Here is a 57,461-nt window from a genome sequence, read left to right on the forward strand (position 1 = left end):
ACAACATCGGCCAGCGCGATCGATCGTGTCGAGAGAACTCCCTTGTCCTTGATCACGAGGGCAACCGAGTCACCGTCGAGAAGTCCGACGCGGCCCTCGACCTTGCCGTCGGCGAGTTCGATCCGCACCTTGCGACCACGCGCGCGACGCCAATGCCGTGGTTGTGTCAACGGGCGATCGATTCCGGGAGTGGTGACCTCGAGGGTGTACGGCGCTTCGCCGAAATCGGTCACGCCGTCGAACACATCGGAGATCACCCGGCTCAACTCCGGCAGCGCGTCGAGGTCGACGCCGTCTTCACGGTCGACCATGATGCGCACGGCACTGTGCTTACCGGCAGCGACCACGTTCACGTCCTCGAGGTCGTAGCCCCGATCTCGAACCAGGTCGCCGAGCAGTTCGACAACCCTTTCCTGGGACGGAACAGGCATGTCGCGAACTCCTCGTGTGTAGTTGTCGGCAATGCGGCACAGGTGCGCCGGACCGCGTTTGGTGAACCAACAGACTACCGCCCCGCAGGTGGTGCTCGCGACCACGCACGGCCGAGGCGACACACGGGCACGGCGCGTGTCGCCTCGAGGGTCCGACACGGTCGAGGGTCTGGCACGATATCGGGGTGCCCACGCCGACCGCCCTTCTCTCGTTGAACAGACGTGGGTTGTTCCGGCTCGCCGGTGCCGCCGTACTCACAGCGGCCACGGCGTCGACCGTCACGGCTTGCGGCGCGGAGGAAATCTCCGGTCCCGCACTCGATTCTCTGACGGCACAGTTGCGCTCCGCTCGCTCCGACGCCGCGGCTGCGTCTTCGGCGGCAACGGTCGCTCCCGATTACGCAGGAGCTCTCGGCGTGGTCGCGGCCCAGCGGACCGAACATGCGGATGCACTCGAGACCGAGATCGCCCGGGCTACCGGAGCGACCACCGACACCTCGTCGGCGACTGCCACGACGACCACGAGCGCGGCCCAGTCCGCGCCGCCACCCGATCTCGGCGCGGTGCGCGATGCGCTGACCGCCTCGGCACGCAGTGCGGCGACCGCCGCCCGCGACGAAAGCGGTTATCGCGCCGGCCTTCTCGGGTCGATCAGTGCCTCGTGCACGGTGTTCGCTCAGGTGGTACTCGCATGAGCGATCTCGGACCCGAACAACAGGGGCTCTCCGATGCACTCGTCGCCGAGTACGCAGCCGTCTTCGCGTACGGGATCGTCGCGGCGTTCTCCAACCCGACCCGAGCAGACATGGTGGCCGCGTGCACCGCGGCACACCGAGCGCGTCGAGACTCGACCATCGACGCACTCCGCGCGGCCAGCGTCACAGCGCCCCTGCCCGATCCGGCATACGCGTCTCCGTTTCCGGTGACCGATGCGATCTCGGCTGTGCAGCTCGCTGTTCAGGCAGAGATCGACACGAGTGTGGCGTGGCGCTCGGCCGTCGAGCGCAGTCGATCCGGCGGCACTCGCGAGATGGGCGTCCAGGCACTGACCGAGGCCGCGATCAGACTGGCCACATGGCAGCAGATCCTCGGCGTCACACCGTCGTCGACGGCTTTTCCCGGTCAGCCGTGACCACGTCGTCCGCCGGACCGGCGGAACGACCCGGCATGAACAGTGCCGCAACCAATCCGATCGCCACCGCCCCTGCGCCTACGAGTAGAGCGGGTGCCAACGCGTCGGTGTATCCAGCGGGGGTGAGTGATCCTCCGTTTCCGATGAACACCGCCGTCAGGACGGCGATTCCGAGCGCAATTCCCACCTCCCGCACAGTGGAGTTCGCACTGCTCGCCGTGGCGTGATCGTCGTCGTCCATGTCTCGCAACACTGCGGTCGCCGAGGGCGCGAAGGTCAACCCCATGCCGACTCCGGCCATCAACAGCGCGGGCACCATCGACAGGTAGGCGGTGTCGGGTCCGAGGATCAGTGCCATCCACACCAGTGACAGCGACTGCAACGCCAGTCCGGACACCAACAAGCCGCGCAGGCCGACTCGATCGGCCACGAGACCCGCAATGGGTGCGACCACCATAGGCGCGGCGGTCCAGGGCAATGTGCGAAGGCCCGCCTCGAACGGGCTGTAGTGCATCACTATCTGCAGGTACTGAGCAAGCAGGAACACGGCCCCGAACATGCCGAGCGAGAACGTGATTCCGATGATGTTCGCCAGCGTGAAACTGCGTGATCGGAAGAGCGTCAACGGCAGTACCGAGAACGGGGTTCGCCATGCTCGGGAGACGAACGCGAGGAGAAGCACCGCAGAGCCGACGAAGCTCGCGAGCACGGTGGTCGATGCCCATCCGTCGTCGTTGCCGTGGACCACCGCCCACACGAGCAAGAACACCCCGCCGCCCGCGAGCACCACACCCAGTAGATCGAGAGGTTGCCTGCGTCCGGTCGACTCGGTCAGGGCGATGTACGCCAGCGGTACCGCGACGAGCGCCACCGGGACGTTGATCCAGAAGATCGCCTGCCAGGAAATACCGTCGACGACCGCACCACCGACGACAGGCCCGAGTGCGACACCGAGGCCCGAGACACCGCCCCAGATTCCGATTGCCATGGCGCGCTTGGCAATCGGGACGACAGCTGCGAGCAGAGTCAGTGACAGCGGCATGATCGCCGCGGCACCGAGGCCCTGTATCGCCCGCGCGGCGATGAGCATTGCCGGACTCGTGGCGAGCGCGCTGGCCACGGAGGCCGCGGTGAACAGCGCTATCCCGCCGAGGAACACCGCGCGCCTGCCCCAGCGATCGCCCAAGGTTGCTGCAGTGAGCATGAATGTCGCGAAGCTCAGTGTGTAGGCGTTGAGGAACCACTGCAGCTGTCCGACCGACGCATTCAGATCCTGCTGAACCACCGGCAGCGCGCTGGTCATCACCAGATTGTCGAGGGTCGCCATGAACATGGGCAGGGATGCGGCGACGATTCCCAGCCACACCGGAATAGACCGAGCGGCGGGGTGCACTGCAGGCGGAGAGGCTGTAGCGGTCATGGCGAACGTCCCGTCTCGAGTTTGTAAGCATCGAATGATTACTTATGATGCGACCGTAAGTTATCGACTGATAACCTGTCAACATGTCCGACACTCCCACGCCCAAGCCCCGAGCAACCCGAATGGACGCGGCCGACCGTCGAGAACTCGTCCTCGACGCCGCGACACGAGCGTTCGCACGCGGGGGCTTTGCCGGGACGAGCACCGATGCGGTGGCCAAGGAAGCGGGCGTGTCGCAGCCGTATGTGGTTCGGATGTTCGGAACCAAAGTCGAATTGTTTCGGCTGGTCTTCCAACGCTCCATCGACGGCATCATGACGGCATTCGACGCAGTGCTCGCTTCGGGGCCTCTGGACCCAGCGGACGACGAGACCTGGGCCGACCTGGGCGGTGCCTACGCCGATCTGGTGGCCGATCGCGACCTCTTGATGGTCATGATGCACGGGTTCGGTGCAGGGTCGGTACCCGAGATCGGCCGCCAGGCACGAGAAGGAATGGGCGCGATCTACAACCAGATCCGCAGCGGTACCGGGTGTTCGGAAGATCAGGCTCGGCAGTTCATCGCACACGGAATGCTGCTCAACGTCTTGTTGTCGATGCAGGCACCGGAGCATCCGGAGGACAGCGAGGGACTGCACGAGATGACGATGTGCGCGTTCGGAACCAAGCTCGTCCCAGCCGATTCCGGACAGCTGTGACGCCTAGGGACGCATCTCGTACCGACCGTCGTACGTGACGACGTCGTTCCAGACCGTCTCGAATCTTGCTGCGTCCACCACCGGCTTGCGTACGGCGTCCAGCGCCCATTTCTGCTGCGCATCGGTCGACGACGGCTTTCCGTACAGCGCGACGGCGTAGCCGGAGAAGTCCCTGATCTGGAAGTCGAAGATCTGGTCCAGCATGTCGGTGGAGATCTCGTCGGCCTGTTCGAGGATCAGGTGGCCGTAGACGACGAGTGAGAACAGATGCCCCACCACGAGCAGGAAGTCGAGGTCCTGTTGCTGCGACTCGTCGGGGGCGCACTCGGCGAGGAACGACGCGAACGCCTGGGCCTGCTCGTAGAAACGACCCACGTTGGGAACACCGGAATGCTTGCGATACACCGGGTTCCAATCGTGGAACCGAACCGAACTCGCGCCGCGAGCGGGGCCTTGGGCGAAGAAGAATCCGTCGTCGACGGCGTCGGTGAACCTGGTGACCTCCGCCTGATCGGTGGGCGAGAACATGTATGCCGGCATGAACTTGAGCATCAGGGCGACGTTGACATGCACCGTTCCCTCGAGTTTCGGCAGTGTTCCGATCAGTTGCGCGGCTTCACGGAAGTAGGTGTTCTTCTCGTACCCCTTGGCGGCGATGACGTCGTGCAGCAAGCGGACCACCGTCTCGCCCTCGGACGTCACCTTGGCCTTGGTCATGGGGTTGAACAACAGGTAGCGCCGGTCGCCGGGACCCGCAGCGCGGAAGTAGTCCAGCGCACGCGCACTGAACAGCTTCATGGCGGTCAGCCGCGAGTAGGCATCGACGAATGCACTGCGCACATGGGGGAATTCGGTGACACGGTTGCCGTACAGAATCCGATTGTTGGCGTGTGTGATCGCCTCGTAGAACGCGTGCTCGCAGATGCCGATCGAGCCGGTGCAGAGGTTGAACTTGCCGACGTTGACGGTGTTCAGTGCAGCCGAGAACGCGTCGGGTCCGGTATGCAGAATGTCCTCGCCGCGAACGGGATAATTCTCGAGCGAGAAGGTGCTGACGTACATCTGGCCGTGAACGACGCTCTCGCGCAACCGATACGCGGGATGCGAGCTGTCGGCGACGAAGAAGACGTACGACTCCGGCCCGTCGATGTCGGTGCGTCTACCGAACACCGACACCATGCCCGCCACGTTGCCGTTACCGATGTAGTACTTCTCCCCTGACACGGTGAACTCGAGGTCGTCGTCGGCGGAGGGGGTCAACAGCATGTCGGTGGAGTAGACGTCGGCACCGTGTGCGCGCTCGGACAATCCGAATGCCATGACGCCGCCGCGGTCGAGCTCACGCGCTGCGCGGCGCTTGGCGTCGTCGTTGTCGCTCATCCAGATCGGGCCGAGGCCGAGCACCGTGACCTGCCAGGTGTACCAGTAGGCCAAGCCGTAGAACCCGAGAATTTCGCTCAGAGCAGCGTTGCGGGCAGCGTCCCAACGAGCGTTGGGCAACCCGTTCGCGTATTCGGCCGGCGTCGAGAACGTGGCGAACAGTTTCTGGGCTGCGACGAACTCGAGGAAGTCGGCGGGCCAGACTCCTTCGAGATCGTCGGCGAGCAGCCTGGCCTTACCGCGATCCTCGAACCAATCGATCAGTGCGCGGAGCTGACGACGAGACTCCTCGTCGAGCTCGGCGGGATCGAAAGTTGTCGGATCGAACAGCGCAAACTGAGCCACGGTGTGACCTCTCCTAGTCGTGTGACCCGAAGCTACCAGCGAGTAGACCGGCGCGTGGGGAGATCGAGCGTGGAGAGATCGGGACGGGCTGTTACGTGGTGGCGCGCACCGCGGCGACGATCTCGTCGACCGCGGAATCGATGTCGAGTTCACGGCTCTCACCCGAGAAGCGGTCCCGGATTTCGACCTTGCCATCGGCCCAACCGCGGCCGAGGACGACGACGAGCGGAACACCGATCAGTTCGGAGTCCTTGAACTTCACGCCGGGCGAGGCCTTGCGGTCGTCGAAGAGAACCTCGATGCCCTGCGAATCGAGTTGCGTTGCAATGGATTCTGCGCCGGCGCGCGCGGCCTCGTCCTTGTTCGCGATCACCAGATGTACGTCGGCGGGTGCTACCTCCGACGGCCACCGAAGGCCCTTGTCGTCGTGCATCTGCTCGGCGATGACGGCCACCAGACGGGAGACACCGACGCCGTAGGAACCCTGTACGAGTCGCACGGGCTTGCCGGTCTCGCCGAGTACGTCGACCGAGAATGCATCGGTGTACTTGTAGCCCAACTGGAAGATGTGCCCGATCTCGATTCCGCGAGCGCTGACCAGCGGCCCCTGTCCGTCGGGTGACATGTCCCCGTCACGCACCTCGGCGGCCTCGATGGTGCCGTCGGGAACGAAGTCGCGGCCGGCCACGAGGTTCACCACGTGCTTGCCCTGCACATCGGCACCGGTGATCCACGATGTTCCGTTCACCACCCGGGGGTCGACGAGGTAGCGAACTCCGTTGGCCTGCAGCGCACGTGGCCCGATGTATCCCTTGATCAGGAACGGGTGAGCAGCAAAGTCCGCGTCGGTCAGCAATGCGAATTCGGCAGGCTCTAGCGATGCTTCGAGACGCTTCTCGTCCACCTCACGGTCACCGGGCAGGCCGATGGCCAGCAGCTCCCACTCGCCACCGGCGGACCGCACCTTGAGCAGGATGTTCTTGAGCGTGTCGGCACCGGTGACGGCACGACCCAGATCTGCGCCGTTCGCCCACTCGACCAGCGTCGCGATGGTGGGAGTGTTGCCCGTCTCGTAGTCGACCGCGGCAGGCTGCCCCTCGATGGCGATGGGGTCCGGTGCCGGGGTAGTGACGGCCTCGACGTTGGCCGCGTATCCCGATTCGATGCACCGAACGTAGGTGTCCTCGCCGATGTCGCTCTCGGCCAGGAATTCCTCGGACGCACTTCCGCCCATCGCGCCGGACGTCGCGGCGACGATGACGTAGCTGACCCCGAGCCTGGCGAAGATGCGCTGGTAGGCGTCGCGGTGTGCGGCGTAGGACCGCTTCAGTCCGTCCTCGTCCATGTCGAAGGAGTAGGAATCCTTCATGACGAACTCGCGTCCGCGCAGAATGCCGGCGCGAGGACGCTCTTCGTCGCGATACTTTGTCTGAATTTGGTACAGCGTGACCGGCAGGTCCTTGTAGGAGTTGTATTCGGCCTTGACCGTCAACGCGAACAACTCTTCGTGGGTCGGACCGAGCAGCATGTCGTTGCCCTTGCGGTCCTGCAACCGGAACAATGCGTCCCCGTATTCGGTCCACCGGTTCGTCGTCTCGTACGGCTCACGCGGCAGCAGGGCGGGCAGCGAAATTTCCTGCGCCCCGATGGCGTTCATTTCCTCGCGCACGACGCGTTCGACCTGTCGCAGCACTCGGAGACCCAGCGGCAGCCACGAATAGACGCCCGGCGCGATACGACGAACGTAGCCGGCGCGAACCAACAGCTTGTGGCTGTCGACCTCGGCGTCGGCCGGGTCGTCGCGAAGGGTACGAAGGAACAGCTGCGAAAGACGGGTGATCACGGGTTGTCAGACTAGTCGGTGGTGCAGCGCCTGCGGGTAGGCGGCCGCGAAGTGAGTAGCCTTGACCCCCGTGCTGATTCTGCTGCCTCCCTCCGAGACGAAGTCCGACGGCGGTTCCGGAGCACCTCTCGATCTGGACCGGTTGTCGTTGCCGTCCCTGCTTCCGCTCCGCCGAACGCTTGCCGACGCCCTGGTCCGGCTCTCCGACGACGTCGACGCGTCCATCACCGCTCTCGGTCTCGGTCCGACCCAGGTGGACGAGATCGAACGGAACGCTCGCCTGTTCGCCTCGCCCACCACTCCCGCCCTGCGCCGGTACACAGGAGTGTTGTACGACGCTCTCGGGGCGTCGACCTTCACCCGTGCCGGACGCGCGCGTGCGGATGCCAGGCTGTGGATCGGGTCGGCACTGTTCGGGGCCGTTCGCGCGTCCGACCCGATTCCGTCCTATCGACTCTCCGGCGGGTCGTCCATTCCGAACTTCGGGACGTTGCGAGCGCACTGGAAGCCTCGACTGTCCAAGGCCCTTCTCACCGAGGCCGAGGGAATCGTCGTCGACCTCCGGTCCGGCACCTATCAACAGCTCGGGCCCATCCCCGGGGCGATCACGGCAACGGTGCTCACCGAGAAGCCCGACGGCAGTCGGTCGGTGGTGAGCCACTTCAACAAGCATCACAAGGGATTGCTCGCCCGCGCGCTGACCCTGACCACGGCCGAGCCCAAAGATGTGAAAGCTGTTGCGCGCGTGGCGTCGAAGGCGGGTCTTCGAGTCGAAGTGGCGTCGGACACCGAACTGATCGTGCTCACCGAATGAGCGCCGTTCCGGAACTGCTCAGACAGGGAGCCGAGGCGTCGGTCGGCAAGAACAAGAGTCAACGCATCGCCGACGACATCGCCGACCGTCTGGTCTCGATGCAAGCGAACGAACTCGGCACGCTGGCACTGACCAACATGATCGGCACACTGTACGAAAACGGCTGGCAACCACTGGATCTGATGCATGTGGTCCGGCGTCAGCACACGGTGGCCGTGACGAATCTCGCTGCCGCGGCACTGCTGCACCATGCCGATCTCATCGAAGCGGACTCCCGCGCCCCGCACGATTGGGTCGATCAGATGTCGGCGATCTGCGAACAGTTCCCGACGGTCGCAGCCCGAGTCGACGCCACTCCCGACTTCCTCACGGCGTACCTCGTGGCGTCCGGCAAGTCCGACTACATCGCCGCCAGCGATCAGTGGCTCGACGTGCTCACTCTGCTCGGCCAGTGGCAAACCCTCCCCCGTTGGCCGCAACTGGGTGCCAAGCCCTCGCAGTGGCCCCGCACACGCTCGTCGGTGCCGACGACCACCGGCGCGGATTCACCGAACAGCAAGATGCTGGCCAAGATTCGCGGTCTGCTGGCCAAGGCCGATGCCACCGATTTCGCGGAGGAAGCCGAGACGCTGACCGCCAAGGCGCAGGAGTTGATGACGCGATACTCGATCGACACGCTGCTGTTGGCCGAGGGTCATCTCGACGTTCGCGGTCGACGGGTGCACATCGACGGTCCGCACGCACCCGCCAAAGCCCAGCTCTTGCACGTCGCCGGTACTGCCAACCGGGTCAAGACGATCTGGGACGCGGAGTACGCCGTTGCGACGCTCGTGGGCGCGCCGGTGGACGTGGAACAGGCCGAGCTCGTCTTCACCTCGTTGCTGGTGCAGGCAACCCGAGCTCTCGGCCACTCCCCGGAAGCCAAGAAGCGAAAGAAGGCCGGCTCGGCCGCATTCGGCAAGGCGTTCCTCTACGCCTACGCCATCCGCATCGGAGATCGTCTCACCGATGCCGACGCGCATGCCCTCGACGAGGCGAGACAGGAATCGGGCGACCTGCTGCCGATTCTCGCGGCACAGACCGTTGCCGTGGAAGCGGAGTTCGACCGCCTCTTTCCCACCGCCAAGCCGATGCGCGGCCCGCGCCTCGATGCCGAGGGATGGGACTCGGGACGAGCCGCGGCCGACCGAGCCGATCTGTCCCGCTGAAACAGTCCACGAGGTTCGTCGACCGATTCGGGAACTGTTGTAGCTTCAAGTCAGTTGAGCAGACATGAACCGAACACGCGCAGCTGCTCGACTCACCGTGCCCGTTCTGGTCGCACTGTCCGCCATCACGGCGTGCGGTACGTCGCCCTCCACCCCGGAGCCGAACGACGTCTCCGTCGCCGCGCAGTCGCCCGACGACCGCTCCGACAGCGTCACCGAATCACGCAACGAAGAAGCAGCGCTGACGCTCTTCGAATCTGCGTTCACGGCCGAAGAACCCGCCTCCGCCGCGTCGGTCGTGGCGGAGAACGCCGTCGATCGACCTGGACCAGCGGTGGGGCCCGACGCGATCGTCGCCCGATTCGAGGCCACCCGGACACGGATTCCCGGTGCACGAGCCGTCGTCAAGCATGTCGCAGCCGATGGCAGATGGGTGGCAGTGCACTGGCAGGCCACCGCTGATCCGGCATCCGAGACCACCGGTGAAGCGAACATCGACCTCTTCGCCTTCGACGGCGGCAAGGTCACCGAGCACTGGGCCATGACGCAATCCGTGCCGGCCACGTCGATGAGCGGCAACACCATGTTCAGTGACCTCTACCGCTACCCGACCGCGCCCTCCGAGCCGACCGAGGACGAGGAAGAGCGCCGACGCATGTCGGTGACGGCTACCTACGACGCGCTCTTCCGCGAACACGACGCGTCCGTGCTCGGGACCGACTTCGCCCCGTCCTACCTGCAACACAATCCGATTGCGGGCAACGGCACCGCGGCACTGCAACAGTTCTTCGCCGGCGGCGCGCAGTTCCCTGCCTCGGAATCGGTCGTCTCGCTGGCCGACGGCGATCTGGTGTGGACGTTCGCGAAAGCGCCGGGCGCAGCAGAATCCGACCCCTTCGTCGCGGGAGACATCTTCCGGTTCGACGGCACCATCGTCGAGCACTGGGACGTGGTTCCGGAGTAGCGACCGCTGTCGGTCGATGACCGCCGGCAAGGCAAAATGGACCGGTGCCCGAGACTCTCGACGACATCGTGACCAGGACATCGGAATTACTGGCCGAGCGCGACGTGGCCGCGTTGTCGACCCTGATGGCAGGTCTGTCCACGACGAACGCGGTCAGAATGCTCGAACGGGTCGACTCGGCGCAGCGGGCGGTTCTGTTTCGACTGTTGCCCAAGGACGAGGCCGTGGTCGTGTTCGAGCGTTTCGACGCGACCATTCGCAGCGAGCTGTTCGAAAGTTTGCGTAGCGACGACGTCATCGCCCTGTTCGAGAACCTCGACCCCGACGACCGAGTGGAACTGCTCGACGAGCTGCCCTCCAACATCGCGCATCGCATGATGCTCGGCCTATCGCCCGCACAACGGGCGCTCACTGCACCGATGCTGGGCTACGACCGCGGGTCGGTCGGCCGTCGAATGAGTCCGGAGTACGTGCGCCTACGCAACGACACGACGGCAGCCGAGGCTCTCGACGCGGTACGAAGGACCGGTCCCGACGCAGAATCGGTGTACCTGCTGCCCATCACCGACGACCGTCGTACGTTGCTCGGTGTGGTGACGCTCGCCGATCTCGCGACGGCGGATTCGACCACGCCGGTGGGAGAGCTCCATTCGTCGCACCCGGTGGTGCGGGCGGACTCGTCGGCGGAGGTCGCGGCACGTCTGTGTTTCGAGCATCGCAGTCCGGCGGTGGTGGTGGTCGACTCCGAACAGCGCCTGATCGGCATCCTCACCCTCGAGCAGTCCTCTCGCATTCTCGAGGAGGCCGAGGACGAGGACGCAGCCAGGGCGGGCGGTGCGGAACCGCTGCGTCGGCCGTACCTGTCGACGCCGGTCCTGTCCATCGTTCGTTCGCGCGTGGTCTGGCTGCTCGTGTTGGCGTTGTCGGCCATCCTCACCGTGCAGGTGCTCGAGATCTTCGAGCACGCACTGGCCGCGGTGGTGACCCTCGCGCTGTTCATTCCCCTGCTCACCGGCACTGGCGGAAACACCGGTTCGCAGGCCGCGACCACGGTGACCCGCGCGCTCGCCCTGGGTGACGTCCGCCCGCGCGACATCGCCGCTGTGCTGTTTCGCGAGGTCCGCGTCGGCGCGACGATGGGAGCGATGCTCGGGACGTTGGGGTTCGTCATCGCCGGACTCGTCTACGACTGGCACCTGGGCCTGGTCATCGGCACGACGCTGCTGTCGATATGCACGCTCGCCGCGACGGTCGGCGGTGCGATGCCGCTGATCGCCAAGAAGATCGGCGTCGACCCCGCGGTGTTCTCGACGCCCTTCATCTCGACCTTCTGCGATGCGACCGGCCTGATCGTCTACTTCCTCATCGCGAAGGCCGTACTGGGAGTCTGATCGGCCCCGCTCGTCAGCCCTTCTGGGCGTCCTCCTGCGCGGCCTGCGCCTGGGCCACCTGCTGCGGGGTGAATCGGATGAACAGTGCGGCGATCCCGGCGATCACGGCGCAGACCGCGCAACAGAACAGCGCGAACATGTACCCGGAGCTCAGTGCGTCGAGCTGACTGTCGTTCATCAGAGTCGCCGGCCCGGATATGCCGCCGAGGGACAGTGTTCGCGACGTGACCAGTGCCCCGATGACGGCCAGCGCCAGAGGACCGCCGAGGGTCTGGGCGACCAGCGAGATTGCCGTCAGCGGACCGATTTCGGTGGGGCTCACGCCCGCGATGGCGCACAGAGGCAGCGGAACGACCGTCAGACCGACGCCGAAGCCGATCCCGATCACCGGGAAGAACAACCCTGGGAAGTACGCCGAATCCGCGTCCATCGTCGTCACGGACACCAGCAGCCAGCCGACCATGATGACCGCACCACAGAGAATGAGCCAGCGCGGAGCGATCCGAGTCACCAGTTGCGACGCGAGGAACGCCGCGGCACCGAGACCGAAGGCGAACGGCACGAAAGCCAGGCCGGCATGCAGCGGGCTGTAGCCCAGAATGTCCTGCACGAACAACGCCACATATGCAGCGAGACAGAACATGACCCCGCCGGCGAAGAAGATTGCGACGAAAGTCGCCACTCGATCGCGACTGACGAACAACGAGAACGGCAGCAGCGGGTTCTCGGCCCGTCGCTCGACCAACAGGAACAATCCGAGGAACAGCAGTCCGGCGATCAACGACACGATGACGATCGGGCTAGACCAGCCCAGCTCGGTACCCTCGCTCAGCGCGAGGACCACACCCGTGCAGCCCAGGGTCGCCAGGATCGCACCCGGCACGTCCAGGGCGAGCTTCGCCCCGACGGTCTCCTGCAGCGACACGACGGCGAGCACGACGATGACGATGCCGATCGGTACGTTGATCAGGAAGATCCAACGCCACGACACCTCGGTCAGAGCGCCGCCGATGATGAGCCCGGCAATGGACCCGACACCGGTCATGGCGGCGTAGATGGCGATGGCCTGATTACGCACCGGGCCCGGAGCGAACGTCGTGGCCACCAGCGCGAATGCCGTGGGCGACGCCACCGCGGCACCGACCCCCTGCAGTGCCCTCGCCGCAACGAGCGTGGCTTCGTTGACTGCCAGTCCGCACAGCAACGAGGCGATCGTGAACAGGACGACGCCGGCGAGGAACATCTTCTTTCGCCCGAAGGCGTCGCCGAGCCTGCCGCCGAGCAACATCAGCCCACCGAAGGCCAACGCATAGGAGGTCAACACCCAGTTGCGCCCGGCGTCGGACAGACCCAGATCGGCCTGCAGCGGAGCCAAGGCCAGGTTGGCGACGGTGCCGTCGAGAACCACCATCAATTGCAGCCCGCTCAGGACGATGATCGCCATCCCGAACGCTCGAGTCGTCACCGGGTACTTGATCTCGGTGGCGGAGGTGTTGGACATCGATGACTCAGGCACGAGCGTTCACGTTACCGGCGTGTACAGAGAACCCGGCCACAGTGCCGATGACGACGATCGCCGGCGGCCTGATTTCGGCCTCGCGGACCGCGTCGGCGACGGTGCTCAGCGTGGCCCGAACTTCACGTTGGGTGCGCATGGTGCCCTCCTGAACGACGATGACGGGGGTGTCCGACGGGCGGCCGCCCGCCACGAGTACATCGGCGAACAGCCCGATGCGCTCGACGGCCATCAGCAACACGATTGTGCCCTTGAGCTTGGCCAACGCGTCCCAGTCGACCAGAGAATCGGGGTGATCGGGGGCCACGTGACCGCTCACGACGACGAATTCGTGGGTGACGGCGCGATGCGTCACCGGGATTCCGGCCGAGGACGGAACCGAGATCGCGCTGGTGATGCCCGGTACCACCGTGACCGGAATGCCCTCGGCGGCCAGCGCTTCGAGCTCCTCGTAACCGCGACCGAAGACGTACGGGTCACCGCCCTTGAGCCGAACCACGAACTTGCCGGCCTTGGCACCGTCGATCAGCGCCTGGTTGATGGCTTCCTGCGCCATAGCCCGGCCGTACGGGATCTTCGAGGCGTCGATGACCTCGACGTGTGGTCCGAGTTCGGCGAGCAACTCGGGTGGAGCCAGCCGATCGGCCACCACGACGTCCGCGTATGCCAGCAGTCTGCGGCCCCGGACGGTGATCAGGTCCGGGTCGCCCGGACCGCCGCCCACGAGCGCGACACCGGTCAGCGGCGCGTGCGCCGAGTCGGCCACGACGCCGGACTGCAGCGCTTCGACGACGGCATTGCGCACGGCGGCCGATCGGCGATGTTCGCCGCCTGCCAACACTCCCAGCGTGAGGCCGTCCCATTCGGCCGACGCCGGAGTGACGGCTGTGCCGTCCTTGGCGATGTCGGCACGGACACAGAAAATCTTGGACGCGGTCGCTTCCGCGACAATGGCGATATTGGTCTCGGCCTCGTCGGTGCAGGCGATGGCGTACCAGGCGTCGGCCAGATCGCCGTGGCGGTAATCGCGCAGTTCGAGCGTCACCTGCCCTGCTGTCGCCATTGCCTCCACGGCCGGAGTGGCCTCGCGGGTGACCACGTGGACCACTGCTCCGGACGAGATCAACAGCGGTAGTCGACGCTGTGCGACGGTGCCGCCACCGACCACGACGACGCGCCGCCCTTCGAGATTCAGGCCGACCAGATAGGGAGAGTCAGTCGCGTTCACGAGAGGAAACGCTACCGCGCGCGCTGGACTCGCTTCTCGTCCCATACGGGCTCGGCCGCTTCGTAAACCTGCCCGGTGGCACCGAACACCAGGAATCGATCGAAACTGCGGGCGAACCACCGGTCGTGTGTCACCGCGATCACGGTGCCCTCGAATGCCGCGATGGCGTCTTCGAGCGCATCGGCCGACATCAGGTCGAGGTTGTCGGTCGGCTCGTCGAGCAGCAGCAGCGTGGCACCGGAGAGCTCGAGCAGAAGAATTTGCACACGTGCCTGCTGCCCGCCCGACAGATTGTCGTAGGACTGTTCGGCCGCGCGGGCCAGACCGTATCGGTCCAACGCTCGGCCGGCGGCCTCACGGCCCATGCCGTCCCGGTGCTCGTTGCCCATGTGAAGAATCTCGAGCAGCGTGTTGCCGGCAAGATCCGGACGCGTGTGCGTCTGCGCGAACAGACCGGGCCGTACCCGGGCCCCGAGTACCGCTGTCCCGGTGTGCGGAACGGGCGCGAGTGCGAGTTCCTGGACTGGCTCGTGCTCCTTCTCGGGATCGGTGCCGCCGTTGGCGAGCAGACGCAGGAAGTGCGATTTGCCCGAGCCGTTGGAACCCAATACCGCCACGCGATCGCCGTACCAGATCTCGGTGTCGAACGGTTTCATCAGGCCGGTCAGTTCCAGGGCCGTGCACACGAGCGCACGCTTGGCCGTTCGACCACCGCGCAACCGGACGGTGACGTGCTGCTTGAGCGGTACGGCCTCGGGCGGTCCGGCCTCCTCGAATTTGGCCAGTCGCGTCTGCGATGCGTGGTAGCGGGCGGCGACGCCGTCGTTGAACTTCGCCTTCTCGCGCAGACGCAACACCAGCGCGCGCAGTTTGACCAATTCCTCGTCCCACCGCCTGCGCAGTTCGTCGAGTCGCGCGTTCCGGTCTTCCCGCGCTGCGTGATACGTCGCGAACCCACCGCCGTGCACCCACGCGGTGGCCCCGCTCACCCCCGGCTCCAGGGTCACGATCCGGTTGGCAGCGTTGGCGATGAGCTCCCGGTCGTGGCTGATGAACAGGACGGATTTGTCGGAGTCGCGAATGGTCGCTTCGAGCCAACGTTTGCCGGGCACGTCGAGGTAGTTGTCCGGCTCGTCGAGCAGCAGCAGATCGTCGGTGCCGGCGAACAACGACTCGAGCACGAGCCGCTTCTGCTCACCGCCACTGAGCGTCGAAGCCGCGCGCCACTTCGCCCGATCGAACGGCATACCGAGTGCAGCCGTGGTCACCTTGTCCCAGAACGGTTCCAGGTCGTAGCCGCCCACATCGCCCCAATCGGACAGGGCCTGCGCGTACTTCATCTGGGTCTTCTCGTCGTCGACCTCGATCATCGTGTTCTCGGCGGCGTCGAGCGCAGCAGCTGCGGACCGCACGGCTGGGGACGCGACCGACAGCAACAGATCACGCACGGTCGAGTCGTCTCGCAGTTGCCCGACGAACTGCCGCATCACCCCGAGCGAACCGGAGCTCGACACCGCGCCCTCGTCGGGAGCCTCGTCGCCCGCAACGATGCGCGTCAACGTCGTCTTACCGGTTCCGTTGGGCCCGATCAGTGCGGTCTTGGCACCGTCGCCCACCCGGAAGCCGACGCCGTTGAGCAGCTGCCGTCCGTCGGGCAGGAAGTACACGATGTCGTTGAGTTCGAGATGGGCCACAACGAACCAGCCAACCCCATAAGCCCCTCGATGGCCAATCGTTTTCACCCGAGCATGGCGGGGTGCCTGCTCTAGGCGAGCGCCAGGCTGGACGTTCGTGTCAGGACCTGCTTCCCGGCGTCGTCGACGTGGGCATGGTGGACCTGCAGTCGCGCCGAGTCGCCGTGCAGGGTCAGCAGCATGACCCCGTTGTCGAACCACGGGCCCGCCTCGGCTTGCCACTCGACACCCGACGGGCCCACGTGGGCGGCCCGCGCGAGCTTCGACAGGATCCTCGCCGCCGGGCGTTTGACGGCAAGTTTGTTGACCGCACGGATCGGGAGATTCAGCGGATTGCGGAACGGAGACATCGTCAGCTGATACGTCGCAGGCACGTCGCGCCCGCCGACACCGAAGTCGGCGTTCGCGACGTACGAGCAGTGCACGTCTCCCGAGAGCCACATGATCGACGCGGGCTTGTCGTCACCGCGCGAGAGCTCACGCGTCAGGGCTGCCATGTCGTTGAACGAGTTGGTGAATGCGGCCCAGTGCTCGAGGTCGAGTCCGATCCGCATCTTTTCGGCCACCTTGGCCGACCTCGTCCCCCAACTCCCCTGTGCCACAGCCTCGTTCCACTGTTCGAGATGGTGCAGTGCCGGCAGCATCAGGTACGGCAGTGACGATCCGAACAGCAGGTGTCGGGGCGTCGTCTCGAGTGCGCGCTCGCGGACCCACGCCCATTCCTTCTCGTCGACCATTTCGCGGTTGTCGGGGTCGAGATGTCGTGAGCAGCGTGAGTCGATCATGATCAGACGGGTGTCGCCGAAATCTCGATAGAAGCTCCACCGGCCGGTCTCGGGGGCTCGATCGACACGTAACGCGAAGTCGGCCAACAGTTTCTCGCGATCCGCGTCGGTCTCGGCGGAGCGAACGGCGGCGTACATCTCGTCCCCCGCCAGTTCTTTCGGCGAGAGATTGCCCAGATGTTGATACACCCAGTACGACGAGTACGCCCCGATCACGCGGTCGTTCCACCACGGCCGGGTCTCGATGTCACGACGCCAGGAGGCCGACGAATTCCAGTCGTCGCGCAGATCGTGATCGTCGAGAATCATGCACGACGGGATGCTCGCCAACAGCGTCCGCACCGGCTCGAGTCCCCACGATTCCCGATAGAGCCACGAGTACTCCTCGAAGTCGCAGATCTCGTTCTCCGCGTCGGTGCCGATGGCACTGGTCGGTCCCTCTCCCGACTCCCGCCGCGCCTGCAGTCGTTCGACTATCTCGGGCGACGGGTCGTCGGCGTACACCTGGTCACCCAGAAGCAAGAGGGCCTGGGGCCACTGGCCCGGATCCTGCTCGATGAGGGCAGATCCGAGACCGGCGAGTGCATCGGCACCGATCGTCTTCAGAGACTTCGCGCTGTAATCGTCACCGCGCCGACACGACCCGAACGCGAGCGTGACCGGCCCCGCTGCGTCCACGGTGTGGATGCTGGCTCGCTTGCCGTCCTCCGGCCACACCCTGTGCTCGTCGACGAACACCTCGTAGCTCACCGGCGCGTTGGCGGGCAGGCCCTCGAGTGGAACGAGCGCGAAGTGGTGGCCGTGCACTCCCCACGTTCGTTCCGATGCTCGGACGCCGACTTCGGTGACGACGGTGACGGTGCACGGGTGCGCCATCTCGAACCACAAGGTCGCGGTCTCGGTGCCGACATAACGAACGATCGGGCCGAGTAGAACCAGACTGTCGGAACTCATTCGACCCACAGTGCCCTCGTCGGCTCGCTTTCGCCAGTCAGTGCGGCAGATCCGCCGGTTCTTCGTCCGTCGCGGCCACCGCGACGACCACGGTGGCACCGACTGCCTTCGGAACCAGCAGCCGCCGCGACGAGCCGGCCAACAGAGCCGACGCTTCCGCGACGCTGGCAGTACCGACTGCGTCTCGCACCCGGTCCGACCCGGATTCGGTGACGACTGCGGACAGGTCCGACGCCGAGAACGTCGATCCTCGAACACCCATTCTGGACGCGATCGCTGCCACCAGTTCTGCTTTTCGGTCGATCGATGCGATGCTCACCACCGACCAGTTCTCCTCGATCACCTCGGTGATCGCCTGCAGTACCTCGTCGGGTCCGACCCCTGCTCTGGTGCCGATTCCGATGACGACGCCGCGCCTCACACGCACGCGTAATCGTGTGCGGCAGAGACGAATCGAGTGATCGACTCGGGGTTTCCCGCCGCGTGCGTGTGCAGATACGACGCGTGGACACCACCCTGCACGAAACCCTCGCGGGCGGCGGTTCTGCCGTCGACCCCATGCTTGTGCCAACCCCACGCCGCCGGTGCGCTCTCTCGGACGTCCACCAGTTTCGTTCGGTGGAATTCGTGGCCGGTGACGCGACTACCCGCGTCGAACAGCGTCGACGATTCGAGGGCGACGGCATCGCGGTATCCGAGGGTGAGCGTGTTCCCGAATTCCGCGTCGACGTCGACCACTCCGGCCATGGCGTGGCCGTCCAATCTCCTTGCGAGATAGAGCAACCCGGCGCATTCGGCATGTATCGGCAATCCGCGGGCCGCCGCTGTCCTGATATCGGCGAGGAGCACTTCGTTCGCCGCGAGGGCGGCGGCATGCTCTTCCGGGAAGCCGCCGGGGAGCACCACTCCTGCTGTGCCCGAGGGTAATCCGTCGCGCAGCGGATCGAAGACCGCAACATCTGCGCCGGCGGCCCGAAGCAGTTCGACGTGCTCGGTGTAGCCGAAGGTGAACGCCGGGCCGCCGGCGACAGCGATCACCGGTGCGCCGCCGGACGGTCTGACCTCGAGCGCAGGGTTCCAGGCCGGGACGGGCACCGACGAACGCGCCAGAGCCTCGACCGCCTCGATGTCCACGAACTGTGCGACCAATGCACTCATCGCGTCGACCGCATCGGTAGCGGCACCGCCGTGCTCCACCGCGGTGATCAGCCCCAGATGCCGTGACGGAACGACCAATTCACTCATCCTCGGCAGGGAGCCCAGAACCGGAACACCCACTCGTTCGCAGGCCTGACGGAGCACCCGTTCGTGCCGATCACTGCCGACGCGGTTGAGAATCACACCGCCGATCCGCACACTCGAGTCGTAGGTGGAGAATCCGTGCAGCACGGCGGCGAGGGATTGACTGTGCCCGCGTGCGTCGACCACGAGCACCACCGGCGCGCCGAGCATGGCCGCCACTCGCGCGGTCGAGCCCTCGGCGGACGCCTCCCCCGGACCGGTCATGTCGATCTTGCCGTCGAACAGGCCCATGACGCCTTCGACCACCGCGATGTCGCAGCCGCTGCTGCCGTGCAGAAACAGTGGGCCGATGCGGTCGGCACCGACCATGACCGCGTCGAGATTTCGACCGGGCAGGCCCGCGGCGAGCGAGTGGTAACCGGGATCGATGTAGTCCGGGCCGACCTTGAACGGAGCGACCCGACGGCCGGCACCGCGCAGGGCACCCATCAGTCCGGTGGCGACCGTCGTCTTTCCGCTGCCCGACGCGGGTGCCGCGATCACCACGGCCGGACACGACCGGTTCACCATTCGATGCCCCGCTGCCCTTTGCGACCCGCATCCATCGGGTGCTTGACCTTGGTCATCTCGGTGACGAGGTCGGCGGCCGCGATCAACTCCGGCGGAGCGTCGCGGCCGGTGATGACGACATGTTGGTTGCCCGGCCGATGTGTCAGCACCTCGACCACCTCCGCGACGTCGACCCAGCCCCACTTGAGTGGATAGGTGAATTCGTCCAACACGTAGAAGCGATGGGATTGCTGCTCGATGCGCCGTGCGATCTCACGCCAGCCTTCGGCCGCGGCGTCGGCGTGGTCGACCTCGCTGCCCTTCTTGCGAGTCCACGACCACCCCTCCCCCATCTTGTGCCATTCGACAGCGCCTCCGATTCCGGTGCTCTCGTGCGCGTCGCCCAGAGCACGAAACGCCGCTTCCTCGCCCACCTTCCACTTCGCACTCTTGACGAACTGGAACACGCCGACGTCGAAACCCTGGTTCCAGGCCCGCAACGCCATTCCGAACGCAGCGGTCGATTTCCCTTTACCGGGACCGGTGTGGACGGCGAGCACCGGCAGATTGCGGCGCTGACGAGTCGTGAGGCCGTCCTCCGGAACGGTTCCCGGAGCAGGTACTCCCTGTGGCATCGCGTGTCCCCCTACGCCGCTGCGCGAACGACGGCGGTGACCTGCTCGGCCGACAGGTCCGCGAGCGCCACGTATCCGCCTCCGAGACAGCCGGCGAAGTCCGCGGCCAATCCCAGGCGCACCATGCCCGACTCGCAGTCGACGACGACCGACGCGATCTTGTCCGCCGCGATGCGGCCGGCGGCGATTCGCGCCCGACCGACGGGATCGGTGCCGCCCGTGGCACGCCCATCCGTCAGAGCGACCACCAACGCGCGCCGCAGCGGGTCTCGAACCTTCTCGCGCAGCACCAACTCTCGCGCGGTCAGGAATCCCTGCGCCAACGGAGACTTGCCCCCGGTCTTCATCTTTCGCAGCCGCGTCACAGCGACATCGACCGAGGACGTCGGCGGCAGTACTGTCTCGGCCTCGGTGCCGCGCACGGTGATGACCGCGACCTTGTCGCGCCGTTGATAGGCGTCACGGAGCAGTGAGAGCACCGCACCCGTCACCGCCGACAGTCGGTCTCGCGCAGCCATGGATCCCGACGCGTCGACGACGAAGACGATGAGGTTGCCCTCGCGCCCCTCCTTGACGGCTCCGCGCAGGTCCTCGGGCGCCAGTCGCAGCCGCCCGGACGTGCGCCCACGCACCACCTGCTGCTCGGCTGCCGCGAACAACGTACCGATCAGATGCAGACCCCGGCCCGGTTCGACGGTGGGACGAACCGACCGTCCGTACGAGGACCTCGACCGCGAGCGCCTACCCGGAGCACCTTCACCGACACCCGGGAGTTCGATGAGCCGCGCCTTGAACTGCGCGCCCGGTGTTCCCGCCTGCCGATCGCTGCCGGCACCGGTCGGGGCCTTCTCCTGGCTGTCGGCCGGTTCCTGCGGGGCGTCGGATTCCGTGCTCGACGGCGCTTCGGAGTTCTCCGCCGCGTCGGGCCGGGGCGCTCCGCCGTCACCGTCGGGATCCGGCTCCGGCTCGGGATCGGGTTGCTGCTCGGCCTGTTCGGCGGCGTCGCGCATGGCGTCGTCGAGCTGCTTGTCGTCTATACCGGGCTCGTCGAAGGGGTCGCGTCGACGCCTGTGCGGTAGCGCCAGTTCGGCCGCGACGCGCACGTCCTCCTCGGTCACCTCGCTCGCGCCTCGCCACGCAGCGTGGGCGGAGGCAGTACGCGCGACCACCAGGTCGGCGCGCATACCGTCGACGTCGAACGATGCGCACAGCGCGGCGATTCTCCGAAGTTCCTTGTCGCTCAACACCACATCGTCGAGGATCGTGCGTGCAGCCACGATCTGCGCTGCAACGGCGGCGTCCTCGTCGACGTACGCGGCCGCGAACGCGTGGGGATCACGCTCGTAGTTCATTCGCCTGCGCACGACATTCATGCGCACGTCCACATCACGCGACGCGGTGACCTCGACCGCCAGACCGAATCGGTCCAGCAACTGTGGCCGGAGCTCTCCCTCCTCGGGATTCATTGTGCCTACGAGGACGAATTGTGCTGGGTGAGAATGCGATACGCCGTCTCGCTCGACGTGTACGCGGCCCATCGCCGCCGCGTCGAGCAGAACGTCGACGAGATGGTCATGCAGCAGGTTCACTTCGTCGACGTAGAGAACGCCGCGGTGTGCTGCTGCGAGCAGGCCGGGTTGGAATGCTCGTTCCCCATCGCGCAGTACCTTCTCGAGGTCGATGGACCCCACCACTCGGTCCTCGGTCGCTCCCACCGGAAGCTCGACCAGCTTGGCCGGGCGGGCACCGTCCTCGTCCTCGACGGCAGGCAGCAGCGTTGCGAGCGCGCGAACCACCGTCGATTTCGCAGTCCCCTTCTCTCCGCGCACCAGCACACCGCCGATACCGGGGTGCACCGCGCACAGAATCAACGACAATCGCAGCTGATCCTGACCGACGATCGCACTGAACGGATATCCCGGTTCGGGGACACTGCTCTCTCGTTGCACAACCAATTCCCTTCGTGCTCGGAGTTCCGCGCCGAGCGTTCGGTGGACGACACGAAGCCGGGCGGCGATCTGGCTGACAGGAGAACACTCCTGAACACAGTGGCGGGACCGCGCCTGGTTCTCACAGGACTTCTCCGCACTCGACTTCGAACGGAACACTACCGCCGAACGAACGAATGCCACACACGCCTGGACGTGTGTGGCATTCGTAGCTTCGGATCCGAACGGGCTGTTACGCCTCGCTCCACGCGGTGCCGCCGCCGCGACGCATAGGCGTGTGCGGAATACCGTCCTCGAGTACTTCCTCGCCGTCGGGCAGGAAGCCGTGCTTGGCGTACATGTCGACGAGGTAGCTCTGCGCGTTGATCCGGCACGGTGCCGAACCGACCTCGGCCAGTGCGGCCCGCAGGATTCGCGTGGTGTGTCCCTGTCCCCTGGCCGAGCGCTGGGTGCACAGGCGGCCGATACGGAACGCCTTCTCGCCGTCGTCGTGCTCTTCGAGCAAACGCAGAGTGCACACCACTTCACCGTCTCGTTCGAGCCAGAAGTGCCGCGTCTCGGTCAGCAGGTCACGTCCGTCCAACTCCGGATAGGCGCAGGCCTGCTCGACCACGAACACCTCGACACGCAGCTTCAACAGGTCGTACAACGTGCTGTTGGACAGGTCTAGTGCCCACGATCGTTTGAGAGCTGCTGCTTGCGTATTCATACCTTTTGCTATCACACACCCGTGGGCTCTGCGAGCTCACGCGAACTTTCCAGCTCCAGTGTCCTCGAGGTCCAGGCCCAGACTTCGTCGAACAGCGAGCTGTTCTGAGCCAGTTTGACCCCCAGGGACGGGACCATTTCCTTGAGCTTGGGCTGCCACGCGTCGTACTTGTCTCCGAAGCACCGCTGGAGCACGTCCAGCATGGCCGGTACGGCTGTCGATGCGCCGGGAGAGGCACCGAGCAGGCCTGCGATGCTGCCGTCGGCAGCGTTGACCACAGCGGTACCGAACTCGAGAACGCCGCCGCGTCCCTTCTTGCGGATCACCTGCACACGCTGACCGGCTGTGACCAGCTCCCAGTCCTTGGCAACGACGGTCGGCGCGAACTCCCGCAGAGTCTCGACCCGATCGGACTGCGACTGAGCCAACTCGCTCACCAGGTACTTCACGAGCCCGAGCTCGGTCACGCCGACGCCGAGCATCGACATCAGGTTGCCCGGCTTGACCGAGCCGGGCAGATCGGTGATCTTGCCCTGCTTGAGGAACTTCGGTGACCAGCCCGCGTACGGTCCGAACAACAATCCCTGCTGGCCGTTGATGACACGCGTGTCGAGGTGCGGAACCGACATCGGCGGAGCTCCCACCGAGGCCTTTCCGTACACCTTGGCCGAGTGCTGCTCGATCAGCTCGGGGTTGGTGCACCGCAGCCATTCGCCGCTGACGGGGAATCCGCCGAAGCCCTTGATCTCGGCGATGCCCGACTTCTGCAGCAGGTGCAGCGCGCCGCCGCCCGCCCCGACGAACACGAACTTGGCGTTGACGGTCTTCTTGGCACCGGTGCGCTGGTTCGCCACCTTGACGTCCCACGTGCCGTCGGACTGCTTGGTGATGTTGCGCACATCGTGCCCGAAGTGCACGGTGCCGCCGGCAGCGGACAGGTAGTTCAGCAGCTGCTTGGTGAGCGCACCGAAGTCGACGTCGGTGCCTTCCTGACTCCAGTTGAGCGCAACGGGATCGGAGAAGTCACGGCCGCGAGCCATCAGCGGCAGTCGCGCGGTGAACTCGTCCTTGGAATCGATGTACTCCATGCCGGCGAACAGGGGGTTGCCGACGAGCGCCTCGTAGCGCGCTCGCAGGTACTTCACGTTGTCCTCGCCGTGTACGAAGCTCACGTGCGGAATCGGATTGATGAAGTTCTTGGCGTCGGAGAGGACGCCCGTCTCGATACCGTGGGCCCAGAACTGCCGCGAGACCTGGAACTGCTCGTTGACGTTGAGCGCCTTGGCGATATCGACGCTGCCGTCCTTGTTCTGCGGCGTGTAGTTGAGCTCGCAGAGCGCCGAATGCCCGGTGCCTGCGTTGTTCCACGCGTCGCTGCTCTCGGCTGCTGCAGCGTCGAGACGTTCGTAGACGTCGATCGACCAGTTCGGCTCGAGCTGACGGAGCAGCGCACCGAGGGTGGCGCTCATGATTCCGGCACCGACCAGAACGACGTCGGTCTTGATCCGCTTACCCTGCTCTTCTGTGGACACTGGAGAATCGACTTCCTTGTCTGTAAAGGTCTCGGCCGGTGGCGGTATCGGTCCGAGAACTCTTCTGTAGAGGGTTACTCACCCGATGCGGTCAGGTTACTAGCTGGGCCTACCCCATCGGACACCACGTCAACCTGCTCTCGATTGTGCTCCTCGGACGCTGTCTGCGGCGCCCACTACAGTTGTGATCTGTGACTACCTGGGTTCCCGACGTCCTCGGCGACGGCTACGAACAGACGACCATCCCACTCGGTGACGATCCGGACGGCGAGGGCCAGGTCGAGGCGACTCTGGTGCGGTATCAACCGCCGGGTGTCGCCAACTTCGACCGCGCGGTGATCTATGTCCACGGATTCACCGACTACTTCTTCCAGCGACACATCGCCGAACATTTCGCCGCCAAGGGATACGCGTTCTACGCGCTCGACCTGCGCAAATGTGGACGGTCGCGTCGAGAAGGCCAGACCGCTCACTTCGTGACCGATCTGGCGATGTACGACGCCGAGCTGAACGAGGCGCTGAGCCTGGTGCGCGCCGAGCGCGCGGACGCCCCGGTGCTGCTGATGGCGCACTCCACCGGTGGCCTCGTGTTGCCGCTGTGGCTCAACCGTCTCAACCGTCAGGAAGGCGGCTCGTCCGGGTTGGGCCTGGCCGGCGTCGTCCTCAACAGCCCCTGGTTCGACCTGCAGGGCCCGCCGGCAATACGTAGCGTCGGCACCGCGGCGATCGACGTCATCGGCAGATTTCGGGCCAAGACGCCAGTTCCCGGGGGAGGCTTGGACACCTACGGCCTTTCCCTGGCGGCATCGGAGCAGGGCGAGTGGGATTACGACCTGGACTGGAAACCCCTCGCCGGCTTCCCCATCACCTTCGGCTGGATACGTGCGGTCCGGCACGGGCATGCCGAGCTGCACCGCGGCCTCGATATCGGAATTCCCTCGCTGATCCTTCGCTCGAAAGTGACGCATTTCTCTCGCCGCTACAGCTCGGCCGTCGACGCGGCCGATGCCGTTCTCGACGTCCGGCAGATCGCCCGTTGGGCCGGCTGCCTGGGTGATCGAACCTCGATCGTCCCCATCGAGGGCGCACGCCACGACGTCTTCCTGTCCACAGAGGGCCCACGCGTTCGAGCCTTCGAGGAAATGGACGAATGGCTCGAGTGGTTGCACCGGGGAGAGAAGACCGACCACGCGTCGGGCAAGGACCACACCGAGATCGGACACATTTCATGACTGAACACTTCGACGTCGTCATCATCGGCTCCGGCTCGGGAAATTCGATCGTCGATCAGAGGTTCGACGACAAGAAGGTCGCCCTGATCGAGGAGAACTCGACGTTCGGCGGAACGTGCCTCAATGTCGGCTGCATCCCCACCAAGATGTACGTCTACGCGGCCGAGGTGGCCCGCACCGTACGAGATTCCTCCAAGTACGGCATCGATGCGCACGTCGACACGGTCCGCTGGCCGGACATCGTCGAGCGGGTCTTCGGACGCATCGACCCCATCTCCGAGGGCGGAAAGCGATACCGCGCCGAGGGCAGCCCCAACGTGACGCTGTTCGAGGGGCACGCGAGCTTCGTCGGGCCGCGCACCATCGACACCGGAACCGGCACGACCATCACCGCCGACCAGGTCGTCATCGCGGCCGGCTCACGTCCCACCGTGCCGCAATCGATCGAGGATTCCGGTGTCAGCTACCACACCAACAACGACGTCATGCGCCTACCGGCACTGCCCGAACACCTGGTGATCCTCGGATCCGGTTACATCGCAGCCGAATTCGCGCACGTCTTCTCCGCGCTCGGATCGAAGGTGTCGATCGTCGCCCGTAAGGATTCACTGCTGCGCGCGTTGGATGCCGATATAGCGAAACGATTCACCGAGCTCGCCCGGGCCAAGTGGGACGTTCACCTCGAGTCCGGTGACACGCGAGGGATTTCCGAGGGCGGACTGCACGGCGTCGAACTCTCGGACGGCACCAAGGTCCTCGGAGACGCGTTCCTCGTGGCGGTCGGCCGGCAGCCAAACGGCGACCGACTGAATCTCGGTGCTGCCGGGATCGAGCTGGACGACGAGGGCCGCATCGTGGTCGACGAATTCGGCCGCACCACAGCCGAGGGCGTCTTCGCACTCGGCGATGTGTCCTCGCCGTATCAGCTCAAGCATGTGGCCAATCAGGAAGCTCGCGTCGTCCAGTACAACCTGTTGCAGGACGCCTGGCACGGCGACACGTCAGCGTTGCGTACCTACGATCACCGATTCGTTCCCGCTGCCGTGTTCACCGACCCGCAGATCGCGGAGGTGGGTATGACCGAGGAACAGGCCCGAGACGCAGGGCTCGACATCACGGTGAAGGTCCAGAACTACGGCGACGTCGCCTTCGGCTGGGCGATGGAGGACAGCGAAGGGCTGTGCAAGATCATCGCCGAGAAGGGCACCGGCAAGATACTCGGGGCTCACATCATCGGAGCTCAGGCCCCGACTCTCATCCAGCCGCTCATCCAGGCGATGAGCTTCGGACTGTCCGCCCAAGACATGGCCCGCGGTCAGTACTGGATCCACCCAGGACTGCCCGAGGTGGTCGAGAACGCGCTACTCGGCCTCGAACTGTAGTTCTCGGTCACCAAGGGCTGGTGCGGAGCACTATCTCCGTGGCCAGCGCAGCCGGGGCGTCGGCCGCGACGCGCTCGACACCGTCGAGCGCGACGACCCGAAAGTCCGAGTAGACGAAGCGACCGCTGTTGTCGGCGGACGGACGCATCGCGGAGCTGCCGATGACCAGCGTCGTCGGCAACTCGATTGCGGGGCATTCGGCGTCACGCACGGTTCCCCGATCGTCGGCGATGGCAGGGTGGCAACGATCCACGGCAATGAGGCTGGCAAACCGGCCGAAGGTCTTTGCCGCCAGCCTCCAGGCCGATTCCGCACCGGCACCGCTCCCGACGAGGTGGACCCACGACAGCTTCAGCTCGTCCAGCAAGGCGAGAACAGCGTCGTCCCCCACTCCATCGATGTCCTCCACCGCAACGGTTTTCAGATCCGAGTTGTGCAACCGCTCGCTGACCGAGTCGTAGACATCGACCGAATCGCCGATGTCGGGCAACAGGAGCACGGCGTGCCGACTGTCCGGTCCCGCTACTCGTAAAGACACAGACCCGCCCGCAGCACTCACATGCGTGAACTCCATGGGGACGACGGTACTGCCTCTTGCCAGAACCACGCATCGGTTCTATGGTTAGTTACATGAGTAATGAACCAGTGAGGTGCCCAACCTCGACGCACCGGCGGCGGTTCTGATGGATGAGGGCAGACCGATCTTCTTGCAGATCGCCGAGCTCGTCGAGAACTCGATCATCGACGGCTCCCTGGCCGAGGAGGAACAGGTTCCCTCCACCAACGAGCTCGCCGCGTTCCACCGCATCAATCCAGCCACAGCGGGCAAAGGGCTAGCCAAGCTCGTCGCCGACGGCGTCGTCTACAAGAAGCGAGGGATCGGAATGTTCGTCACTACAGGCGCACGGGACGCACTCCGGTTCCGTCGACGCGATCTGTTCGCCCGTCAGTACATCGACCCGCTGGTCACCGAGGCACGCAAGCTCGGAATGACCGTGGACGAACTCAAGACCATGCTCGACAACTGGGAGGCAGCGCGATGAGCATTCACGATATCGGTACGCCCGACGAACTCCGCCGCGTCGTTGCGTCGGCCACACACCTGACCAAGAAGTTCGGCTCGTTCACCGCCGTCGACGACGTGAGCTTCGAGATCGAACGCAACAAGATCTACGGCTTCCTCGGCCGTAACGGAGCAGGCAAGACCACCGTCATGCAGATGATGACCGCCCAGATGCGCGAAAGTGATGGTGAGATCTCGGTATTCGGCGAACGCCCGTGGGAGAACCCACGCGCTCTGAGTCACGTGTGCTTCGTCAAGGAAAGCCAGAAGTATCCCGACGATCTGAAGGTCAAGAACGCCATTGCGCAGGCCTCCCACATTCTTCCGCACTGGGACAACGACTTCGCCGCCGAATTGCTGCGCGATTTCGACCTCCCGTTGGGTCGCAAGATCAAGAAGCTCTCTCGCGGAATGACGTCGGCACTTGGAATCGTCATCGGTCTCGCGTCCCGAGCGCCACTCACCTTCTTCGACGAGCCCTACCTGGGGCTGGACGCAGTCTCACGACACATGTTTTACGACCGGCTGCTGGCCGACTACGCGGAGAACCCCCGAACGGTCGTTCTGTCGACACACCTCATAGACGAGGTCAGCAATCTGATCGAGCACGTGATTCTCATCGACAAGGGAAGAATTCTGCTCGACGCCGAGTCGGACGATCTGCGCGAGAGAGCATTCGAGATCACCGGTCCGACCGAGGCCGTCGACCGGTTCGCTGCAGAGCATCGAATCTTGCACAGAACTGCCCTCGGCTCGACAGCCCGAGCGACGATCGACGGGCGAGTGAACGATCACCAGCAATCCCTCGGCGTGGCGTCCGGCCTCAGCATCGAACCGATTCCGTTGCAGCAATTGATCATCGATCGAACCACTGCCCATTCCGGCTCTATCCACGAGTCGACCACCGCCGAGGAGGCCTTGTCATGAAGCGCATATTGAACGTAGCTCGGGTCCACAACACCTCGTGGGCAACCACATTCGCGTGGCCCCTGGGAATTCTCGTCGCAGTGTTCGTGATCACCTACGGCATCTTCTCGGTAGTTCCGGAAAGCGATTCGGATTTCAGCTTCAGCGGCGGCGTGTTCTCGGTCTATGGGTTCGCTATTGCCTTCTACGTCACGGCTATCACCCAGTGCTTCCCGTACGCCCTGAGCCTGAGCATCACACGTCGCGAATTCCTCACTGCGACAGCACTGGTGGGGGTAGCACAATCGGTCGCCCTCGGCACGATCGTCTACCTGTTGTCGGTCGTCGAAGCCGCGACCGGCGGCTTCGGGCTGAAGATCCGCATGTTCGGTCTGGCCCGCTACGCCACCGACAACCCGCTCCTGCAGTGGCTGACTCTGGTGATCGGGCTACTGCTGATCGGGTCCATCGGGGCGTTCGTCGGAGTCGTCTACCGGCGCTTCCGCACGAACGGTCTGTTCACGCTCGGACTCGCCGGCCTCGTCGTCTTCGGAGGCGGCGCGATCGTGATCACGTGGCAGAACTGGTGGCCCGACGTCGGGACTTTCTTCACCGACACCCCACGCGTGCTTCTGCTGGTGGTCGTTCCGCTCGTGATCACCGGGATCTTCTCGACCGTCAGTTGGATGGGCTTGCTCAAAGCATCTGCGTAACGATCTTTTTCGTCGAGCCGTCGACGCCGTTCTCTATCAGATCGAGAACGGCGTCGATATCGATGTTGCTTTCCACCAGATCCGCCAGCAGATCCAACTGCTGTTCTCGAAGGGCCGCAACCGACGTGTCGGACGCAACCTCGAATCCTGCGCGACCCGCCTTCTCTGCCACCCAGGCGAGAAAGGATCGACGGAAATCATCGGATTCGAGGAGTCCGTGCCAGTGAGTTCCCACGACAGCGCCACGCACACTGCCCTCGCCGACGCCCCCCGCGGTCGTCAGCAGCGCATCGTCGTCGTTCCGGACCACTCGTCCATGGTGAATTTCGTACCCCCGCACGGGATCCGAGCCGAATACGACGGAACGACCACTCACCTGCACGAGTACCTTCTCGGCCGCGAATTCGATGTCGAGATCGAGCAATCCCAGTCCCTCGACCGTTCCGACGCCCGACTCCACGGAATCAGAGATGGTTCGGCCCAACATCTGGTAACCGCCGCAGATGCCGAGAACCGGCCTCCCCGCAGCGGCGCGCTCGGAAAGGGCACGAGCAAGACCGGTGCGCCGCAACCATTCCAGATCCGACACCGTGGACTTGCTGCCGGGGACGACCACCAAATCCGCATCCTCGAGCCGAGAAGGCTCGGTGACCCAGTGCACCGACACTCCGGGCTCGCACGCCAGCGCCTCGACATCGGTCGTGTTGGAGATCCTCGGCAATCGCACCGCCGCCACTCGCAGCCACTGCGAGCCGAGCGGAGGACGGGGCCTGCCCACGGGCGCATCGGGAACGGTGCCGAGCGAATCCTCCGCGTCCATCCACAACCCGTCGGCGAACGGAACGACTCCGTACGTCGGCCGTCCCGTCAACGCCCGCAACTGGTCGAGCCCCGGTGCCAACAGAGCCGGATCACCACGAAACTTGTTGATCACGAACCCTGCCACGAGAGCCTGATCCTCGGGTGACAACACCGCCACCGTCCCGAACAGGTGTGCCAGCACTCCCCCGCGGTCGATGTCGCCCACCACGATCACCGGCAGCGACGCCGCCCTCGCCAATCCCATGTTGGCCAGATCGGTGGCGCGTAGATTGATCTCGGCCGGTGAACCGGCACCCTCGCAGATCACCACGTCGAATTCGGCACGTAGCGAGAACAACTCGTCGGCGACCACATGCCGGAGCGCCTGCCGATGTTCGATGTAGTTGCTCGCACTCACCTGGGCCACCGCACGCCCGCGCACCACCAACTGCGACGTCCGATCACTGCCGGGCTTGAGCAACACCGGATTGAACCGCACGCTGGGCTCGAGGCCACAGGCAGCCGCCTGCATCGCCTGAGCCCGGCCGATCTCGCCGCCGTCCAACGTGACGACCGAGTTGTTCGACATGTTCTGCGCCTTGAACGGGGCCACCCGAACACCCCGCCGCGCCAACATCCGACACAGGCCGGCGACCAACACACTCTTGCCTGCATCGGAGGTAGTGCCGGCGACCAACAGAGCGCCTTTCACGGCAGGATCAAATTTCTATTCACTCCGCAGGCTCCGCTCACGGCAGTGTCAGGATCTCGCAACCCGTCTCGGTCACCACGAGCGTGTGCTCGAACTGCGCGGTCCACTTCTTGTCGTGCGTGACCACCGTCCAGCCGTCGTCCCACATCTCGGCGTTGATCGTGCCCAGGTTGATCATCGGTTCGATGGTGAACGTCATGCCCGGCTCGATGATGGTCTCCACCGACGGCTGGTCGTAGTGCAGCACGACGAGGCCGTTGTGGAACGTCGTACCGATGCCGTGGCCGGTGAAGTCCTCCACCACGCCGTAGCCGAAACGGTGCGCATAGGACTCGATCACTCGCCCGACCACGTTCAGGGCGCGCCCCGGCTTGACCGCCTTGATGGCCCGCATCGTCGCTTCGTGGGTCCGCTCGACGAGCAGGCGCGCCTCCTCGGACACGTCACCCGCCAGGAACGTCGCGTTGGTGTCGCCGTGCACACCGTCGATGTACGCGGTGACGTCGATGTTGACGATGTCCCCGTCCTCGATCACCGTCGAATCGGGGATGCCGTGGCAGATGACCTCGTTCAGCGAGGTGCAGCACGATTTCGGAAAACCCTTGTAGCCCAACGTGGACGGGTATGCGCCGTGGTCGACCATGTACTCGTGTGCAATACGGTCGAGCTCATCGGTGGTCACTCCCGGTGCCACGGCCCGGCCCGCTTCCTGCAGAGCGCGAGCCGCGATCTTCGACGCCACGCGCATCTTCTCGATGACCTCGGGGGTCTGCACCCACGGCTCGCTGCCTTCGTTCACGGTCGACTTCCACGCGTATTCGGGTCGCTCGATCGACTTCGGCACGGAGAGGACGGGCGAGACGACGCCTGGCACGAGTGGCTGACGGGGCTTGCTCTCGGCAGTGACAGACATGCCGTCCAGAGTAGTCGCCGCAACCGTGTCCAGAAGAACCAGCGCTGCTGGTCGAGGCCACCGAATCCGCAACCGCGCGACGGGATATGATCTGGGTCACGTTCGCCGTCGACGTACCCGAACCGAGGAAGGAAGCGTCGTGGTCCATTCCAGTCTGTTGCGCCCCCGGGACGGCGATGCCCTTCGCGCCGAACTACGCCAGGTCGCCGCGACGTCCGCCGTGCCCGTCGTGTTCGGCGGGGAAGTGTCCTCGGAAACGCTGCACCTGAGCGAATTTCACGGCACCCGCACGCGTGGGCTGGACGGGCTCGCCATCCCGCCCAGGTCCGGTCTCGGTGGCCGGGTCATGGACCAACGTCGGCCCGCGGCCGTCAGTGATTACGGCGCGTCGATGTCGATCACCCACCACTTCGACCGGCCGGTCCTCGGCGAGGGCCTCAAGTCGATCCTGGCGGTGCCGGTTGTCGTCGCCGGAGCAGCCCGCATGGTGATGTACGCAGCGGTGCGAGAACGCGGCCCCCTCGGTGATCGAGTCGGCGACATCATGACCGCCGCAGCCCGGCGCCTCGGTCAGGAGATCGCCATCCGCGACGAGGTCGACCGCAGGGTGCGCCTCATGGAAAGTGCGCGGGCCACGTCGGACGGGCACCTCTCGCGGACGGCCGAGTTGCGCGGTGTGCACGACGAGCTCGCCGAGCTCGCTCGGTCGATCGGAGACGCGGCGGTCAAACACAGACTGGACGCGGTCACCGCGCGACTGGCAGCAACGCTCGGTCGGACGGCGAACCAGGACAGCGACTCCGGCGACTCGCAGGCATTGACGCCACGCGAGATCGACGTCATCTCGCAGGTCGCGCTCGGTTGCACCAACGTCGAAGTCGCGGCACGGCTGTCGATCGGTGCCGAGACGGTCAAGTCCTATCTCCGCAGCGTGATGCGAAAAACCGACTCGCACACTCGATACGAAGCGGTTCTCGCGTGTCGTCGACTCGGGCTGCTGTCGGGCTGAACCCGGCCCACCGGCGCAGCGCTCAGTACCCCGGCGGAAGCTGCTCGAACATCTCCCGGGTGACGGCGACCGCATTGTCCGAGCTGCCGCCGCGTACCACCAAGGTCGCGAAGGCGATGTCGCCTCGGTAACCGACGAACCACGAGTGCGATCCGCCCTCGACCTCTGCTTCTCCGGTCTTGCCGTACACCTCGCCCTGGTCGGCGATCCGCTCTGCGGTGCCGCTGGTGACCACCGAGCGCATCATGCCGCGTAACCCGTCGACCATGGCAGGTTCTATCGGTGGATGATCGCCGGTGATGGCGGTTTCCCGTCCGACCAGAAGATTCGGAACCGGTGTGGAGCCGTGGGCAACCGTCGCGGCGGCCAGTGCCATCCCGAAGGTCGAGACGACCACCTTGCCCTGGCCGAATCCGTCCTCGGTGCGCTGGACGAGTTCGTCCGCGGGCGGGACCGAACCCGAGTCGGTCGGCAACCCCACGACGTCGTAGTCCGGACCGACGCCGAACTGGGACGCGGCCACGGTCAACGCGTCGGGCGACATCTCGCTCGCCAGCTTCGCGAAGGAGGTGTTGCACGATCGGGTGAACGCGGTGCTCATGGTCACGTCACCGAGAGCGAACTCGTTGTAGTTGGGGACGCTTCGTTCGCCGATCTCGATACGACCGGGGCACGGAACGGTGCTCCCCGGGGTCGCGAGTCCGCTGGAGATCGCCGCCCCGGCGGTGATGATCTTGAACGTCGAACCCGGTGGGTAGAGGCCAGCCGACGCGACCGGTCCGTCCCGATCGGCGGCCGGATTCTGCGCCACAGCGAGGATGGCCCCGGTGGACGGCTGAATGACCACCGTCATGGCCTGCTCGGCCCTGGCGTTCACTGCTCGTTGGGCCGCGACCTGAATATTCCGATCGAGGCTGATCGAGAAGGACGGTGCCGGCTCGGGCGGGGTGTCGGTGAGGACGTCGATGTCGACGCCGTTGCGGTTGCTGGTCACCACGCTCCAGCCGGCCTTGCCGTCGACGTCGTCGATGACGGCCTTCTTCACCTGGCCCACCAGGTCCGGCGCGAAGGTGGGGTCGGTGGACACGAGATCCGATTCGTCGGACGCCGTGACACCGGGGATCTCGGTCAGCGCCGCCGAGATGGGTTCGAAGTCGCTGTCTCGCAGCAGCGCCACCGGGTAGTCGCCATCGACCGAAGTCGCCGACTCCACGATCGACTGGGCCGTGATCGACGCATCGAACGGTGTCAGCAGTGTCGACAACGCCGTCGCCGAGGCCACGACGTTGTTCGCGGCCGACGCGTCGAACTTGATTCGATGTACGACCCCGGGCACCAGGACGTCGGTGCCGGAGCGCTCGTTGACCCGAGCGCGTGGTGCAGCCGTCGAGCGCAAGGCCATGGTCTGCGTGTCACCGAGCTTCGGGTGGATATCCGAGGCGGTCCACCGCACCACCCACTCTCCCGCACTCCGACCCATGTTCAGTTGGCCGTCGTACGTCCACACCCGATCCTTGGGCAGCTGCCAACGGTAGGTGTAGCCGACCGTGGCGGTGTCGCCGTCGACTCGAACCGACGTCGTCTCGGCGTCGAGGGCCTCCGCTTGCAGATTGGTCCACGCCTCGCGCAGCGCAGTGGCCGCGGCGTCCGGCTTGTCGGTATCGGCGGCGGCCGTGGGGATGTCGTTGGCCTCGAAGGCCGCGAGGAATGCCTGAGCTGCGGGCTCCGGACCGTCGGGCTTGGGTGTACACCCAGTGAGGCAGGCACCGACGACGGCACCGATCACGGTCACCACGCCCAGCCGTCCGCGCATCCAGGTCGCATCACGTGATCTCATTGCGCCCCATCGTAATACGGCCGGTGCGTCGACCACGGCAACGAATCGCGTTTCGGGACAGGCCGATCGAGCGACCGTTCTCAGTCCAGCAGCACCGTGGTGAACGTCGCCACTTGCGTCAGACCGATTTTCGCGTAGGCCCGGCGCGCGACGTAGTTGAAGCTGTTGACGTACAGGCTCGCAGTACGCCCCTGGCGGACGACCGAGTTCACCACGGTCGCCGTTCCGGATGCACCCAGGCCGTGCCCGCGTCGGTCCGGGTGCACCCATACCCCCTGGATTTGCCCGACCGTCCCGGACTGCGAGCCGATCTCGGCCTTGAACACCACGCGGCCGTCCTCGAATCTGGCCCAGGCACGTTGCGCTGCAATGAGACTGGCGATCCGACGCCGGTATCCCCTACCGCCGTCGTTCAGTCGCGGGTCGACGCCGACCTCTTCGATGAACATGGCAACGGCCGCGGTCAGATACACGTCCAGCTCGTCGGGTCGAACGAGCCGAACGAGAGGATCAGGCGAGATGGACGACGGTACCGACGTGGCCAACAACGGTTGCTCACCGCGCACTTCTCGCGCCGGACCCCAATCCGTCTCGAGCATTTCCCACAACGGAAGCGTCAACTCCGCTCTGCCGACCAACGACGAGCACAGACGCGGCCCACGGCACGCGCGGTCCGCGAAGGAACGAAGATCGTCGCTGGAACCGAGCAACGGAACCAGATTCGCACCGTAGAAGCACAGCGACTCGTCCGGACCGCCTCTGCTCCACATCTCGCCGTGGAACGACCTCGGATCGAGGCCCGATTCCTGCACGCGCGCGGCAACCATGCAGGTTGCAACGGGGTCGGCGTCGAGCACCCGGAGCACGTGCGCGACGTCCCGATTACCGAGAGGCTTCGCACCGAGGAGCTTGAGCACCTACCGACCTCCTGACCCACCTACCGCGTACGCACCGATTCTGAAGCGAATCATTCCAGACAATGTGTTCCCCCGGTGGCAGAGCGGCAAACCGGACGCCGAACAGGTGTACCCGCTCAGCTGACGGTGACCACCGGCGCGCCACCGCTGGCGATCTCGTCCTTCTCGAACTCCTCGGCGATGCGCATCGCTTCCTCGATCAACGTCTCCACGATCTGCGCTTCGGGGACCGTTTTGATGACCTTGCCCTTGACGAAGATCTGGCCCTTGCCGTTGCCCGACGCGACACCGAGGTCGGCGTCGCGGGCCTCGCCCGGCCCGTTCACGACGCAGCCCATGACCGCGACGCGTAGCGGGATCTCCATGCCTTCGAGTCCCGCAGTCACCTCGTCGGCGAGGGTGTAGACGTCGACCTGTGCCCGCCCACACGAGGGGCAGGACACGATCTCTAGTTTGCGCGGGCGCAGATTGAACGATTGCAGGATCTGGTTTCCCACCTTGATCTCCTCCGCCGGCGGTGCCGACAGGGAAACTCGGATGGTGTCGCCGATGCCCTTGGACAGCAAGGCCCCGAAGGCCACAGCGGACTTGATGGTCCCCTGGAAAGCCGGTCCCGCTTCGGTGACACCGAGGTGCAGTGGGTAGTCGCACTGTGCCGCCAACTGCTCGTACGCAGCGACCATGATGACGGGGTCGTTGTGCTTGACGGAGATCTTGATGTTGCCGAAACCGTGCTCCTCGAACAGGCCTGCTTCCCACAGCGCGGATTCGACGAGCGCCTCGGGTGTCGCCTTGCCGTACTTCTTCATCAGCCTCGGGTCGAGAGAGCCGGCGTTCACACCGATGCGGATCGGAATGTTCGCGTCACCGGCCGCCTTGGCGACCTCCTTGACACGGCCGTCGAACTCCTTGATGTTGCCCGGGTTGACGCGCACCGCTGCACATCCGGCGTCGATGGCCGCGAAGATGTACTTCGGTTGGAAGTGGATGTCGGCGATCACCGGAATCTGGCTCTTCTTGGCGATGATCGACAGCGCGTCGGCGTCGTCCTGTGTGGGGCACGCAACACGAACGATGTCGCAACCCGACGCCGTCAGCTCTGCAATCTGCTGCAGGGTGGCGTTGATGTCGTGGGTCTTGGTGGTGCACATCGATTGCACCGAGATGGGGCTTTCGCTTCCGACACCCACCGACCCGACCTGGAGCTGCCTGGTCTTTCGACGTGGCGCGAGTACGGGCACCGGCGGTGCGGGCATTCCCAATCCGACTGACACGGACACAGTGGCCTTCTTTCCTAGCTACGACTGTCGAGTCTACTTAGAACAATTGAATCGGGTTGACGATGTCCGCCGTGAGCGTCAACAAGGAGAACCCGATGAAAACGATGATGACCACGTAGGTGACGGGCATCAGTTTCATGTAGTCCACCGGCGCACCGTCGGGCAGGCCGCGACGATTGCGGAAAATGTTGCGTATGCGCTCGTAGATGGTCACGGCGATATGGCCACCATCGAGTGGCAACAGCGGCACGATGTTGAACACACCGAGGAAGAAGTTGAGCGACGCCAGCAGCCCGACGAACGTCTGCCAGTTGTCGTTTTCCACGGCCTGGCCACCGATGACACTGGCTCCGACGACACTCATCGGCGTGTCGAGCCCTCGTTCACCGCCGAAGATCGAATCCCACAGTGCCTCCACCTTGCTCGGCAACTGCACCAACGCTTTCCCGGTCTGCACGAAGATGTCCCCGGTGAAAACAAAGGTCTCGGGCACCGCTTCGATCGGGTTGTATCGAATGTTCGGCGGTGGACCGCCGGTGACGCCGATCGCTCCCACGGTTGTCGAGTTCTTCGCTTTGGTCTCAGGATCGACGACGTAGCGCTGAACCTGAAGGATCGGAACGCTCAGAGTCTGCGAAGCACCGTCGCGATCGACTGTCAGATCGGCCGACCCGGTCGAGTCCCGAATGGCGAGAACGACGTCGGACCAGGTCTCTGTCGGCTGACCGTTCACCGCAGTGATGATGTCGCCCGTGCGCAGTCCGGCTTCAGCAGCCGGACCGTCTCCCGAACACGGCGCAAGTTCACCGTCCTCGGTCTGGGACGTGCTGACACAACCGATGCCCTGGACCGTCGTTGTCGGCGTCACCCGATCCGGCGTGCCCCAGCCGAGCACCAACACGTAGACCAGCACGATTCCCAGCACGAAGTTCATGGCGATGCCGCCGACCATGACGACGATGCGCTTCCACGTCTTCTGGCGGTACATTGCGCGCTCGACCTCGTCGGGCGCGAGCTCGTCGATGGCGGTCATACCGGCGATGTCGCAGAACCCGCCTGCCGGAATGGCTTTGAGGCCGTATTCGGTCTCGCCGCGTCGGAAGGAGAAGATCTTCGGGCCGAAACCGATGTAGTAGCGGCGAACCTTCATGCCGAGCGCTTTCGCGGTCCACATGTGTCCCGCTTCGTGCAGCGCGATCGACACCCCGATTCCGACGGCGAACAGCACGACACCCAGAGCGAACACCATGTGTCAGAGGCCTTTCGGTTTCAGTAGTTCACGGGCGTGGGCCCGGGCCCAGGAGTCCGCCGCGAGTACGTCGTCGACGTCCCTCGGAGCCGTCGACCAGTCCTGCCCGCCGTCGCCCAGTACCGCGCGCACCGTCTCGACGATCTGCGGAAATTCGATTCTGTCGGCCAGGAACGCTTCTGCCGCGATTTCGTTGGACGCGTTGTACACCGCAGTCATGCACCCACCCATGATCCCGGCCTCACGCGCCAGCTGCACCGCCGGAAACACTCGGTCGTCGAGTGGTTCGAAGTCCCAGGAGAATGCGGTCGTGAAGTCGAGTGCACGGGCGACGTCGGGCACTCGATCGGGCCAGCCGAGGGCCAGCCCGATCGGCAACTTCATGTCCGGTGGACTGGCCTGAGCGATGGTCGAACCGTCGACGAACGTCACCATTGAGTGCACGATGGACTGCCGGTGCACGGTGACATCGATTTTCTCGTAGGGCACACCGAACAGCAGGTGCGCCTCGATCAGTTCCAGACCTTTGTTGACCAGTGTCGCCGAGTTCAACGTGTTCATCGGCCCCATCGACCAGGTGGGATGCGCGGCGGCCTGCTCCGGCGTGACCGACTTCAGTTCGCTCTCGCTCCACCCTCGAAAGGGACCTCCCGATGCGGTGAGAACCAGTCGATCCACTTCGCCGCGCGTACCGCTGCGCAGGCACTGGGCGAGCGCGGAGTGCTCGGAGTCGACCGGCACGATCTGACCGGGGGCTGCGGCGGCGAGAACCAGCTCGCCTCCGGCGACCAGGGATTCCTTGTTGGCCAGCGCCAGGCGCGCACCGCTGTTCAGCGCGGCCAGGGTCGGTTCGAGGCCGAGAGAACCCACGAGGGCATTGAGCACGACGTCCGCCGGGGTCGACTCGACCAGCTCGGTCACTGCTCGCGGACCACTCAGCACTCCGGGGAAATCGAGCTCGGCGGCGGCCTCGGGCTGGGCGACGGCTACCCGTCGGACACCGGTCTCCGCGATCTGGCGACGGAGCAGTTCGATGTTTCCACCGCCCGCAGCCAGCCCGACCACGACGAAGCGGTCCGGGTTGGCGGCGATGACGTCGAGCGCTTGGGTTCCGATCGACCCGGTACTTCCCAGCAACAGCACACGTATCGGCTCGGGGCGATCCGAGTTGGTCGTTCGCTCACGATGGTCTGGCACCGGTCCATTGTTGCCTACCGAGGCTGAGAAACCCCTATGTGCCGACGCAGGCTGGCACGCTGGGGTGCATGGACTTCTCGAAGTACCGCTCGGCACCGTTCAATTACGACGATGCGGGGGCCACCGCCGGCCCACTGCCCACCGGATACCACCACGTCACGATGTCGAGGGTCGTGGGATCCGGGCTGGACGACTTCGTGGCGGCGGCCGATGCGTTGATGCGATGGGACATGCACCGAGGAGCAGGACTGAAGGTCCGTTCCGAGGCCGAGACCGCTGCGCCCGACTCGGTGGTCGTTCTCACACTCGGACCGGTGCGCATTCCGTGTCGTGTGGTCTATGTCATCGACGAGGCGAACCGTCAGGGTTTCGCCTACGGAACACTCGACGGGCATCCCGAGTCCGGCGAGGAACTCTTCTACGTCGACTACTCCCCCGCCGACGGTGCCGTCACCGCCCACATATCGGCGTTCTCGCGTCCCGGTCGCTGGTACACCAAGCTCGGCGGCCCGGTGGGCAGGCGTGTCCAGGCAGCGTTCACCGACCGCTATCTGAGCGCGCTGGCATCGGCGTGCCGAAAGGCCGACTGACTCAGGCCTCGGGCGGGTGCACAGCTCGCCAGTGTTCGGCGATGTCGATTCTCTTCGCGACCCAGACCTTGTCGTGCGACTGCACGTGATCGAGGAAACGTTCCAGTGCAGCCATGCGGGCCGGCCTGCCCACCAGCCGGCAGTGAAGTCCGACCGAGAGCATCTTGGGACTCCCACTCGCGCCCTCGGCATAGAGAACGTCGAAGGCGTCACGTAGATGCGCGTAGAACTCGTCGCCCGTCGAAAATCCTCCCGGCGATGCGAAACGCATGTCGTTGGTGTCCAGGGTGTACGGCACCACCAGGTGATAGACGACCCCGCCGTCTCGGGGCACCTTCTCCCAGTACGGCAGATCGTCTGCATAGGAGTCGGAGTCGTAGAAGAATCCGCCGTGCTCCACCACGAGCGATCGGGTGTTGGGGGAATCGCGCCCGGTGTACCACCCCAGTGGCGCAGACCCCGTCAGCTCGCGCAGGATGGTCACGGCCTCCGCCATGTGCTCGCGCTCGACGTTCTCGTCGATCTGCTGATACGACAACCACCGCAAGCCGTGACATGCGATCTCGTGGTCCAACTCCAGCAGTGCCGCAACCACTTCCGGGTTCCGCTCCATGGCCTTGGCGACGGCGAACACGGTCAGCGGTAGTCCGCGCTTCTCGAACGCGCGCAGCACGCGCCACACTCCGGCTCTGGATCCGTACTCGTACAGCGATTCCATGCTCATGTGTCGATTCGGAAACGCCTGTGCACCGATCATTTCCGACAGAAACGTCTCGGACTTCGTGTCGCCGTCGAGCACGTTGTTCTCGGCACCCTCCTCGTAATTGAGGACGAACTGGACGGCGATGTTCGCCTCATCCGGCCACTGGGCGAGCGGCGGCGTGCGGCCGTAACCGACCATGTCGCGGGGATAGCTCAGCGGGGACCGACTCGGACGATGGGGAAGGCGCTCGGAGGTCACCGCCGCAGTCTCTCATTCGAGCCCACACACGCGCTGGGTGAGCGATGCAACCCTGATCACTACGACGGGCGGTCGTATGCCAATATTGTTCCGACAACGCGTCTGGCACCGTTCGTGCCGGGACCCACGTGAACGCATCACCCGAGAGGATCGACCGGTGGCAAATACCGAACTGGAATCCGCTTCGTACGACCCGGTCGTCGATACCCGCAACGAGGTGCCCGAGGTGCCGTCCGCCGCATGGGGATGGAGCGGCGAGTCGAACAAGGCGATGCGAGTCGCAGCCATCGTCGTTGCCGCGTTCCTGCTGTTCATGATCATCGGAAATCACACCGGCAAGGTCGAGGACCTGTGGTTGGTCGGCTTCGCCGTGGCGCTGGTCGGACTCGTCGTGCGCGACGTCATCGTCCGCCGCAAGCCCCGCTAGCGGCTCAGTTCTCGGCGGCGAGCTGACCGCACGCCGCTGCGATCTCCTGACCACGGGTATCGCGCACGGTGCACGACACGCCCTGCGCGATGACCCGTCGAACGAACTCCCGCTCCACCGGCTTCGGGCTGGCATCCCACTCGCTACCCGGAGTCGGGTTGAGGGGAATCAGGTTGACGTGTACCCGGGATCCGAGCGCCTTGTGCAGCTTCTTGCCCAGCATGTCCGCTCGCCACGGCTGATCGTTGACGTCCCGGATCATCGCGTACTCGATCGAGACGCGTCGACCGGTCTGATCGGCGTAGTACCGGGCAGCGGAGAGAACCTCCGCCACCGACCAACGATTGTTGACCGGGACCAACGTGTCTCGCAGCTCATCGTCCGGCGTGTGCAGAGACACGGCCAAGGTCACCGACAGACCCTCGTCGGCCAGCTTTCGAATGGCCGGAGCAAGGCCGACCGTCGACACGGTGACCGAACGCTGTGACAGTCCCAGCCCGTCGGGGGCTGGTGAGACGATCTTGCGCACTGCCGCGACAACGCGCTTGTAGTTGGCCAGCGGCTCACCCATGCCCATGAACACGACGTTCGACAGACGACCCTCACCGCCGGGGACGACGCCGTCGCGCATGTCCGCGGCCGCCGAACGGACCTGATCGACGATCTCGGCCGTCGACAGGTTCCGCGTCAGTCCGGCCTGACCGGTTGCGCAGAACGGACATGCCATTCCGCAACCGGCCTGACTCGAGATGCACAGCGTCGCGCGATCCGGATACCGCATCAGAACACTCTCGAGAAGAGTCCCGTCGTTGGCCTTCCACAGCGTCTTTCGAGTGTCACCGTCGTCACACGCCAAGTGCTTGATCGGCGTCAGCAAGGTGGGAAAGAGATCGGCACCGACCTTCTCCCGAGCCTCGGCCGGAAGATCGGTCATCTTGGTGGTGTCGGCCTCGAGCCGCGCGTAGTAGTGCCGCGCAAGTTGGTCGGCCCGGAATGCCGGTAGACCGAGTGCCTTCACTGCCTCACGCAGGCCCTCTTTGTCCAGGTCGGCGAGGTGACGCGACGGCATTCCCCGACGCGGAGCTGTGAAGACCAGCGGAAGATTCGGTCTCTTCTGCTCGGTCGTGCTGTCCGTTGCGGCTGCGGAATCACTCATGCTCGACCCCCGCGTCGTTCCTGCTGGCTCAACTCCATACCCACCATTGTCCACCCGTTCTGCTCACAGTCCTATTCGCGACGGTTTTCGACGGTGCCCTGACGGGTATCGACGCCGGGACCGATTGCGCGTGCATTCGGACCACGCGTGCGAAAGGATCATCGACATGGCCACCAGAGCAGACGACAACAACGAGGCACCGTTCGACACATCGGCGTCGACCAAGCCGGGGTTCGACGAATCGGTGGCCCCGTCGGGCGAACTCGCCCCGATCACGACCCCGGATTCGGACGGCCATTCCGCACCGGACCCGGAGTACGTTCCGGAACCGCAGCACACGCCCAAAGACGTAGCCCACACTCGCACGGCCGCTCTCTGGACCGGATTGGTGGTCGGGGCCGTCGTCCTCGTAATCCTCCTGGTGTTCATCGTGCAGAACCTCGACTCGGTCACCGTGCAGATCTTCGCCTGGCAGCTCGACCTACCCCTCGGAATCAGCATGCTGCTGGCCGCGATCGCGGGTGCGCTGGTGATGGCCATGGCCGGCGGCGCCCGAATCCTGCAGGTCCGGCGCGCAGCGAAGAAGAACCAGCGTCACGGTTCGTGAACACTATGTACAGAAGCTGGCACCGATGCTCTGAATCGATAAGGTTGGCGGTGCCCGACTTCACTCGAGGAGCATGACGTGACTACTTTCATGGAGACACCGGTGGCATCCGGCGTTGCACCCGACCGCGCACGATCGTGGCTGTTGGTTCCGGCCACCAAGCCCGATACCTTCGACGCTGCTGTCGCGTCCGGTGTCGACGCCGTCATCCTCGACATCGAGGACGCAGTCGCTCCAGCGAAGAAGCCTGCCGCTCGCGAGACCGTCGTGCGCTGGCTCAGCGAGGGCAACTCGGCCTGGGTGCGCGTCAACGACGCGACGACCCCGTACTGGGCCGACGATCTCGCCGCGTTGTCCGGGCTGCCCGGCCTGGTGGGGGTCATGCTCGCGAAGACCGAGAGCGGCGGTCAGGTCGAGGCGACAGCCGCCCGCCTCGCCGACGGCACCCCGATCCTCGCGCTGGTCGAATCAGCAGCAGGACTCGAGGCCGCCACCGAAATCGCGCGCGCGGACTCGACATTCCGTCTCGCCTTCGGCAGCGGCGACTTCCGACGCGACACGGGCATGAGCGACGACCCGCTCGCCATGGCCTACCCGCGCTCGCGACTGGTCGTCTCCTCGCGCGTCGCACGACTGCCCGGACCGATCGACGGTCCGACACTGACCGCGAACGACAGCATCCTCGGGCGCGATGCAGCCCTGACGCTCTCGATGGGCATGGCAGGCAAACTCTGTATGCACACCGATCAGGTGGCCATCGTCAACCGCGAACTGGCCCCCTCCCCGACCGACGTGTCCTGGGCTCACGATGTCATCGACGCTCTCGGTGCCGACGGTGCTCACGTCAAGGACGGCAGCGATCTGCCGCGTCTGGCAAAGGCTCTCAAGATCAACGAACTGGCTCGAATCTTCGGAATCTCTGCCGCGTCCTGATCGCTCGCTGCCGAGCCAGGCTCAGATCGACTCGACGCCGGTCGGCTTGTATCGAACGTGGATGCGATAGCGCACATTCAGGGTGAGGCCGTCGACCTGCCGTGCCGCAGCGCGCGCTACCCGCGGTGAGAACTCGATTCCCAGCACATCCCGCAAAACCCGGCGGTCGGGAAACGCCCACCTCGTGTCGACGCGTCGCATCTCGAATCCCTGGGCATCGAAGAACGCCTCGACGGCCGCCGGATCGTACTGCGGGAGATCCGCACGCATCCAGTCCCCGTACGGAGACGCCGTCGCGTCGAGGTCCACGACCACCAACGCCCCTCCGGGCCGCAGAACTCGCATCGCTTCGCTGATACCCGGGCCGCAGCCGGGGCCGAAGAAATACGCGGTTCGCGCGTGGACGAGATCGACCGAACCTGTGTCGACGGGCAGCGCGTCCGCTCTACCCGCACGCACGTCGACGTTCGCAAGTGACTCGACGCGCGTGCGGGCTGCGGCCACCAATGGGGCGTGCGGTTCCACACCGATGACGTACCGGGCGTCCGCAGCGAACATCGGAAGATGGAAACCGCTGCCGCAGCCCACGTCCACGACGTTCTCGGCCGTCCAATCGACGGTCGATCGAATGGTCGCGAACACAGCGCCGTCGACGTCCTGAGCCCTGTTCTCCGCCTCGTACAGATGCGGCCAGTGCCAGATGTTGGGACTGGGAATCACCCCGCCGCGATCACCGCTCATCGTCCGGCGGAGTCGGTCAGAGCAACACGGTGAAGACGAGCCACGCAACGAATGCAGAGGGCAGCAACGAGTCGAGTCTGTCCATGATGCCGCCATGGCCGGGCAACAACGAGCCCATGTCCTTGATTCGAAGGTCGCGCTTGACCTGCGATTCGATGAGGTCGCCCAGAGTTCCCGTCACGACAAGCACGACTCCCAGCAGGACACCGATCATCGAGTTGGCCTCGAGAATCAGGGTCACCGTCAGCAGGCAACCGATGACGCAGAAGATGAGCGATCCGACCAGCCCTTCCCAGGACTTCTTCGGGCTGATGGCCGGCGCCATCGGGTGTTTGCCGAACAGCACACCGGCGATGTAACCACCGACATCCGAGCACACGACGCCGATGACGAAGACCAGGATGCGACCGGCACCGTTGTCCTGCAGGACCATCAGAACGGCGAACGAGGCCAACAGCGGTAGCCAACACGCCACCAGAACGGTGACGGAGAGTTCTTCGAGATAGTTCTTGGGAGCAGTACCGAAGCCTTGTCTCAGCAAAAGCCACACCATGCAGACCACGACGGTGCCCACAGCCGCACTGAGCACTCCGACGGCACCGAACGGCCAGCCCAGCCAGATCATGGCCTGACCACCGAGGATCAGCGGGATGCGCGGAACGAGAACACCGCCCTCGCGGAGCCGCTTGGACACCTCGTACGTCGCGACGGCCAACGCCACGGCTACGACACCGATCCATACCAGCGGCACGAACACGAGCACGAGGATCAACCCGATACCCAAACTGCCGCCGACGCCGATCGCGGCAGGCAGATTTCGACCCGCCTTGCCGGCGGACTTCGTGGCGGCGACCCCGGACGAGCCAGCGGGCGTGCCGCTGCCCTCCTGCCGATCCGGTCCCACCACTGTCGTCAACTCCTCGATATTCATCGTCGTTCCACCGTGTTGCGCAACTATCGAAGGAGGTCAGACCTCCATCAATTCACCCTCTTTGCGCTTGACCAGTTCGTCGACCGAGGCGGTGTACTTCGCGGTGGTCTTGTCGAGCTCGTTCTCGGCACGTACGACGTCGTCCTCGCCCGCCTCGCCGTCCTTCTGGATGCGCTTGAGCTCTTCCATCGTCTTGCGGCGCACGTTGCGAATGGACACCTTGGCGTCCTCGCCCTTGCCCTTGGCCTGCTTGACGAACTCGCGGCGTCGTTCCTCGGTCAGCTGCGGCACGCCGATACGAATCAGGTTGCCGTCGTTGGTGGGGTTGACGCCGAGATCGGAATTGCGGATAGCGGTTTCGATCGGCCCGAGCTGATTCGACTCGTACGGCTTGATCACCACCAATCGCGCCTCCGGCACGCTGATGCTGGCCAGCTGGGTGATCGGCGTCGGGGCACCGTAGTACTCGATGACGATGCGCGAGAACATTCCCGGGTTGGCCCGCCCGGTGCGGATCGAGGACAGATCGTCACGGGCAACCGATACGGCCTTTTCCATCTTCTCTTCGGCGTCGAAGAGAGCTTCGTCAATCACGATCTGTCCTCCATCGTCTTCGTTCTCGGTTCGTTCGCGGTCGTGTCGGCGGCATTCACGACGTGACCAGCGTGCCGATGTTCTCGCCCGACACGGCGCGAGCAATGTTTCCCTGAATCAGCAAATTGAACACCAACATCGGCATCTGATTGTCCATGCAGAGGCTGAAGGCAGTCGCGTCGGCAACTTTGAGGCCTCGCTCGATGGCTTCGCGGTGGGTGATCGTGTCGAACATCGTCGCGTCGGGATCGAGCCGTGGATCGGCCGAGTAGACACCGTCGACGGCCTTGGCCATCAACAGCACCTCGGCACCGATCTCGAGCGCCCGCTGCGCCGCCGTGGTATCCGTCGAGAAGTACGGCATGCCCATACCTGCGCCGAAGATGACGACACGCCCCTTCTCGAGGTGCCGTCGCGCGCGCAGCGGGAGGTACGGCTCGGCCACCTGGCCCATCGTGATCGCGGTCTGAACTCTGGTGGCAACACCCTGCTTTTCCAGAAAATCTTGCAGCGCAAGACAATTCATGACCGTGCCGAGCATGCCCATGTAGTCCGAGCGAGATCGGTCCATCCCCCGCTGCTGCAATTCGGCACCGCGGAAGAAGTTTCCGCCACCGATCACCACGGCGACCTGAACTCCGGTGGCCACCACCTCGGCGATCTGCTCGGCAACGTTGTTCACGACATCCGGATCGAGCCCCACCTGGCCACCACCGAACATCTCCCCACCCAGTTTGAGCATCACGCGTCGGAACCCGGGACGGTCAGGGGCCGGATCGGTCATAGCTCTCCTCGGTACTCGTCGAACACTACGGTTTACTCACCGATCATCCTGCCCTATCGGCACCCGATCGGTGGACACGGCTCCGACCTGCCTCGCGCACGAACGATGCCGTCCACTCGATGAAATCGAATGAACGGCATCGCCTCGATCGGATCGAGCGCAGACTAGCTGGCGCCGACCTCGAATCGGGAGAAACGGGTGATGGTCACGCCGGCCTCGTCGAGGATGGCCTTGACGGTCTTGTTGCCGTCCTGAACCGACTTCTGCTCGGTGAGAACGACGTCCTTGAAGAATCCGTTGACGCGACCTTCGACGATCTTCGGCAGAGCCTGCTCCGGCTTGCCCTCTTCGCGCGCGGTTTCTTCTGCGATCCGACGCTCGGCGGCGACCAGATCCTCGGGAACCTCGTCACGGGTGACGTACTTGGCCTTGAGCGCTGCGATCTGCATCGCGGCAGCGCGCGCAGCATCGCCGGCGGCGTCGCCGTCACCGGTGTACTCCACCAGCACGCCGACGGCAGGCGGCAGGTCCGCGCTGCGCTTGTGCAGGTAGGTCGCGGTGTTACCGTCGTAGGACACGACGCGGCGAATTTCGAGCTTCTCGCCGATCTTGGCCGACAACTCGTTCAGAGCCGTCTCGACGGTCTTGCCGTTCAGGTCGAGTGCCTTGAGAGCGTCGACATCAGCAGGCTCGCCTGCTGCAGCCGTCGCCGCGACGGACGCGGCGAACGTCTGGAACTCGTCGTTCTTGGCCACGAAGTCGGTCTCGGAGTTGATCTCCACGAGCACTCCACCCTCGGCGACGACGAGGCCTTCGGCGGTGTTGCGCTCGGCGCGCTTGCCGACGTCCTTGGCACCCTTGATACGCAGGTACTCGACGGCCTTGTCGTAGTCGCCGTCGTTCTCGGCGAGTGCGTTCTTGCAGTCCATCATTCCGGAGCCGGTGAGCTCGCGGAGCCGCTTGACGTCGGCGGCAGTGTAGTTCGCCATCGTGGGCGAGCCTCCTCAAAAGTCTGAATACGGGCGTTGACGAAAGTGCTGTTCTAGAAGCGTGATCGACGGGCTCGCTGTGGAGCCGGTCCGATCACAACCCTGACATACCGAAGCGGCCCCGGCCCACCCCTGAGGGTGAACCGGGACCGAATTCGATCAAGCCTGAGCGGCCGGTGCTTCTTCTGCTGCCGGTGCTTCTTCTGCTGCCGGGGCGTCGGCGGCCGGCGCATCGGCTGCGGGAGCCTCTGCTGCCGGAGCGTCAGCGGCCGGGGACGCCTGTGCGAGCTGCTCGAGCTCCCACTCTGCGAGCGGCTCGCCTGCGCCGACCTCGGGCTTGGCGTCGGTTGCGGTGTTCTGGCCTGCACGGGCCTGCACACCTTCGGCCACTGCGGATGCGACGACCTTGGTCAGCAGCGCAGCGGAACGGATCGCGTCGTCGTTACCCGGGATCGGGTAGTCGACCACGTCGGGATCGCAGTTGGTGTCCAGGATCGCGATGACCGGGATCTTCAGCTTGCGCGCTTCGCCGACGGCGATGTGCTCCTTGTTGGTGTCGACGATCCAGATGGCCGACGGAACCTTGGCCATGTCGCGGATGCCGCCGAGGGTGCGATCGAGCTTGGTCATCTCACGCGTGAGCATGAGGATTTCCTTCTTGGTGCGTCCCTCGAAGCCACCGGTCTGCTCCATTGCCTCGAGCTCCTTGAGGCGGACCAGGCGCTTGTGCACGGTCTGGAAGTTGGTGAGCATGCCACCGAGCCAGCGCTGGTTCACGTAGGGCATGCCCACGCGAGTTGCCTCAGCGGCGATGGACTCCTGTGCCTGCTTCTTGGTGCCGACGAACAGAACGGTGCCGCCGTGGGCGACCGTCTCCTTGACGAACTCGTAGGCCTTGTCGATGAAGGTCAGAGTCTGCTGCAAGTCGATGATGTAGATGCCGTTGCGGTCGGTGAAGATGAATCGCTTCATCTTCGGGTTCCAGCGACGGGTCTGGTGTCCGAAGTGTGTGCCGCTGTCGAGCAGCTGCTTCATTGTTACTACAGCCATGGCTGAATAACTCTCTTTCATGGTTCGGTTGACGCAGAGTGTCGGTGACCTCTGCCCTGGCGACCGCCGAAGTTGTCGGACCTGAACCACAGGGGGATCAGGACCGCCGACAACCGGTTCTCGTATCGTGAACTCTGCCGAGGCAGTCGATACGATGACGCGGACGCGCGAAGTCGACCCGTGCACGCACAGGCCGCAACAAGGAGTGTAGACCTGCGGCGGCCCCCGTCATAACCAGGCCCGACTGTCAAGAGATTCCGGTGCCTGTGGACGAATCTTTCGGTTGTCCACAATTCGTGCCGGGCCTCGTTTTCCAGCACATTCACAGGCCATCCTCGACGAGTGAACACTCTTCGTACCGGGTGCATCGCCTGCGTTCTTGCCGCGATCGTGCTGACCACGCCGGCCGCGGCAGCCGAATCGGACTCGTTCGCGTGGCCGATACGGCCGCACCCTCGCGTCGTCACACCGTTCGACCGCCCGGAACACGATTGGCTCCCCGGCCATCGCGGGGTCGACCTCGCCGCGGCGGACGGCACCTCGGTTCTGGCCGTCGCCGACGGTACGGTCGTATTCGCGGGCACCGTGGCCGGCAAGCCGGTGGTGTCGGTGGACCATCCGGGCGGACTTCGATCGACGTACGAACCCGTGACGGCGGCGGTCGGGGCCGGAGCACGAGTACGACGCGGCGACATCCTGGGTTCGCTGACGTCGGGACACGACGGCTGCACGGCGACATGCCTGCACTGGGGCATCAAGCGGGGCCGCGAATACCTCGATCCGACGGCCCTGGTGCGTGCCCGTCCGATCAGATTGAAACCCGTGCCGGAGCCGGTTCGGTGACGGTCAGCGTGCAGGGCCGGAGTGACGACCGGACGCGGCAGGAAAGTCGTCCGCGACCATGGCGGCAAGCTCGACGAAAGCGCTCCTGGTCTGGGGACGCAGCTTCTCGAGATCGACCACGGCCCCCTCGGCGAGGTGCTCGTCGAACGGAACCACCAGCACCGCGCGGCAGCGTTCCAGGAAGTGCTGCTGCAACAAGTTCATGTCGACCGCGGACGAACCCGGTCGGACCGAACTGATCACCACGACCGTGCGCTCGACCAGATGGCCGTATCCGTGCAGTTCCAGCCAGTCCAGAGTCGCGGCTGCACTGCGTGCCCCGTCGACGGCCGGCGAACTGACCAGAACCAGCGCATTGGCCAGCTGCAGCACCCCGTTCATCGCCGAGTGCATGATGCCGGTTCCGCAGTCGGTGAGGATCAGGTTGTAATAGACCTGCAGCATGTCGATGACCGCGCGATAGTCCTCTTCGCCGAACATCTCCGACGCCGAGGGATCCCGTTCACCGGCCAACACTTCCAGTCGGCTCGGTGCCTGCGAGGTATGAGTGCGAATGTCGGAATACCGGCGAATGTTCGGGGCTGCGGCCAACAAGTCGCGAACAGTCGACGCGGTCTGACGCGGTACCCGCTCTCCGAGTGTCCCGAAATCCGGGTTCGCGTCGACGGCGATGACGCAATCTCCGCGCAGCGACGCGAACGTCGACCCCAGACCCAGGGTGGTCGTCGTCTTGCCGACCCCGCCCTTGAGCGACAGGAACGCGATGCGGTAGTCCCCCAGCACCGGCTGGCGTATGCGATCGACCTGGTTGCGGTAGCGCTCCTCGGCCGTCGACTCGCCGGGGTTGATGACGCCACCGGTCAACCGGTGCACACCGCGACGCCACCCCGACGACGAGGTGCGCTTGGGTCGTTTGAGCAGCGATTCGGCACCCAGGTCCTGACTGCTCGGACGATACGGATTCGGGGCACCTGCCCACGGCTGCGGGGACCAGGGTGCCTGCTGGGCCGGCTGGGCCTGCGACCGATCGTCCCCGACGGGCGGAACGGGCGGCATCTGCGCGTCGGGATAGGCGGCCGGCGGGCCCGGTCGAAGCGGCACGGGCGGGTTGTACCGCGGGGGCACGGGTGGTCGCTGCGCAGAATCGGGCGTCTGCCACGGCGGGGGCTGCCGGGGCGTGGAGCGTGGAGTGGACATCGGTTCCGACGGTACGGATCCGGCGGCATCGTCACCCCGGCCGGCGACTGCACTGCCGTCGACTGCACTGCCGGGTCGTGCCCCGTTCACCGGCGCACTGTGGCCATGCGTCGACCACGGCTCCGATTTACCTTGCGGTCGGTCGCGGTCCACGGTCCCCCGTATTCGGTGTAGTCGATCCTGGGCAGACGCTACCAAACGATGCGCCGCCCAGCTCGACGCTCATGCTCTGGGATGCGCCTGATCGTGCACCGCCCGCAACCGTTCGACGGATACGTGAGTGTAGATCTGCGTCGTGGCAAGAGATGCATGTCCGAGCAGTTCTTGCACCACCCGGAGATCGGCACCTCCTTCCAGCAGATGCGTGGCTGCCGTATGGCGGAGGCCGTGCGGTCCCAGGCTGGGGCCGCCGGGGACTGTCTCCAGCACAGCATGCACCGCCGACCTGGCCTGTCGCTGGTCGAGTCGTCCACCCCGACGCCCGAGCAACAGGGCCGGTCCGGATCGATCGACGGCCAGGGCAGGCCTGCCGTCGGTGAGCCAGGCGTCGAGTGCCTGCGCGGCCGGCAGACCGTACGGTGCCGACCGTTCCTTGTTGCCCTTGCCCACCACCCGAACGACTCGTCGATCGGTGTCCACGTCGTCGACATCGAGACCGCACAGCTCCCCCACGCGGACCCCGGTCGCATACAACAGTTCGACGACGAGTCGATCGCGCAGCGCTATGGGATCGAGTTCGGCGGCACCCGACTCGGCAGCGTCCAGCGCTCGCGTCGCTTGATCGTGACGCAGCACTCCGGGCAGGGTGCGGTAACCCGACGGGGACGCGAGACGCTGCGCGGGGCCGACCTTCACAGCCCCGACCCGTTCGAGCCACGCCCCGAACGTTCGCACCGACGAGGTGCGCCTGGCCATCGATGTCCGGGCCGCGCCGGCCGCCGAGTACCCCGCCAACCACGAGCGCACGACACGCAGATCCAGATCGGCGATCGTCGCGCCCGGTGAGGACGCGGCCAGGTGCGCCAGTAACGAACGCGCGTCGGCAACGTAGGCCCGGATGGTGTGCTCCGACCGTTCCCGTCCGAGGCGCAGGTGTTCGGCGAACTCCTCGACGTGCACCTCCAGGTGCGGCGGCAGCGAATCGGTCATCGGCTCAGCTTGGGCGCTGACGTCTCGCTCGACAACCGGACACGCCGTCGGGTGGACGTCGGTGCGCGATCAGGCGTCGACTCCCGCCTCCGCCTGTGCCAGCTCACGCTTCCAGGCTCGGAAGGTTTCCTCGGTCCGCCCCCGACGCCAGTAACCCGAGATCGACGCCCACTCGGCCCCGACCCCACGTTCCTTGCGGATGTACGGACGGAGGTTGTGCATGACGGCCTGCGCCTCACCGTGGACGAACACCTGCGCTTGCCCGGGTAACCATTCGGTGTTCTTGACGGCCTCGATCAGCGGTGCGTTGTCTCCGGCCCGGTCGTCGCCGATCTCGTTCGACGACGCGCCCCGGTGCACCCAGGTGACGTCGACGACTGCGAGAGTCTCCATGTAGATCTCGTCGTGACGATCGCCGACCTCGATGAACACCTTGGCGATGGCGTCTTCCGGGAGGGCCTCGACCGCAGCCGAGATGGCCGGGATAGCCGATTCGTCGCCTGCGAACAGGTGCCAATCGGCGTCGGGGCGAGGCGCGTATGCCCCCGACGGCCCGAAGAACGACATCTCGTCGCCCGGCTTCGCGCGTGTGGCCCACGGTCCGGCGACGCCCTCGTCGCCGTGCACCACGAAGTCGATGGCGATTTCCCGCGCGTCGGTGTCGACGGATCGAACGGTGTAGGTCCGCATGATCGGTTCGTCCTCGGTTCCGAAGAACAGCTTGACGTACGCATCGGTCTTATCGATGGCGTCGAACTCCTCGAAGCCTGGACCACCCAGATACACCCGGTGCATGTGCGGGGTCAGCGCTTCCGTGCGCACTACGGTCAACGTGGTTTTCTTACGCGGCACTACAGACCCCTCTTCGAGCGAACGACGCCGATGCTCACTGCACCGACTAAGCATTACCTAACACCCTACCTTCACCGGGCCTCGGTAGGGCCGTCACCTCAGCCGCGCACCACCCGGGCCCACCCGGTCTCGTCGTTGCTCACGAAGCCGTCCATCTCCATCACCGGTAGCGCGGCGCGGACCTTCGACAACGGAACTCCGGAACTCTCCGACAGTTCACGGGTGGACAACGCTCCCGTGGCCGGCAGCGCGTCGTAGATCAACAGTGCGGTCTCGGACAGCGCATCGATTTCCCGGAACAGATCGGGACGGGGTTCCTCCGGCGAGCCGAGCGCCCCGGCCTCGGCCACCACATCGTGCGAGCTCGACACCAGAACGGCCTCACCCTCACGAATCATGCGATGGCATCCCTTCGACGTCGGAGAAGTGACCGGCCCCGGCACCGCAAGAACGGGGCGCCCCAGTTTCGCCGCCCACGCCGCGGTGTTGCGCGCCCCGCTCCGCCATCCCGCCTCGACGACCACCACCGCCGAACCGAGAGCCGCCACCAGTCGGTTGCGCGCCAGGAACCGGTGCTTGGCCGGAGTGGTTCCGGGCGCGTATTCACTGAGAACGACACCGCTCGAGGCGATCTGACGCAACAGGCGGGAGTGGCCCGCCGGGTATGCCCGGTCGACGCCGCAGGCGAGCACCGCCATCGTCGTCCCCTCGACTCCGAGTGCCGCGCGATGCGCTGCCGCATCGATACCGAAGGCAGCACCCGACACGACGGTCCAGCCGTCCAGCGCCAGATCGGCGGAGATCTCGGCAGTGACGCGGTCGCCGTACGGACTCGACGCTCGGGTTCCGACTATCGACACCGATCGTTCGGTGTCTGCTCCGACAGACCGGTTTCCCAACGCCCACAGTGCGATCGGCGGCGAGGTGTCGACACCCGCGGTAAGGCCGGACCCATCGAAGCCGAGAAAACGCCACGCAGGCCACTCGTCGTCGTCAGGGGTGATCAGCCGTCCACCGAGAGCGGCCATGTGGTCCAGATCTGCTGCTGCAGTGTCGACATGAGCCCGTGCTGCCAGTCGCTCACCCAAGTGTCCGGCGCGTACGGCTGCGGCGGTGACCTCGGGGCCGTGGGCAGCGGCGTGGTCCGTCACCGTGCGATGCGGACCCTGTGCCACCCGGGACAGATACGCCCACGCCAGCCGACGTGCGTCATAGGTCATGCCACTCCCCTGTCTCGAAAATCCAGTGCGGCACCGACCTCGTCTGCACCGGGCACGGTGCCGCCGGCGAGATCGTTCAGAGTCCACGCCACCCGAATCGCACGATCCGCGCCGCGCGCGGTCAGCGATCCATTGCGCAATGCCCGCTCGATCGGTACCAGCGTCGACCGAGCGAGCCGAAACCGTTGACGCAGCGCGGGTCCGGGCACTTCCGCATTGGTCCTCCACCCGAACTCCGACCAACGATGAGCGGCAGCATCCCTCGCTCCCGTCACGCGGGCGCGAATATCGGCCGTTCCTTCTCCGATGTCATCGACCAGCGCCCCGGTCGCGACTCCCATCATCTGAATTCGGAGATCGACCCGGTCGAGGAGCGGTCCGGACAGTTTTCCCAAGTACTTGCGGCGAGCAGTGGGCGCGCACACGCAGTCGGCCTGCCGCGCCGGGGCGCACGGACACGGATTGGCCGCCAGGACGAGTTGGAACCTCGCCGGGTACCGGGCCACCCCGTCTCGACGCGCAATCCGAATTTCACCGTCTTCGAGTGGGGTTCGCAGCGCTTCGAGTACCCGGATGCTCATCTCGGCGCATTCGTCGAGAAACAGGACTCCGCGATGCGCGCGACTGACTGCGCCCGGTTTGGCCATTCCGGTACCTCCTCCGACCAACGCGCTCACCGACGTCGAATGGTGTGGGGCGATGAACGGCGGCGATGTGATCAGCGGCCGCGCACTCGTCAGCAGCCCCGCCACCGAATGGATCGCGGTCACCTCCAGCGCCTCGGACTCGGTGAGCGGCGGGAGAATCCCCGGAAGACGTTGCGCGAGCATTGTTTTCCCGATTCCCGGTGGGCCGGTCAACATGATGTGATGCGCACCGGCCGCAGCGACCTCCAACGCCCATCGGGCATCCGCCTGACCGGCAACGTCACTGAGATCCGGATAGCTCTCCTGATGCCAGTCGGTGGGGGTGGGCGATTCCAGCGCCTGCTCACCACGAAGCCACGCAACGACATCCGCCAGGCAATCGGCACCCAACACCTCGATACCGTCCACCAGACCCGCTTCGGGCAGACACCGACTCGGCACCACCACCCGCTGCCACCCCGCCGCCTTCACCGCGAGCACTCCGGGCAGTACCCCGCGGACCGCACGCAACCTGCCGTCCAGAGCCAACTCACCCAGAAACACCGTCTCCGACAGGCTTCCCCGCGGAATGGCCTTGGCGGCGTCGAGGACCGACAATGCCAGCGCGAGGTCGTACACCGAGCCACCCTTGGGCAACGTCGCCGGAGACAACGCGAGAATCACTCGACTGTCCGGCCAGGTACCACCCGAATTCTTCACCGCGGCCTTGACCCGATCACGCGATTCGTTCAGCGCGGTATCGGGCAGTCCTACCAGATGGGTCCCCGGAAGACCCTGACCGATATCGGCTTCGATCTCCACCAATACTCCGTCGACGCCGTTGACCGCCACCGAATGGGCTCGTCCCAGGGGCATCAGAACGCCGCCCTGACGTGAGTGAGAACAGGGTCGTCACCGCGACCGATCACGATGGCGATCACGTCGAATCGGATGTGGACCCACGGCCCTCCGCGAAGCGAAAGCCACTGCAACGCGAATCCTCTGATCCGAGTCTGCTTGGTGTACGTCACCGCTTCCGCCGGCGTTCCGTAACCGATTCCCGAACGCGTTTTGACTTCGACGAACACCATCGTCTCGCCCTCGCGCGCAATGATGTCGAGCTCCCCCGAACGATGCCGCCAATTCCGCTCGATCACCTCCAGGCCGATGTGCTCGAGATGGCGTGCAGCAAGGTCCTCACCGCGGGCCCCGAGTTCTTGATTGGTCGGCATGTCGAATTCCTCCACTCTGCGGCCGCACAGCACGGCCGGATCCGGTCGCCATGACGGTGACACGACCGAAAGGAGGTGATTCCGAGAAAGTGCAGGTGCCGCATTGCCCTGTGGACACGCGCAATCCTGTGGAGAGAACCGTCGAATCGCAGGGCCGAAACACCTGTTTTGTCGTACCTGTGTGCTTACCGGCGTTCATGCCCTGTCGATCGCCCGACAAATGGTTCGAACATGCAAAAGCTCCGTCCGGATTACCGCACGGACGGAGCTGAAGCACGGAATCGGTAATCGAATTCGATGACCGAACTACCGCTGACCGAAGACAGCGGGCATATCAAGGCTGGGAGGCGGTCAGTGCGCAGCCTCGTAGGCGGCCTGAACTTCCTGGCTGATTCGACCTCGGGCGCTGACCTCGTGGCCGTTCTCGCGAGCCCACGCTCTGATGTCCTGCAGATCGACCTTTCCTCGAGCCGGTGCCGGCGCGGCACCGGTCTTACGGGGGCGGCGACCGGAAATCTTCTCGGCGTGCTCGATCCAGAAAGCCAGCTGCTCGTGCAGTTCGTTCGCATGCTTGAGATTCAAGTCGATGCGGTACTGGTTTCCACCGATACCGAATTCGATCGACTCCCCCTGGCCTTCTTTGATTACTGAACCGTCGACATCGTCGATCATCTGGACAAGCGTCTTGCGTGCCATCTCGTACCTCTTACGCGTCTGGGAGAATGTGGTAATTCAAGTTCTACCACCGATTATCGGACCGAGGCAAAGACCCAACGATGTTCACATCGGCGTAGGGTCGAAAACATTCGGTACGAAAACGTGTGAATACCAGAAGCTATTTGCATCATTAAATCGAAACACTATGGGAGACAACAGAATTCGGCGCTCACATTTCGACGATTCTCCCGCGCTCGACGTAACACGGCAACGGGCCCCAGCCCGAAACAGC

At 65.2% G+C, this 57,461-nt stretch carries 55 protein-coding genes (1 of these 55 cut by a window edge); 18 read left to right on the top strand and 37 right to left on the bottom strand.

All coding sequences use genetic code 11. The annotated features are described in order from the left end of the window. Positions 1 to 431, bottom strand: the 5' portion of a protein-coding gene (gene rimP, locus ASH04_RS16700) for a ribosome maturation factor RimP (RefSeq protein ID WP_032370966.1). The gene continues 145 nt to the left of window position 1, outside the view; only the first 431 of its 576 coding nucleotides appear in the window; the start codon lies at positions 429 to 431; the stop codon falls past the left edge of the window. A 185-nt stretch (positions 432 to 616) separates the two neighbouring features. On the opposite strand from rimP, the gene ASH04_RS16705 reads away from it, so the two are divergent. Then, positions 617 to 1,126: a hypothetical protein gene (locus ASH04_RS16705; RefSeq protein ID WP_057474083.1), complete on the top strand. Its 510-nt coding sequence runs from the start codon at positions 617 to 619 to the stop codon at positions 1,124 to 1,126. After that, a complete protein-coding gene (locus ASH04_RS16710; RefSeq protein ID WP_057474084.1) occupies positions 1,123 to 1,563 on the top strand; it encodes a ferritin-like domain-containing protein in 441 nt (146 codons plus the stop codon). The genes ASH04_RS16705 and ASH04_RS16710 overlap by 4 nt, the downstream gene beginning before the upstream one ends. Here ASH04_RS16710 and ASH04_RS16715 read toward each other — a convergent pair. Further along, positions 1,526 to 2,983, bottom strand: a complete 1,458-nt coding sequence (locus ASH04_RS16715; protein WP_051365127.1) for an MFS transporter — start codon at positions 2,981 to 2,983, stop codon at positions 1,526 to 1,528. The two genes, ASH04_RS16710 and ASH04_RS16715, sit on opposite strands and share 38 nt — an antisense overlap. A gap of 83 nt (positions 2,984 to 3,066) precedes the next feature. On the opposite strand from ASH04_RS16715, the gene ASH04_RS16720 reads away from it, so the two are divergent. Continuing rightward, a complete protein-coding gene (locus ASH04_RS16720; protein WP_032370810.1) occupies positions 3,067 to 3,681 on the top strand; it encodes a TetR/AcrR family transcriptional regulator in 615 nt (204 codons plus the stop codon). A gap of 3 nt (positions 3,682 to 3,684) precedes the next feature. Here ASH04_RS16720 and ASH04_RS16725 read toward each other — a convergent pair whose 3' ends face one another. Further along, entirely contained in the window at positions 3,685 to 5,406 is a 1,722-nt protein-coding gene (locus ASH04_RS16725; protein ID WP_057474085.1) for an acyl-CoA dehydrogenase family protein, read from the bottom strand. Between the two features lie 91 nt (positions 5,407 to 5,497). Further along, positions 5,498 to 7,249, bottom strand: coding sequence for a proline--tRNA ligase (locus ASH04_RS16730; RefSeq protein ID WP_032407063.1), 1,752 nt, complete (start codon positions 7,247 to 7,249; stop codon positions 5,498 to 5,500). A 70-nt stretch (positions 7,250 to 7,319) separates the two neighbouring features. Between ASH04_RS16730 and yaaA the strand changes: the two genes are divergently transcribed. From yaaA to mgtE, 4 genes are all read left to right on the top strand, one after another. Then, on the top strand, positions 7,320 to 8,063 hold the full coding sequence (gene yaaA, locus ASH04_RS16735; protein WP_057474086.1) for a peroxide stress protein YaaA: 744 nt from the start codon (positions 7,320 to 7,322) through the stop codon (positions 8,061 to 8,063). After that, entirely contained in the window at positions 8,060 to 9,271 is a 1,212-nt protein-coding gene (locus ASH04_RS16740) for a DUF2786 domain-containing protein (RefSeq protein ID WP_057474087.1), read from the top strand. Before yaaA ends, ASH04_RS16740 begins: the two co-directional genes overlap by 4 nt. 64 nt (positions 9,272 to 9,335) lie before the next feature. Continuing rightward, positions 9,336 to 10,235: a nuclear transport factor 2 family protein gene (locus ASH04_RS16745; RefSeq protein ID WP_057474088.1), complete on the top strand. Its 900-nt coding sequence runs from the start codon at positions 9,336 to 9,338 to the stop codon at positions 10,233 to 10,235. Between the two features lie 44 nt (positions 10,236 to 10,279). Continuing rightward, the gene (gene mgtE / locus ASH04_RS16750; protein WP_051365126.1) at positions 10,280 to 11,626 is read left to right on the top strand and encodes a magnesium transporter; all 1,347 of its coding nucleotides are present in this window, start codon (positions 10,280 to 10,282) and stop codon (positions 11,624 to 11,626) included. Between the two features lie 13 nt (positions 11,627 to 11,639). Here the strand turns inward: mgtE and ASH04_RS16755 are convergent, their stop codons facing one another. The 10 genes from ASH04_RS16755 to mqo form a co-directional block, all read right to left on the bottom strand. Continuing rightward, the gene (locus tag ASH04_RS16755; RefSeq protein WP_032366427.1) at positions 11,640 to 13,127 is read right to left on the bottom strand and encodes an MFS transporter; all 1,488 of its coding nucleotides are present in this window, start codon (positions 13,125 to 13,127) and stop codon (positions 11,640 to 11,642) included. A gap of 7 nt (positions 13,128 to 13,134) precedes the next feature. Next, on the bottom strand, positions 13,135 to 14,370 hold the full coding sequence (gene cobA, locus ASH04_RS16760) for a uroporphyrinogen-III C-methyltransferase (RefSeq protein ID WP_027496733.1): 1,236 nt from the start codon (positions 14,368 to 14,370) through the stop codon (positions 13,135 to 13,137). An 11-nt stretch (positions 14,371 to 14,381) separates the two neighbouring features. Then, entirely contained in the window at positions 14,382 to 16,064 is a 1,683-nt protein-coding gene (locus ASH04_RS16765; protein WP_032366426.1) for an ATP-binding cassette domain-containing protein, read from the bottom strand. A 71-nt stretch (positions 16,065 to 16,135) separates the two neighbouring features. Next, on the bottom strand, positions 16,136 to 17,803 hold the full coding sequence (locus tag ASH04_RS16770; RefSeq protein WP_057474089.1) for a DUF7800 domain-containing protein: 1,668 nt from the start codon (positions 17,801 to 17,803) through the stop codon (positions 16,136 to 16,138). 37 nt (positions 17,804 to 17,840) lie between these two features. Next, a complete protein-coding gene (locus tag ASH04_RS16775) occupies positions 17,841 to 18,230 on the bottom strand; it encodes a cobalamin biosynthesis protein (protein ID WP_052073793.1) in 390 nt (129 codons plus the stop codon). Then, on the bottom strand, positions 18,221 to 19,615 hold the full coding sequence (locus ASH04_RS16780) for a cobyrinate a,c-diamide synthase (RefSeq protein WP_057474091.1): 1,395 nt from the start codon (positions 19,613 to 19,615) through the stop codon (positions 18,221 to 18,223). The genes ASH04_RS16775 and ASH04_RS16780 overlap by 10 nt, the downstream gene beginning before the upstream one ends. Next, positions 19,609 to 20,229, bottom strand: a complete 621-nt coding sequence (gene cobO / locus ASH04_RS16785) for a cob(I)yrinic acid a,c-diamide adenosyltransferase (protein WP_027496729.1) — start codon at positions 20,227 to 20,229, stop codon at positions 19,609 to 19,611. The genes ASH04_RS16780 and cobO overlap by 7 nt, the downstream gene beginning before the upstream one ends. 11 nt (positions 20,230 to 20,240) lie before the next feature. After that, positions 20,241 to 22,178: a magnesium chelatase subunit D family protein gene (locus ASH04_RS16790; RefSeq protein WP_057474172.1), complete on the bottom strand. Its 1,938-nt coding sequence runs from the start codon at positions 22,176 to 22,178 to the stop codon at positions 20,241 to 20,243. Between the two features lie 232 nt (positions 22,179 to 22,410). After that, a complete protein-coding gene (locus tag ASH04_RS16795; protein ID WP_027496727.1) occupies positions 22,411 to 22,887 on the bottom strand; it encodes a GNAT family N-acetyltransferase in 477 nt (158 codons plus the stop codon). A gap of 11 nt (positions 22,888 to 22,898) precedes the next feature. Continuing rightward, positions 22,899 to 24,356, bottom strand: coding sequence for a malate dehydrogenase (quinone) (mqo, locus tag ASH04_RS16800; protein WP_442971201.1), 1,458 nt, complete (start codon positions 24,354 to 24,356; stop codon positions 22,899 to 22,901). 254 nt (positions 24,357 to 24,610) lie between these two features. Between mqo and ASH04_RS16805 the strand changes: the two genes are divergently transcribed. Both ASH04_RS16805 and mtr read left to right on the top strand, forming a co-directional pair. Continuing rightward, positions 24,611 to 25,651, top strand: coding sequence for an alpha/beta hydrolase (locus tag ASH04_RS16805; protein WP_057474093.1), 1,041 nt, complete (start codon positions 24,611 to 24,613; stop codon positions 25,649 to 25,651). Beyond that, positions 25,648 to 27,033, top strand: a complete 1,386-nt coding sequence (gene mtr / locus ASH04_RS16810; protein ID WP_057474094.1) for a mycothione reductase — start codon at positions 25,648 to 25,650, stop codon at positions 27,031 to 27,033. Before ASH04_RS16805 ends, mtr begins: the two co-directional genes overlap by 4 nt. A 7-nt stretch (positions 27,034 to 27,040) precedes the next feature. Here mtr and ASH04_RS16815 read toward each other — a convergent pair whose 3' ends face one another. Then, positions 27,041 to 27,607, bottom strand: coding sequence for an alpha/beta fold hydrolase (locus ASH04_RS16815; protein WP_057474095.1), 567 nt, complete (start codon positions 27,605 to 27,607; stop codon positions 27,041 to 27,043). A gap of 106 nt (positions 27,608 to 27,713) precedes the next feature. On the opposite strand from ASH04_RS16815, the gene ASH04_RS16820 reads away from it, so the two are divergent. The 3 genes from ASH04_RS16820 to ASH04_RS16830 are packed head-to-tail and all read left to right on the top strand — an operon-like array spanning position 27,714 to position 29,715. Continuing rightward, positions 27,714 to 28,076, top strand: coding sequence for a GntR family transcriptional regulator (locus tag ASH04_RS16820; RefSeq protein ID WP_027496722.1), 363 nt, complete (start codon positions 27,714 to 27,716; stop codon positions 28,074 to 28,076). Beyond that, positions 28,073 to 29,023, top strand: a complete 951-nt coding sequence (locus ASH04_RS16825) for an ABC transporter ATP-binding protein (RefSeq protein ID WP_057474096.1) — start codon at positions 28,073 to 28,075, stop codon at positions 29,021 to 29,023. The genes ASH04_RS16820 and ASH04_RS16825 overlap by 4 nt, the downstream gene beginning before the upstream one ends. Next, positions 29,020 to 29,715: a hypothetical protein gene (locus ASH04_RS16830; RefSeq protein WP_027496720.1), complete on the top strand. Its 696-nt coding sequence runs from the start codon at positions 29,020 to 29,022 to the stop codon at positions 29,713 to 29,715. The genes ASH04_RS16825 and ASH04_RS16830 overlap by 4 nt, the downstream gene beginning before the upstream one ends. On the opposite strand, the gene ASH04_RS16835 is transcribed toward ASH04_RS16830, so the two are convergent. Beyond that, complete coding sequence (locus ASH04_RS16835) at positions 29,699 to 31,228, bottom strand: cobyric acid synthase (RefSeq protein ID WP_057474097.1); 1,530 nt, start codon at positions 31,226 to 31,228, stop codon at positions 29,699 to 29,701. The genes ASH04_RS16830 and ASH04_RS16835 overlap by 17 nt on opposite strands. A 37-nt stretch (positions 31,229 to 31,265) precedes the next feature. Continuing rightward, complete coding sequence (map, locus tag ASH04_RS16840) at positions 31,266 to 32,141, bottom strand: type I methionyl aminopeptidase (RefSeq protein ID WP_045841850.1); 876 nt, start codon at positions 32,139 to 32,141, stop codon at positions 31,266 to 31,268. A gap of 139 nt (positions 32,142 to 32,280) precedes the next feature. Here map and ASH04_RS16845 point away from each other — a divergent pair, with 139 nt between their 5' ends. After that, positions 32,281 to 33,150 (top strand): helix-turn-helix transcriptional regulator, encoded by an 870-nt coding sequence (locus ASH04_RS16845; protein ID WP_032370795.1) that lies wholly within the window; start codon positions 32,281 to 32,283, stop codon positions 33,148 to 33,150. Between the two features lie 22 nt (positions 33,151 to 33,172). On the opposite strand, the gene ASH04_RS16850 is transcribed toward ASH04_RS16845, so the two are convergent. The 5 genes from ASH04_RS16850 to dxr all read right to left on the bottom strand — a co-directional run bounded on the left by ASH04_RS16850 (position 33,173) and on the right by dxr (position 39,576). Continuing rightward, positions 33,173 to 34,963, bottom strand: coding sequence for a penicillin-binding transpeptidase domain-containing protein (locus ASH04_RS16850; protein WP_094643009.1), 1,791 nt, complete (start codon positions 34,961 to 34,963; stop codon positions 33,173 to 33,175). Between the two features lie 104 nt (positions 34,964 to 35,067). Continuing rightward, positions 35,068 to 35,904 carry a GNAT family N-acetyltransferase gene (locus tag ASH04_RS16855; protein WP_032366413.1) on the bottom strand — a complete coding sequence of 279 codons (837 nt, stop codon included), beginning with the start codon at positions 35,902 to 35,904 and terminating at the stop codon, positions 35,068 to 35,070. Between the two features lie 116 nt (positions 35,905 to 36,020). Continuing rightward, complete coding sequence (ispG, locus tag ASH04_RS16860; protein ID WP_032370959.1) at positions 36,021 to 37,160, bottom strand: flavodoxin-dependent (E)-4-hydroxy-3-methylbut-2-enyl-diphosphate synthase; 1,140 nt, start codon at positions 37,158 to 37,160, stop codon at positions 36,021 to 36,023. A gap of 61 nt (positions 37,161 to 37,221) precedes the next feature. Next, complete coding sequence (locus ASH04_RS16865) at positions 37,222 to 38,433, bottom strand: M50 family metallopeptidase (protein WP_032370793.1); 1,212 nt, start codon at positions 38,431 to 38,433, stop codon at positions 37,222 to 37,224. A gap of 3 nt (positions 38,434 to 38,436) precedes the next feature. Then, positions 38,437 to 39,576, bottom strand: a complete 1,140-nt coding sequence (gene dxr, locus ASH04_RS16870; protein WP_057474098.1) for a 1-deoxy-D-xylulose-5-phosphate reductoisomerase — start codon at positions 39,574 to 39,576, stop codon at positions 38,437 to 38,439. Positions 39,577 to 39,698: 122 nt separating this feature from the next. On the opposite strand from dxr, the gene ASH04_RS16875 reads away from it, so the two are divergent. Beyond that, positions 39,699 to 40,220 (top strand): DUF1990 family protein, encoded by a 522-nt coding sequence (locus ASH04_RS16875; protein WP_057474099.1) that lies wholly within the window; start codon positions 39,699 to 39,701, stop codon positions 40,218 to 40,220. 1 nt (position 40,221) lies between these two features. On the opposite strand, the gene puuE is transcribed toward ASH04_RS16875, so the two are convergent. After that, positions 40,222 to 41,121, bottom strand: a complete 900-nt coding sequence (gene puuE, locus ASH04_RS16880) for an allantoinase PuuE (RefSeq protein ID WP_057474100.1) — start codon at positions 41,119 to 41,121, stop codon at positions 40,222 to 40,224. Between the two features lie 217 nt (positions 41,122 to 41,338). On the opposite strand from puuE, the gene ASH04_RS16885 reads away from it, so the two are divergent. Then, positions 41,339 to 41,608, top strand: coding sequence for a DUF2631 domain-containing protein (locus tag ASH04_RS16885; RefSeq protein WP_027496710.1), 270 nt, complete (start codon positions 41,339 to 41,341; stop codon positions 41,606 to 41,608). A 4-nt stretch (positions 41,609 to 41,612) separates the two neighbouring features. Here the strand turns inward: ASH04_RS16885 and rlmN are convergent, their stop codons facing one another. Then, positions 41,613 to 42,764, bottom strand: coding sequence for a 23S rRNA (adenine(2503)-C(2))-methyltransferase RlmN (gene rlmN, locus ASH04_RS16890; RefSeq protein WP_045841851.1), 1,152 nt, complete (start codon positions 42,762 to 42,764; stop codon positions 41,613 to 41,615). 166 nt (positions 42,765 to 42,930) lie between these two features. On the opposite strand from rlmN, the gene ASH04_RS16895 reads away from it, so the two are divergent. Together ASH04_RS16895 and ASH04_RS16900 are read left to right on the top strand one after the other, a co-directional pair. After that, positions 42,931 to 43,371 carry a LapA family protein gene (locus ASH04_RS16895; protein WP_080732081.1) on the top strand — a complete coding sequence of 147 codons (441 nt, stop codon included), beginning with the start codon at positions 42,931 to 42,933 and terminating at the stop codon, positions 43,369 to 43,371. Positions 43,372 to 43,461: 90 nt separating this feature from the next. Next, positions 43,462 to 44,304, top strand: a complete 843-nt coding sequence (locus tag ASH04_RS16900; RefSeq protein ID WP_032366409.1) for an HpcH/HpaI aldolase/citrate lyase family protein — start codon at positions 43,462 to 43,464, stop codon at positions 44,302 to 44,304. A 21-nt stretch (positions 44,305 to 44,325) separates the two neighbouring features. On the opposite strand, the gene ASH04_RS16905 is transcribed toward ASH04_RS16900, so the two are convergent. The 6 genes from ASH04_RS16905 to rpsB all read right to left on the bottom strand — a co-directional run bounded on the left by ASH04_RS16905 (position 44,326) and on the right by rpsB (position 49,393). Further along, the gene (locus ASH04_RS16905; protein WP_200937335.1) at positions 44,326 to 45,045 is read right to left on the bottom strand and encodes a class I SAM-dependent methyltransferase; all 720 of its coding nucleotides are present in this window, start codon (positions 45,043 to 45,045) and stop codon (positions 44,326 to 44,328) included. Between the two features lie 16 nt (positions 45,046 to 45,061). Further along, a complete protein-coding gene (locus ASH04_RS16910; RefSeq protein WP_027496706.1) occupies positions 45,062 to 45,976 on the bottom strand; it encodes a phosphatidate cytidylyltransferase in 915 nt (304 codons plus the stop codon). A gap of 36 nt (positions 45,977 to 46,012) precedes the next feature. Further along, positions 46,013 to 46,570: a ribosome recycling factor gene (gene frr / locus ASH04_RS16915; RefSeq protein ID WP_027496705.1), complete on the bottom strand. Its 558-nt coding sequence runs from the start codon at positions 46,568 to 46,570 to the stop codon at positions 46,013 to 46,015. A 55-nt stretch (positions 46,571 to 46,625) separates the two neighbouring features. Further along, positions 46,626 to 47,354 carry a UMP kinase gene (gene pyrH, locus ASH04_RS16920; RefSeq protein ID WP_032366408.1) on the bottom strand — a complete coding sequence of 243 codons (729 nt, stop codon included), beginning with the start codon at positions 47,352 to 47,354 and terminating at the stop codon, positions 46,626 to 46,628. Positions 47,355 to 47,518: 164 nt separating this feature from the next. Beyond that, on the bottom strand, positions 47,519 to 48,343 hold the full coding sequence (tsf, locus tag ASH04_RS16925; protein ID WP_027496703.1) for a translation elongation factor Ts: 825 nt from the start codon (positions 48,341 to 48,343) through the stop codon (positions 47,519 to 47,521). A gap of 159 nt (positions 48,344 to 48,502) precedes the next feature. Continuing rightward, on the bottom strand, positions 48,503 to 49,393 hold the full coding sequence (gene rpsB, locus ASH04_RS16930) for a 30S ribosomal protein S2 (RefSeq protein WP_032366407.1): 891 nt from the start codon (positions 49,391 to 49,393) through the stop codon (positions 48,503 to 48,505). Between the two features lie 342 nt (positions 49,394 to 49,735). Between rpsB and ASH04_RS16935 the strand changes: the two genes are divergently transcribed. Continuing rightward, positions 49,736 to 50,236 (top strand): M23 family metallopeptidase, encoded by a 501-nt coding sequence (locus tag ASH04_RS16935; RefSeq protein WP_057474101.1) that lies wholly within the window; start codon positions 49,736 to 49,738, stop codon positions 50,234 to 50,236. 3 nt (positions 50,237 to 50,239) lie between these two features. Here ASH04_RS16935 and ASH04_RS16940 read toward each other — a convergent pair whose 3' ends face one another. The 7 genes from ASH04_RS16940 to ASH04_RS16970 all read right to left on the bottom strand — a co-directional run bounded on the left by ASH04_RS16940 (position 50,240) and on the right by ASH04_RS16970 (position 57,208). Continuing rightward, entirely contained in the window at positions 50,240 to 51,292 is a 1,053-nt protein-coding gene (locus ASH04_RS16940; RefSeq protein ID WP_057474174.1) for a MinD/ParA family ATP-binding protein, read from the bottom strand. A 363-nt stretch (positions 51,293 to 51,655) separates the two neighbouring features. Beyond that, positions 51,656 to 52,582 carry a tyrosine recombinase XerC gene (locus ASH04_RS16945; RefSeq protein WP_032366406.1) on the bottom strand — a complete coding sequence of 309 codons (927 nt, stop codon included), beginning with the start codon at positions 52,580 to 52,582 and terminating at the stop codon, positions 51,656 to 51,658. A 69-nt stretch (positions 52,583 to 52,651) separates the two neighbouring features. Next, complete coding sequence (locus tag ASH04_RS16950; RefSeq protein WP_027496699.1) at positions 52,652 to 53,434, bottom strand: siderophore-interacting protein; 783 nt, start codon at positions 53,432 to 53,434, stop codon at positions 52,652 to 52,654. A gap of 98 nt (positions 53,435 to 53,532) precedes the next feature. Further along, entirely contained in the window at positions 53,533 to 54,654 is a 1,122-nt protein-coding gene (dprA, locus tag ASH04_RS16955; RefSeq protein ID WP_057474102.1) for a DNA-processing protein DprA, read from the bottom strand. Next, complete coding sequence (locus ASH04_RS16960; RefSeq protein WP_027496697.1) at positions 54,651 to 56,156, bottom strand: YifB family Mg chelatase-like AAA ATPase; 1,506 nt, start codon at positions 56,154 to 56,156, stop codon at positions 54,651 to 54,653. The genes dprA and ASH04_RS16960 overlap by 4 nt, the downstream gene beginning before the upstream one ends. Beyond that, positions 56,156 to 56,512: a YraN family protein gene (locus ASH04_RS16965; protein WP_057474175.1), complete on the bottom strand. Its 357-nt coding sequence runs from the start codon at positions 56,510 to 56,512 to the stop codon at positions 56,156 to 56,158. The genes ASH04_RS16960 and ASH04_RS16965 overlap by 1 nt, the downstream gene beginning before the upstream one ends. Before the next feature lie 351 nt (positions 56,513 to 56,863). Continuing rightward, positions 56,864 to 57,208, bottom strand: coding sequence for a histone-like nucleoid-structuring protein Lsr2 (locus ASH04_RS16970; RefSeq protein WP_027496695.1), 345 nt, complete (start codon positions 57,206 to 57,208; stop codon positions 56,864 to 56,866). Positions 57,209 to 57,461 lie beyond the last annotated feature (253 nt).

The sequence above is a fragment of the Rhodococcus sp. Leaf233 genome (assembly GCF_001426165.1).
Lineage (GTDB): Bacteria > Actinomycetota > Actinomycetes > Mycobacteriales > Mycobacteriaceae > Rhodococcoides > Rhodococcoides fascians.

What these genes read in the sequence shown, in the direction of transcription:
- ASH04_RS16770 (WP_057474089.1), bottom strand. Translation starts at nt 17,803, where the DNA reads ATGAGTTCCGACAGTCTGGTTCTACTCGGCCCGATCGTTCGTTATGTC.
- ASH04_RS16875 (WP_057474099.1), top strand. Translation starts at nt 39,699, where the DNA reads ATGGACTTCTCGAAGTACCGCTCGGCACCGTTCAATTACGACGATGCG.
- mqo (WP_442971201.1), bottom strand. Translation starts at nt 24,356, where the DNA reads ATGAGCGCCACCCTCGGTGCGCTGCTCCGTCAGCTCGAGCCGAACTGG.
- ASH04_RS16865 (WP_032370793.1), bottom strand. Translation starts at nt 38,433, where the DNA reads ATGGTGTTCGCTCTGGGTGTCGTGCTGTTCGCCGTCGGAATCGGGGTG.
- ASH04_RS16815 (WP_057474095.1), bottom strand. Translation starts at nt 27,607, where the DNA reads ATGGAGTTCACGCATGTGAGTGCTGCGGGCGGGTCTGTGTCTTTACGA.
- ASH04_RS16905 (WP_200937335.1), bottom strand. Translation starts at nt 45,045, where the DNA reads ATGAGCGGTGATCGCGGCGGGGTGATTCCCAGTCCCAACATCTGGCAC.
- ASH04_RS16710 (WP_057474084.1), top strand. Translation starts at nt 1,123, where the DNA reads ATGAGCGATCTCGGACCCGAACAACAGGGGCTCTCCGATGCACTCGTC.
- rpsB (WP_032366407.1), bottom strand. Translation starts at nt 49,393, where the DNA reads ATGGCTGTAGTAACAATGAAGCAGCTGCTCGACAGCGGCACACACTTC.
- ASH04_RS16745 (WP_057474088.1), top strand. Translation starts at nt 9,336, where the DNA reads ATGAACCGAACACGCGCAGCTGCTCGACTCACCGTGCCCGTTCTGGTC.
- ASH04_RS16715 (WP_051365127.1), bottom strand. Translation starts at nt 2,983, where the DNA reads ATGACCGCTACAGCCTCTCCGCCTGCAGTGCACCCCGCCGCTCGGTCT.
- cobO (WP_027496729.1), bottom strand. Translation starts at nt 20,229, where the DNA reads ATGCCACAGGGAGTACCTGCTCCGGGAACCGTTCCGGAGGACGGCCTC.
- ASH04_RS16895 (WP_080732081.1), top strand. Translation starts at nt 42,931, where the DNA reads ATGGCCACCAGAGCAGACGACAACAACGAGGCACCGTTCGACACATCG.
- ASH04_RS16830 (WP_027496720.1), top strand. Translation starts at nt 29,020, where the DNA reads ATGAAGCGCATATTGAACGTAGCTCGGGTCCACAACACCTCGTGGGCA.
- map (WP_045841850.1), bottom strand. Translation starts at nt 32,141, where the DNA reads ATGTCTGTCACTGCCGAGAGCAAGCCCCGTCAGCCACTCGTGCCAGGC.
- rlmN (WP_045841851.1), bottom strand. Translation starts at nt 42,764, where the DNA reads ATGAGTGATTCCGCAGCCGCAACGGACAGCACGACCGAGCAGAAGAGA.
- ASH04_RS16825 (WP_057474096.1), top strand. Translation starts at nt 28,073, where the DNA reads ATGAGCATTCACGATATCGGTACGCCCGACGAACTCCGCCGCGTCGTT.
- mtr (WP_057474094.1), top strand. Translation starts at nt 25,648, where the DNA reads ATGACTGAACACTTCGACGTCGTCATCATCGGCTCCGGCTCGGGAAAT.
- ispG (WP_032370959.1), bottom strand. Translation starts at nt 37,160, where the DNA reads ATGCCCGCACCGCCGGTGCCCGTACTCGCGCCACGTCGAAAGACCAGG.
- ASH04_RS16970 (WP_027496695.1), bottom strand. Translation starts at nt 57,208, where the DNA reads ATGGCACGCAAGACGCTTGTCCAGATGATCGACGATGTCGACGGTTCA.
- ASH04_RS16965 (WP_057474175.1), bottom strand. Translation starts at nt 56,512, where the DNA reads ATGCCGACCAATCAAGAACTCGGGGCCCGCGGTGAGGACCTTGCTGCA.
- ASH04_RS16910 (WP_027496706.1), bottom strand. Translation starts at nt 45,976, where the DNA reads ATGAATATCGAGGAGTTGACGACAGTGGTGGGACCGGATCGGCAGGAG.
- dprA (WP_057474102.1), bottom strand. Translation starts at nt 54,654, where the DNA reads ATGACCTATGACGCACGTCGGCTGGCGTGGGCGTATCTGTCCCGGGTG.
- ASH04_RS16795 (WP_027496727.1), bottom strand. Translation starts at nt 22,887, where the DNA reads ATGAATACGCAAGCAGCAGCTCTCAAACGATCGTGGGCACTAGACCTG.
- ASH04_RS16945 (WP_032366406.1), bottom strand. Translation starts at nt 52,582, where the DNA reads ATGACCGATTCGCTGCCGCCGCACCTGGAGGTGCACGTCGAGGAGTTC.
- ASH04_RS16720 (WP_032370810.1), top strand. Translation starts at nt 3,067, where the DNA reads ATGTCCGACACTCCCACGCCCAAGCCCCGAGCAACCCGAATGGACGCG.
- tsf (WP_027496703.1), bottom strand. Translation starts at nt 48,343, where the DNA reads ATGGCGAACTACACTGCCGCCGACGTCAAGCGGCTCCGCGAGCTCACC.
- puuE (WP_057474100.1), bottom strand. Translation starts at nt 41,121, where the DNA reads ATGGTCGGTTACGGCCGCACGCCGCCGCTCGCCCAGTGGCCGGATGAG.
- ASH04_RS16850 (WP_094643009.1), bottom strand. Translation starts at nt 34,963, where the DNA reads ATGCGCGGACGGCTGGGCGTGGTGACCGTGATCGGTGCCGTCGTCGGT.
- ASH04_RS16940 (WP_057474174.1), bottom strand. Translation starts at nt 51,292, where the DNA reads ATGCCGCCCGTTCCGCCCGTCGGGGACGATCGGTCGCAGGCCCAGCCG.
- ASH04_RS16960 (WP_027496697.1), bottom strand. Translation starts at nt 56,156, where the DNA reads ATGCCCCTGGGACGAGCCCATTCGGTGGCGGTCAACGGCGTCGACGGA.
- ASH04_RS16740 (WP_057474087.1), top strand. Translation starts at nt 8,060, where the DNA reads ATGAGCGCCGTTCCGGAACTGCTCAGACAGGGAGCCGAGGCGTCGGTC.
- pyrH (WP_032366408.1), bottom strand. Translation starts at nt 47,354, where the DNA reads ATGACCGATCCGGCCCCTGACCGTCCCGGGTTCCGACGCGTGATGCTC.
- ASH04_RS16900 (WP_032366409.1), top strand. Translation starts at nt 43,462, where the DNA reads ATGGAGACACCGGTGGCATCCGGCGTTGCACCCGACCGCGCACGATCG.
- ASH04_RS16755 (WP_032366427.1), bottom strand. Translation starts at nt 13,127, where the DNA reads ATGTCCAACACCTCCGCCACCGAGATCAAGTACCCGGTGACGACTCGA.
- ASH04_RS16780 (WP_057474091.1), bottom strand. Translation starts at nt 19,615, where the DNA reads ATGGTGAACCGGTCGTGTCCGGCCGTGGTGATCGCGGCACCCGCGTCG.